This is a genomic window from Agrobacterium sp. CMT1, from assembly GCF_037203725.1.
Lineage (GTDB): Bacteria > Pseudomonadota > Alphaproteobacteria > Rhizobiales > Rhizobiaceae > Agrobacterium > Agrobacterium pusense.
Genome location: NZ_JBBCAR010000007.1, coordinates 744,539 through 802,209, shown reverse-complemented (window position 1 = coordinate 802,209; position 57,671 = coordinate 744,539). Strand labels below are relative to the sequence as shown.

Below are 57,671 nucleotides of genomic sequence, written 5' to 3'. Positions count from 1 at the left end.
GTTGCCGAAGTAGACGCGAGGCGCGGAACGTAAAGCAGCACCGCAACGGCGACGCAGAGCCCCTGTACCACATAGGCGATGGTGCGAACCCGGGCGACCGAAATGCCGGAATAACGCGCAACATCCTCACTGGAGCCCACCGCCGTCAGATGCCGCCCGTAGCGGGTACGGTAAAGCACGAAGGCGGCTATCGCAGCCGTGACGAAGATGACGATGACCGGCACCGGCACGCCCAGAACATTGCCAAAATAGACCGGGCGATAAAGCGTCTGGATTTCCGGGTTGCGCAGCGTGATCGCGCCGCCCTGCGACAGCCAGGTCGTCAGCCCGCGATAGATACCCATGGTGCCGAGTGTGGCGATGAAGGGTTCGATGCGGCCGATGGTGGTGATGAGCCCGTTTACCAGCCCGCAGGCCGCGCCGATGGCGAGCGCGAGCGCCATTGCCGCAAGAAGCATCAGCAACGGGCTCGCTATCGCGCCGCTGTTCATGAAGAGGATCATCAGGCTGGCCACGAAAGCAACCATGGCGCCCACCGACAGGTCCAGCCCGCCTGACGTGATGACATAGGTTGCGCCCAGCGCGATGATGGCGATGAAGGCGCTGCGGGTGATGACATTCAACAGATTGTCGATGCCGATGAAATTGGGATTGGCGATGGTGCCGAGAACCAGCAGGAGTGCCAGCGCCACGAAAGGCGCGACGGCGCGCAGGTCCCAGTCCTTCGAGGTCTTCGGCGTTTTGCCGTTATCAAATGCGGCCTCAGTCATATTTCCCCTCAGTTTCTTTTGTCAGGCCATGTTTCCCGGAACGCGGGCGCTCAGGCGGGTTCCTGCGTGTGAACACCCGTCGCCAGCGCCACGATGTCGTTTTCAGTCATGCGCTCCCCCGTCACCTCACCGACAATCCTGCCCGAACGCATCACCAGAATGCGGTCGCAGATGCCGATCAGCTCCGGCATTTCCGAGGAAACCACGATGATCGAGCGCCCCTCATCCGCAAGCCCGGCGATAAAGCGGTAAATCTGCTCCTTGGTGCCGATATCGATGCCGCGGGTCGGCTCGTCGATGATGACGATGGACGGGTCGAGCAACATCATCTTGGCCAGCAGCAGCTTCTGCTGGTTGCCGCCGGAAAGCTGGCCCGCCAGCAAGTCCTTGCGTCCTGTGCGAATGTCGAAGTCGCGCACTGCAGCATCAAGCGCGGCCGTTTCCCGGCCGGTGTCGATCTGGAACAGACGGCTGAATTTTTTCAGCGACGCAAGCGTGAGATTGACCCGCAGATCCTTGGTGAGCAACAGCCCCTTCCCCTTACGGTCTTCGCTGAGGTAAACGATGCCGGCCCTGAGACTGTCCTCCGCCTTGGCGAAGTGCACCGTCCGGCCAAGGTGACGCACCGTCCCACGCCCGGTCCGCAGGCCCAGCACACCCTCCATCAGCTCCGTCCGGCCCGCCCCCACCAGCCCGGCAAAACCGAGGATTTCGCCTTTGCGCAGGCTGAAACCGGCATCCTGCGCATAACCGGGAACGTTAAAATGCTCCACCTCAAGAACAGGCTCGCGCTCGCCGCCAGCGTTCCGGTCGGGATAGAGTTTCGCCACATCGCGCCCCACCATCAGCCGCGCCATATCGGCCGGCTCCAGCTCCGAGGCCGGGTGAGAGGCGACCAGCCGGCCGTCGCGCAGCACGGTCACGCGGTCGGCGATTTCCTTCACTTCCGGCAGGCGGTGCGAGATATAGAGCACGGCCACGCCTTTCGCGCGAATATCGCGGATGACGTTAAGCAGCGCCTCGGTTTCGATAGGCGTCAGGCTGGCCGTCGGTTCGTCAAAAATGACCAGCCGATGCGGCACGAGCAGCACGCGCGCGATCTGCACCAACTGCCGCTGGGCGATAGACAGGCTGCCGACGATGGCGTCGGGGTCTATCACGCCGCCCAGTTCGTTGATCGCCCTGCGGGCGCCGTCGCGCATGGCACGATCGTCCACCACCGGGCCCTTGCGCAGTTCGCGGCCAAGGTAGATGTTCTGCGCCACCGTCAGATCAGGCGCGAGCAATATTTCCTGATGGACGAGCACAATGCCGCGATGTTCGGCATCCACCGGCCCGCTCAGCGTGACGGGGTCGCCGTCGACACGGATCTCACCGCCCGAGGGCTTTTCATTGCCCGCCAGCAGTTTCATGAGCGTCGACTTGCCGGCGCCGTTCTCTCCGATGATGGCATGCACCTCACCGGCCCGCACATCTATCTCTATGTCCTTCAGAACCTGAACCGGTCCGAAAGATTTCGATAACCCGACCGTCCGGACAAGTGCCGGTTCCGCAGTAACCTCAGCAATAGCCATGCGCCCTCACCGACATCCGGTGCGAACGGGCGGCTCCTGCCCTTCGATTGTCCTTGAAGTGACCATGAACGAACTCCTCCCAAAGCTCGGAGAAGAAGCTAGCGTTGGTTTTGAGGTACGTAAAGCAAATTTCGCTTGTCTGTTAGAATACACTGAAATGTGAGGGCCGTCCGATGGACGGGGAGCTCGCAAAACGCCTCACTATGCAGGGGAACGCTGGAAGCCTTTCATGAGGCGATGTACCGCTTCGGCGCCGTCGCTGGCCAGATCGAATCGTTTGCCGAACAGCAGCCAGTCGGAGCACATGCCCTTCAAAAGCCAGTAAAGCGCGCCAAGCGCGGATTCCGCGGTCCAGTTGTCGTTAAACGCGCCTTCCGCCTGCGCCCGCTCGAAAGCCGCCTCCAGCCGCTCCTTGTGGTATCGATCCAGCTCCTCCTGAGCATGAAGAACGGGCGCGAACTCATCGGAATAATTGGTACGAAGACTGATCGTCATGATTCGCTGGCGCTGTTCGTCGCCCGCCAGGAGCGCCAGCCATTTGCAGGCCGCTTCTTCTATCCTGGAGAGCAGCGCCGCACCCTTGAGGTCGGGATCGCCGAAATCGAGCAGGTCGGATTCCGGCAACGCCACCGATTGGTAAAGGCCGATGAAGAGATCGGTCTTGCTGGAAAAATGCCAGTATATCGCCCCGCGTGTGACCCCGGCCGCGGCCGCCACCTCGTCCAGCGAGCTGTTGGCAACGCCCTTCTTGAAGAACACCCGCTCGGCAGCGGCAAGGATCGCCTGACGCGTCTCTTCTGCCTCGGCCTTGGTACGGCGCATTCCGTTATCTCCTTCCACTGCCGGCACGGCGCTTCCGCACCGTGCCTTTCCTCAATGCCGGGGCGTCATGACATGACGGTGTCCCGGCTTTCCCTCGATGTTATTCCGCCGGTGAAACGGCGTCAGCAGCAATCTCGTTCTCCTTCTTCCGATCCCCGAAAATCTTCATGACGAAAACAAAGAACACGGGAACGAAGAAGATCGCGAGGATCGTCGCCGAGATCATGCCGCCGAGAACACCGGTACCGATGGCATTCTGGCTCGCGGCGCTCGCGCCGGAGGCGATCGCCATGGGCAGCACGCCGAGCGAGAAGGCGAGCGACGTCATCAGGATCGGCCTGAAGCGCAGATGCGCCGCCTCCACCGTCGCATCATAGGTGGATTTGCCCTCTGCCCGCAAATCCTTGGCGAATTCGATGATGAGGATCGCATTTTTCGCGGAAAGGCCGATGATGGCGACGAGGCCGACGAGGAAGTAGACATCGTTCGGCATGCCGCGCAGCATCACCGCCGCCACCGAGCCGATGACCCCGAGCGGCACCACCAGCATGACGGAGAGCGGAATTGACCAGCTTTCGTAAAGCGCTGCGAGCAGCAGGAAGACGAACAGCACGCTGAGACCGATGAGCGCCGGTGCCTGCGAACCCGACTGGATTTCCTGCAGTGACTGGCCGGTCCATTCGAAACCGAAACCGCCGGGCAATTCGCGCGCCAGACGCTCCATTTCGGCAATGGCATCACCGGAGGAGTAGCCCGGCGCCGCCTGGCCACCGATACGGATCGCCGGATAGCCGTTATAACCGACCACCTGAGAAGGACCGCGCACCCATTCCACCGAGGCGAAAGAGCTGATCGGCACCATGCCGCCATTGGCGTTGCGGACGTTGAGGTTCAGAAGATCCTCGGTCTTCATGCGCTGGCCCTGTTCGGCCTGCACCGTCACGCGCTGCATACGGCCGGCATTGGGGAAGTCGTTGACGTAGGACGAACCCATATTGGCCGAGATGGTGGCGTTGATATCGCTGAAAGTCACGCCGAATGTGTTTGCCTTCTCACGGTCGATGACGAGATTGACCTGCGCCGCATCCGGCATGCCTTCGATGCGAAGGCCGGCAAGGATGGGGCTCTGCCGCGCCGCGGCCATCAGCTGCGCGCCGGCGGCGCTCAGCGCCGTCTGGCCCGCTCCGGACCTGTCCTGCAGGCGGAAGGTAAAGCCGCTGGAGTTGCCGAGACCCTGAATGGGCGGCGGCGACAGCGCGAAGGACATTGCGTCCGGCAGGCCCCAGAGCTTGCCATTGATCCGGGCTGAGATGGCCGCTGCAGAATCCTCCGGTCCACGTTCGCTCCAGTCCTTCAGCGTCGCGAAGGCGAGGCCGGCATTCTGGCCGGAACCGGAGAAGGAGAAGCCCGACACGGCGATGACGCGTTCAACCGCCGGCTCTTCCAGGAATATCTTTTCGATCTGCTGGATGGACTGCAGGGTGCGGTCGCTGCTGGCTTCCGCAGGCGCCTGGATGTCCACGATCAGGTAGCCCTGGTCTTCGTTCGGCAGGAACGAGCTCGGCAATTGCATATAGGCCCAGCCGAGACCGACCAGCAGCGCCGCATAGATCACCATGAAGCGGCCGGAGCGCTTGATGATGCCGCCGACCGAAGACGAATATTTGTGCGACGCCTTGTCGAAGTTGCGGTTGAACCAGCCGAAGAAGCCCTTCTTTTCATGATGCCCGGCCTTGATGGGCTTCAGGAAAGAAGCGCACAGCGCCGGCGTCAGCGACAGGGCCAGGAAGCCGGAGAACAGGATCGACACCACCATGGTCAGGCTGAACTGCTGGTAGATGATGCCGACGGCGCCGGGGAAGAAGGCCATGGGCACGAACACGGCCGTCAGCACCAGCGTGATGCCGATGATCGCGCCGGAAATCTGGCCCATTGCCTTGCGGGTCGCCTCCTTCGGCGACAGATGCTCTTCCGCCATGATGCGCTCGACATTCTCAACGACGACGATCGCGTCATCCACCAGAATGCCGATGGCGAGAACCATGGCGAACATGGTCAGAACGTTGATCGAGAAACCCGAGACATACATGATGGCGCAGGTGCCGAGCAGCGCCACGGGCACCACCAATGTCGGAATGATGGTGTAGCGGATGTTCTGGAGAAACACGAACATCACCACGAAGACGAGGATGATCGCCTCGATCAGCGTGTGAATGACCTTCTCGATCGAAATCTTGACGAAGGGGCTGGTATCATAGGGAATTTCATACTCTATGCCCTGGGGGAAATAGCGCGACAGCTCCTCCATCGTGGCGCGCACGCCCTCCGATGTCTGCAGCGCATTGCCGGTCGGCGACAGCTGCACGCCGATGGCGGCGCTCGGCTTGCCGTTCAGGCGGCTCGAGAAGTTATAGCTTTCGCCGCCCACTTCCACACGCGCGACATCGCGCAGCCTGACGGAAGAACCATCCGGGTTGGCGCGCAGCACGATGGAGCCGAACTCTTCCGGCGATGTGAGCTGACCCTGCACGTTGACGGTCGCGGAAATCTGCTGGCCAATCGGGTTTGGCGATGCACCGATGCGGCCGGCGGCGACCTGCGAGTTCTGCGCCTGGATGGCGCCGATGACGTCGCTCGACGTCAGGCTGAGGCCCAGCATCTTGTCCGGATCCATCCAGATGCGCATGGAGCGCTGGGTGGCAAAGAGCTGCGCGCTGCCGACGCCGGGAACGCGGCGCAATTCGCCGAGCACGTTGCGGCTGAGATAATCGCCGAGACCGATGGCATCGGTATTGCCGTCGACGGAGGTGAGCGCCACCATCATCAGAAACGAGGTGCCTGCCTGTTCCACGCGCAGGCCCTGCTGCGTCACTGCCTGCGGCAGGCGTGGCTCCACGCGTGCGATGCGGTTTTGAACTTCGACCTGCGCCTCACCGATATTGGTGCCTGGTTCAAACGTGACGTTGATCGAAATGCGGCCGGAAGCCTCCGATGTCGACTCGAAATAGATCAGGCCGGGAACACCGTTCAGTTCCTCTTCTATCGGGCGCGTGACGCTCTGGTAGATATCTTCCGGCGCAGCGCCGGGATAGGTCGTGGAGACCGAAATCTGCGGCGGCGCCACATTCGGATATTGCGCAATAGGCAGCATGGGAATGGCGAGCAGGCCCGCCAGCATGATGAAGATGGCGACGACCCAGGCAAAAATGGGCCGATCGATGAAAAAACGTGCCATGAAATCGGTCCTTATTGCTTCTGGGCCGGAGCCGCGCTCTCGCTGCCTGCGGCAGCGGCGACATCGGCCTCGTCGGACCAGGGTTCAGGCTTCACCTTGGCTCCCGGGGCGGTCTTCTGGAAGCCTTCGGCAACAACGCGGTCGCCATCCTTCAGCCCTTCCGAAATCACCCAGCGGTCACCGATGGAACGGCCGACGCTGACGCGCCGCTGCTCGACCGTATCTTCGGCGTTGACGACAAGCACGCTCGCCTGACCGCCGGCATCGCGCTGAACCGCCTGCTGCGGCACCGCGAATGCAGCCTTCTGGATGCCCTGCTGGATCTGCACGCGGACATACATGCCCGGCAGCAGATCGCCGTTCGGGTTGGGAAATTCGCCGCGCAGCGTCACCTGGCCGGTGGTCTCATCAACCGCCGCTTCCGAAAACAGCAGACGGCCGGGCTGCGGGTAACGGCTGCCGTCATCGAAGAGCAGATTGACTTCGGCTTCATTCGGGCCGGTCATCAGCTTGCCGTCCTGAAGCGCCTTGCGCAGCCGAATGAGATCGGCCGCCGGCTGGGTGAAGTCGGCATAGATCGGATCAAGCTGCTGGATCGTCGCCAGGTTTTCAGAGCCGGTCGCGCTGACGAGCGCGCCTTCCGTAATACGCGCGCGGCCGATCCGGCCGCTGATCGGGGCTTTGACATCGGCATATTGAAGATTGAGCTTCGCTTCGGCCAGGCCTGCCTCGGCCACCGCCACCTCGGCATCGGCCTGCGCCAGCTGGGCAATGGCGTTGTCGAATTCCTGCTGCGAACCAACGTTGGAACGGCGCAGCTGCTGCTGCCTGTCGGCCGTCTGGCGCGCCTGAAGCTGCGCGGCCTGCGCCCGGCGCAACGTGCCCTCGGCGCTGTCGACGCGCACCTGGAACGGGGCGGGATCGATGCGGTAGAGGACATCGCCTTCCTTCACCAGCGAACCCTGCTCGAACACGCGCTCAACGATGATGCCTGAGACACGCGGGCGCACTTCCGCAAGTCGCGTCGGTGCAATGCGGCCCGGCAGGTCGTTGGTTATCGGCAACTCTTCCTGCTTCACCGTCACGACCTTGACTGCACCAGGCGGCGGCGCGCCGGGGGCAGACGCCTGCTCGTCGCTACATCCGACCACAACGATGCCCGCCAACAACACCGCCACGATCTGCCCCAGTCTTTTCGCCATTCTGCGCTCCGAATCCATGAAAAAGTCACATTTACATACATACTAAGACGTATGTAAATTTCTGACAATAGAATTGTTGCAGCGCAAAACCGGCCTCACGCGCTTGTGAAGCCGCGCGAGACGGCGTGGAAACACCGCCTGCATTCGGAAGAGCATCGGGAAACGGAAGGGGGCTGGGACCCACGACGGCGCGGGTCCCACCTTGGGCCTTATGGCCGGAAGATCAGAAATAATTGCGCGAGCGAGGGTCGATGACCCCTCTTACCGTCAGGACAAACGCTTCAGCGAGCTGGCTTCCGGCTGGGGGCCGGCATGGGTCTTGTCGTTATTGTCGGCAGACCTGTTACGCAGCGCCGCGTAATAGGCATTTTTCTGCTCGTACATATTCATATCGGCGCGGCGCACCAACGATTCCATCGTCTCGCCTGCCTCGCTGGTCGCCACACCCAACGACAGGCTGAGCGGCGCGCTGGAATAGAACTGGTTGTTGATCTTCAGCAGCTCATAAACGGTTTCGACCATGGCGGCGGCCACCTGCTTGTCGGCGCCGGGAAGAAGAATGGCGAATTCGTCGCCGCCGATGCGGGCTGCGTGGTTCGGCGCAGTCACCACGCCGTTCAGCACCTCGCCCATGCGTCGCAACAGGGCGTCGCCAGCATCGTGCCCCAGCTTGTCATTCGCGTCCTTCAGGCCGTTGAGATCGATCACAATCGCCGATACGGGCCGCAACGCGCTGCGCTCCAGCCTGTTAAGCTCGTCGGAATAGAAGGCGCGGTTGTGCAGCTTGGTCAGCACATCGTGCTTGCCGAGATATTCGAGGTAGGCTTCGGCTTTCTTGCGCGCGGTAATATCCGTCAGCGCCACCTGCACCAGAGACCAGTCCCGCTCATACCCGGGAAAAACCGAAAAATGCAAAAGCAGATGCCGCTCGGAACCGTCCAGCGCGTAGTTCACCACCTCGCGGTGATGGCTGAGATTACCGTTCCAGAGTTCCATCAGCTGTTCGCGGAACGGCTTTTCCATCTCGTCGCGGAAAATATCGCCTAGCCGCTGCAGCAGAACCTGCCGGTCCGGCGCACAGAACAGGTCGAGCGTCGCGCGATTGACGTCGATGACGCGGATTTCGCTCATGCATTGCCGCACGAATTCCGGATGCACATCCATGAAGACCCGGAAATCGATGATGCCGCGCTCCCTGACCTCCTCGATCAGGCGCCTTACCCGGCTGAAATCCTCCACCCACAGGGACACAGGCGAATGTTTGAACATGCCCTCGGCATAACGGCGGTTGAGCAGCTCCTTGCGGCGGGCCTCCTCCCGCTCCGTCACATCCTCGGTGGTCAGAAGCAGCCGGTCGAGCGTGTCCTCGTGGCCGGGTATCACCGCGCCGCGCAACTGAATGTCCAGCCGCCTGCCACCGATCGAATAATTGACAGCATTGCTGGTGAATTCCGTCTTGCCGGCCCAGAGTTCGGAAAGCTCGTTCACATGGCTCTCTAGCATGTCATCGCGAAAGATGCGGTGCAGATTGTCGACGAGATGGTTCTGGTCGTGGGCCTCGAACAGTTCCAGCGTCCTGGCGTTGACCTGAATGACGCGGATCTTCTGCGAACAGGCCGCCACCCTTGTCAGATCGTCCAGAAGAAACGCCCTGAGATCCTCTACGCCCTGCGCCCGCCAGATATCGAACTGGCGCTTTACCTCGCTGAAATCCTCGATCCACATCGCCACGGGCGCAAGATTGAAGACATTGGCATCGATCGTCTCAGTCATACGGGCAAGTCTTCTCAAGGGTAGGTGCAGGCGGATCACCAAACGGAGCGGCGCAGCACTAGCCGCCGCCTACGGGAATTTATTAGGGATATTCGATCCAAAGCAAGCATTTATCGCGCAAACCGCCGGATTGCGCGACAATTCATGGTTTTTGCAGACCGCAGGCCCGTTACCAGAGCTTCACGTGTCGGTTTACATCCTTATAGAGCAGATAGCGGAATCGGCCCGGCCCGCCCGCATAACACGCCTGCGGGCAATAGGCGCGCAGCCACATGAAGTCGCCGGCCTGCACCTCCACCCAGTCCTCGTTCAGCCGGTACACGGCCTTGCCTTCGAGAACATAAAGGCCGTGTTCCATGACATGGGTTTCCATGAAGGGAATGGTTGCGCCCGGCTCGAAGGTGACGATGTTGAGATGCATGTCGTAACGCACGTCATCAGGATCGATGAAACGGGTCGTCGCCCATTTGCCGTCGGTGTCCGGCATTGCCGAAAGGGCGGTCTCGTCTTCATGGGTGAAGATCGCCGGCGGCGGCTCCAGCCCGTCTACGGCCTGAAACGTCTTTCGCACCCAGTGGAATTTGACCGGCGCCTTGCCCGAATTACGGATCTGCCAGCGGCTGCCGGCCGGAAGGAAAGCGAAGGAGCCCTCCCGCAGCTCATGCCGGGCGCCCTCGAATTCCACGGTCATCTCGCCATCGACGACGAAGATCGCCGCCTGCGCCCTTGCGTCCGGCTCCGGCCGGTCGCTGCCGCCGCCGGGCTGCACTTCAACGATATATTGCGCGAAAGTCTCGGAAAAGCCGGTCATCGGCCGGGCGATGATCCAGGCACGCGTGTCGGTCCAGTGGGGCAGCACGCTTGTCACGATATCGGACATCACGGTCTTTGGGATGACAGCATAGGCGGTCTTGAATACAGCCTTGCTCGACAGGAGTTCCGTCTGCCCGGGCAGACCGCCCATATCCGAATAATATCTCTTCATTTCAGCCATTCCATTCTGCAATGCATTCGGCGCGGATTCTTAGGCCCGCGACGAGGTTTAAGCAAATGGTTATTGGCAGGAAGACGGGCCGAAGGATGTCATGCCTTCTTACGCATCGTCGCGTAGACGATATTGTGGTTCTCGCCAAAGAACACCTCAGCCTCGATGCTGTCGGGATCGGCGCTGGCATTGACGATCCGCCACATATCCGCCTTCGAGCGCAACAGCAGCGCCCAGTTCATGAAGGTTTCCATGTAGCCGTCCACAACGATGTCCTCGGAGAAGTTGGCGAAAAGGAACATGCCGCCGGGTTTCAGCATCTCCATGCAGCGCCGCGTGAGTTTGATCGCCACACGGTCGTTCAGGTAGTCGTATAGACCGGCTGCGTATATCAGATCGAAAGTGCCGAGCTCCTGCGTGCGCAGCACGATATCGCGCACCGAGCCGTCGATCGCCTCGATGCAGGTGCCGGCGAAATCGCGGGCAACGGAACCGACGCTCAAGGGGTCCTGATCGAGCGCCACCCAGCGCCGCAGCCTGCCCTCCTTCAGCGCCGCGGAAGCATCCGCCTCGCGCAGATGTCCGGACGCTATGGTGAGGATTTCGGTATCTTCACCGTGCCGGGCCGCCGCTTCGTCGACAAAACGCGTCAGCAGATCCCGTCGCTCGCGCACCGCCACGGAAGAACTGGCGTCCTTCGTATAGTCGTAAAGATCACGCCCCAGCGGCGTCGCATTCTTCACCAGACCGGCAACGCTTTCGTGGCCATAGATAAAATCCAGCAATTGCGCATCGCCGGAATAACCCCGCGGCTTGTCGAACGACCAGCGCGTGAACGGATCCTGCAGAAAACGCTCCGACACGGGGTGATTCTGTATGATGGGGATCAGTTCAGCCCACACGCTTGAGTGGAGTTTTTCTCGCAACCCATGCAGCGCCCCCGCCGTTCGATGTATTATGTCATGTGCTGAAATACCATTATCGAACTGCTGCTGTGCCAATTCGAGAATGATGGCAATTTCTGCTTTTGCAACTGCGAACTGCTCATCGAACGTTTTCGTTTTGCGTGCAAAAATCTCTTTTGCGACAGTATCCGGGGTGATCAGACTTGCCCCATCCAGATTTTTCTTCTTTACCCGCACCACTTCAGCCTCCAGTGTTAACACATTGTTAACTATACGTTTCTGGGACACCGAAGGCCACTCGATTTCGATTTTTGCGCGGTGTAGGGATAGATTAGTAAATTAGCGTATTTTTTTGGTCACACTCTCGGGTGGCGGCCGGGAGGATAGGCGGTTTAGTGAAACTTAATGTTGCGAACGTATGATGCGTTCTTCCTTTCCATGGTCTCAATCCGCTTTGGCAGAGATCGACAGGAACCCGAACTGGGTGCGACAGCACACGGAAAAGTGGAATAAGCAGTTACTTAATAAGTATACGCAACACTATGGGAAAGTGCATGAAGCACACATTGGGAGAGGTGAGTGGACAGCAAGACTATCGGCGGCCGGACTCCCGGTTTTCTGATGAACTTCTTGCCCTTTACCAGCAGGAAGGCGAACGCAGCCGCCGGGGTTCTATCCGTCGGGGCCTGTGGACGGCTGTCTTCATTTATCTTCTGTTTGCCGCTTCAGACATCGTTCTGATACCCGACGTCGCGTTTTACACCATTGTCGCACGTTTCGCGGTCGCCGTATCAGCGCTGCTGACACTGGAAATCCAGCTACGCCGGGGAGCCAGCACCGCAGCGCTCGACCTCACCTGTGCGACCGCCCTCGTCATGGGTTATATCGGCTGGCTATTGCCATCGCTGCTGACCGACAATATCGAAAACATGTCCTATTACATGGTTTTCGGGGCGATCTTCATGATGGGCGCCAATCTGTTTTTCACTTTCAGATTCCATCTGTCGCTGGTGTCATCGGGCATCATTCTCGTCACCTATTTTCTGGCGGCGACGCAGTTTCCTGAAGACGCTTTCTACAAATTCGCTTTCGGCACCTTCTATATCTCCTGCTTCGTCTTCACGTCTTATGTGAACTGGAACCTGAACAGGGAACGCTACCATGTCTTCGTCAACGGGCTGGAAGCGAAGGCCCAGCAGAAGGCGGCGGATGAGCGTGGCCAGGCGCTGCTGCGTCTTTCCAACACCGATTCCCTGACCGGGCTGCAGAACCGCCGCGCCATCGATCACCATCTGCGCCTGTTGTGGGATAACTGGATGAAGAAGGAAGAAGGTTTTTCCGTATTCCTGATCGATGTCGATTTCTTCAAGAAATACAACGACCGTTATGGCCACCAGGAAGGCGACAAGTGTCTCGTGACCGTGGGCAATGCCTTGCAGGATGCAATCATCCAGCACGGCGCCTCGATCGGCCGTTATGGTGGCGAAGAATTCATCGTGCTGGCGCCATTCAAGTCCAAACAGCAGGTTGGCGAGCTTGCCGAAACGATCCGCCATACCGTGGAAAGCCTGTCCCTCGCACATGATCAGCGCCGCGACGGCACCTTCATCGTCACTGTCAGCATCGGCGCCTCCTTCACCCGCCCCAATCCGGACGGCAAGCTGGAGAAGATCATCAACGAGGCCGATCGCGCGCTTTACATCGCCAAGGGCAATGGCCGCAATTGCATGAAGCTGTTCGATCCGGACGATCCGCAGACCAGCGACGAAACGGAAAACATCGCCGCTCTTCTGAAGATCGCAGTTGCGGAGAACCTTGTTTCCCTTGTCTACCAGCCGATCTTGAACATCTCGACCAATGAAACGACAGGCGTCGAGGCGCTGATGCGACTTCGCCTGCTGGATGGCAATTCCGTCGCCCCCAGCATCTTCATCCCGATCGCCGAGCGTACCGGCACGATCATGGAACTGGGCCTGTGGACCATCAAGACGGTCTGCAAGCACATATTGGCCGATGACAGGGTTGATGTCGTCAGCGTCAATGTGTCACCCATGCAATTGAAGAACCCTGGGTTCGCCACGTCCGTCGCGGCCATTCTCGTGGAAGCCGGTATTGCCGGCAACAGGCTCGCCTTCGAAATCACCGAAGGCCTGGACATGGAAATGCATTCGGATGTGCTGCGTTGCCTGAACGACCTGAAGACGCTTGGCATCAAAATCTGGCTGGATGATTTCGGAACGGGTTTCGCCGGCCTGTCATGGCTGCGCATGACGGATTTCGATACCGTCAAGATTGATCGTTCCTTCCTGCATGATAGCAAGACCCCACGCGGACGGGCGATGCTGCAGGACATGATCCGCCTCATTCGCAATCGTGGCCATAAAATTTTGATCGAAGGCGTGGAAACCGAGGAACAGCTGAGGCTCGTGCGCCAGATGGAAATCGATTACGCGCAGGGCTATTACATCGGCCGTCCGGTCGTGGCGGAAAGGCTGGGGCCCGCAAAAGCACCCTATCCGCGCCCCAGCATGCTTCTTCGTCCCGCCTGAGCGGGCGCTGCGACAATCGTGGAAGCTTAGTGATAAGCGGGCGGGCTGACCGAAAACCTTGCCGCCATTTCCGAAAAGGCCGCGCGGGTGACCGGATCGACCGGCGCCCCTTCCCTTTCCCGCTTCGCCGCCACCGCCCATTCGCGATCGCCAGGCGCCATGACCTTGCAATCCTCGCGAACGGGGGAACCCCGCAGCACTTCGAGATAGCGCTTCATGCCCTCGTCAAACGCGTCGCGCTCAAGGAAGGCTTCCGGTTTCAACGCCAGAACGAAGGCGCCGAGCCCGCGCGGCGTGGAGAAATCCGGCCCGCCCATCGGGGCGATATCGAAGCTCAGCTTCATGCCGGTCAGAACCGCACTGAAAATCTCCACGATTCCTGCCAGCGCCGCCCCCTTGAAGCCGAATTCGCCGCCGACGGGGGCAAGCATTTCCGCAGCATTCGGATCGCTTGTATCGACGCCGTCACCATCCGAGGCAACGCCCGCAGGCAATTGCTGCCCGAGGCTGCGGTAAAGCAGCACGCGATTATAGGGCACTGCGCTGGTCGCCATGTCCAGCAGCCACGGCAGGTCATCCGCTGCAGGAACGCCGACGGCAATCGGGTTGGTGCCGTGAAAGCGCATGGCGCCATCATGCAGGCGCACGAAACTGTCCGAATTGCAGAATGCCAGGCCGATATAGCCCTGACGGGCCGCCTCCAGCGCATAAGCCCCAGCCGGTCCGAAATGCGAGGAATTCCTGATCGCCACCGCGCCGATGCCAAATTTTTCCGCGAGCGCCATGGCGTTTTCCATGGCCGCATAGGTGGCGCGGGCGCCGTGGGCGTTGTCCGCATCCACCGTCTCCACCGCGCCGAAGCCGGAAACGCGGCTGATCTGCGGCCGCGGATTGAGACGCCCGCCTTCAAGTGCGGTGACATAATGAGCGAGCAGGCGCACACCGTGGCTGTCAACGCCAAGCCGCGTGCCATGCATCATGGCGCGGGTCGCCGCATCGGCCGTCTCGTCATCCGTACCGGCAGCGAGGAAAACGGCGCGGCAGAACCGATCCAGCTCATCCAGCCTCGCCAGAGCAGGGACGTTTTCATTGCTGTGCGACATGCGGGGAACCCTCCCGATTCCAGAATCCATGCCGCACAGGCTATTCATGGGATAGGTTTTTGCAATCGAATATCACGTGGAAAACGTCGATCGGCGCGGCGGCGGCGGAAAGCGGCCTATTTGCGCGGCGGGGCGATACTGCCCCTCAGCACCAGCCGGCAACCGAGTTCCAGCCGGTGCGCCGGCCGGGTGGGATCGGCCGCCACCAGCCGCTGCTCCAGCAGCGACAGCGCCGCCCCGCCCAGCCTGTCGGCGGGCAACTGGATGGTGCTGAGAGGCGGTGTGCTGAAGGCGGCTGGCATGATGTCATCGAAACCCAGCACCGAGACATCCTCGGGCACCCGGATGCCGGCCTCCCCCAAGGCCTTCAGACAGCCGAGCGCCAGATTATCGGCGGCGCAGAAAATCGCGGTGGCGTTTCGCAGCGGTCGCTGCTCGGCAAGCAGACGGCGGATAGCCACCTCCCCCCATTCCGGTTCGTAGCTCTCGACCTCGATGACCATGTCGGCCGGAACGGCAAGGCCCGTTGCAAGGAATGCATCGTTATAGCCATCATGACGACGGCGGATCGTCGTGCGGCCCTTCCAGGTCACATGCACAATATTGCGATGCCCGAGCGACAGCAGATGCTCGATGCCGAGGCGAGCGCCGAACCGGTTCTCCGCCGTTACCGTATCGACGATCATGGCCGGATCTTCGCCATTGATCAGCACCACGGGCTTGCCGAGCGCGGAAAGCGCTTCGACCAGCTGCGGCCTGTCGTCATTCAGAACCACGACACCGTCCACATTATCTGTCCTGACGGCTTCGGCAACCGCCACGGGGTCGAGCCGGCTCGTTGCACTGACATAGGGAACGATGCGGATGCCGCGCCGCTCGCATTCGCGGCGGAAGCCGTTCAGCATTGTCCAGCTGACCATGTTGAGGTCGCTCTGCGGTGCCGCGTCATTGGTCATGGCCAGCAGGACGACACGCAAGGTGGCGATGGTCGCCTTCTGGCGCCGGTTTTCGAGATAACCAAGCGACCGGGCGGCTTCCAGAACCCGCTCGCGAACCTGCGTGGTGAGCGGCGCCGTGCCGTTGATCGCGTGCGAAGCCGTGCTCAGCGAAACATTCGCCTCCCGCGCGACGTCCTTAAGCGTCGTTTTCCTGTCTATTTTCATAAAAGGGAATTCAACCACTCTTCTTCGGACGGCCCTGGCGGAAAGACTCACGCAATCGATCTGAAGCATAACCGCGCCGGTCTGCTGCTCTCTCGTTAGCGGAGACTACAGCATCATCCGTAAATGCGGAATTGATTTCTCCGGCTTAGGCGATCGTCCGGTTGCCGCCCGCGCTTCACCGCGGGCGGCAGCGCGGTCAGAGCGCGCCGGCGATATGGTCGATGCTGGCTTTCACGGCAGCGGCCGGGTCCTTCAGGTCATGAACTTCCGTCGCAAAGGGCTCGAAGCTGTAGGGCCCCTTGTAACCGGCGGCCTCCAGCGCCCTGATCTGGGCGATGTTCTCCAGCCGGTCGGCGCCATCCACCAGGACGCGGTGGGCATCCAGCATGTCGGCGACGGAGACGGCGGGGTCGGTGACGCCGGAAATGTGGACGAGACCGGTGCGTTCGGGGAAAAACGCCGTTTCGCCCGCGAGGTGATGGTGGAAGGTATCGTGCACCAGCCTGTAGACATCGCCACCGCCGGCCACATCAATGGCTCTCACCGCCTCGGTCTTGGTGCGCAGCGAGGAGACCGGGAAGCCGAGCGGTTCGACAAGACCGGTAAGGCCTCTCTCCTCAAGGATCGGCTTCATGGCCTTCAGCGCCGTCACGAGATCGTCGAAGGAAACCGCCCTGCCGTCATTGAGCGGGCACATGACCAGCGCTTTTGCACCGCTCGCCGCAGCGTAATCGGCCGTGGCGACGGCGCGCTGCGGCAGGTCGCCCGACCAGACGTTGAAGGGATAAAGCGCGTTGATGGAGATGATCGTCACGCCGGCCTTGTCGGCCGCCGCCTTCACCTGCGCCGGTGTCACCGTACCGACAATATCCGGCAGGTCGTTGCGGATCTCGACCTCGGTGAGGCCGAGTTCGCGCGCGGTCTGGAAGAAGTCCTCGAGCGAAAGCGCCGGGGCGGTGATGTGGTTGATGGCAAAACGCATGAAAGACCTCACTGATAAAGGGCGGGACGGGCGGGAAGCCTGATCGCGACGGCTGCTCCGTCCGTCTCCTGCGCGGCGACGCAGGCATCGGAGGTGATCGCGGCCACGTAGCCGTCCCAGGAATTGGGGCCGGAGGCTGTTCCCTTCGCCGCCGAATGGATGAAGTCCTGCAATTCGACGTCGTAGCTGGCGATGAAACGATCCTTCCAGTCGGTGAGAATATCGTTCTGCAGCTTGGCGCCGAGCCGCGTCTGTATCGCCATCGGCTCCGGCAGGCTGGCAATGCCGTCCTCGCCGACCACCTGGCACTGTATGTCGTAACCGTAGTGGCAGTTCACGAAGATTTCGACGTCGATGATCGTGCCCCTGGCCGTTTCCAGAATGACGATCTGCGGGTCCCTCAGCTTTGCATGGCTGCGGGCGGCGGCACGTGGAAAGAGAACCCGGGCCGACACATAGTCGTCATCGAGCAGCCAGCGCAGCACGTCGATCTCATGGATCATCGTGTCGTGGATTGCCATGGGCGTCACATACTGCTCCGGAACGGTCGGGTTGCGATGGGCGGCATGGACCATGATCGGGGCGCCGATCATGGTGTCCACGGTCTTTTTCAGCGCCACGTAACCGGCGTCGTAGCGGCGCATGAAACCCACCTGCACCAGCCGTTTGCCAAGCGCCACTTCAGCATCGACGATCCGCTTCGCGCCCTCTGCCGTCGTCGCCAGCGGCTTTTCGCAGAAGCACGGCTTGCCGGCGGCGATGGCCGCCAACACATATTGCTCATGCGTCGCGCCCCAGGAGGTGACAAGCACGGCATCCACATCAGCTGATGCGATGAGCTCCTCGCCGGTGGCGAAAATGGCGGCATCAGGGGCGATGTCTTTTTTGACCGCCTCGGCCGAGGCGCGGTTGACGTCGCTCAGCGCAACGACCTTCGCACCGCCCAGAACCTCATTGATACGTCGGGCGTGATCGCGCCCGATGGCACCGGTGCCGATGACACCAATTTTCACAGTCATCTGAAAAACCTCATTTCCAGTATTTGGCGACATATCGCCGGGTTTCGCTGAGCATGAAACGCGCGCTTTCATCGACACGATCTTCCCAGGCAAAGACGCAGTTCGACAGCACACCGTCGAATTTCATGTCGGCCAGCGTGGCGAAGAATATCTCCCAGTCGATCTCGCCCTGGCCGAAATCCGTGTGCTGGTGCACCCTGACTTTGGCGCCGGGCGGATTGACGATGTAGCGCAGCTGCGACGATTTGGTGTGGTCATAGGTATCGGCAAGGCGCACATGCACCAGATGGCCTTCGGTCGCGCGCCGGTTGGCAACCATGTCCGGACCGTAAAAGAAGGTGTGAGGCGCGATGAAGGAGGCCTTGACCGCCTTGGAATTGATGGTCTTGATGATGTCGATGGCCGGCGCGATTTCCTCGATCCAGTCTTCGGGATGCGCCTCCAGCGACAGCACCAGCCCCTCCCGCTCGAGGATCGGCACCAGAACATCCATGGCGCGGAAGAACTGCGCTTCGCAGGTTTCCGGACGGTGCAGGCCGGACTGGTCGTTGAGGCTGCGCTCCGGCGATCCTCCACGGCCGAATTCCGAAACGAACATCGGGCACTCCATCTCGACCGCAATCTCGATGGCGCGTTTCCAGTTGTCGATCGCTACCTCCCATTCGTCCGGATACGGGCTCGCCCAGCGATACATGGGCTGCAGCGTGGCAAGGCCGACGCCGTGATCCCTCAGGGCCTTTTTGAATTCGGCGACGCGCTCGGGATAGACCTTCGGTCGCGTCCACCAGGACAGAAAATCCGGACGGGGTGAAAGTTCGACATAGTCGTAACCGAGCTCTGCGACCTTGCGGCAGGTCTCGGCCAGCGAAAGATGCCGGAACATGTGGGGATCGAGCGTATGTTTCATGGCTGTTTCCAGTCGGCGGGATAAGGGACGGGGCCGAAGCCCCGGCTCATTTGGCATAGGCGGACATGTTTTCCGGCGTGACGAGTTCGAAGGGCACCCAGAGCGTCTTTTCGGTGCTTTGACCGGCAGCGGCCTTCACCGCCGTCTGAACGGAGACCTCGCCCTGCTTCGTCGCATTCTGGTAGACGGTGATATCGAGATCGCCCGCCTGCATCGCGGCAAGTCCATCGGGTGTCGCGTCAATGCCGGCAATGACGACGTCCTTCATGGATACGCCCGCTGCCTTCAGCGCCTGCACGGCGCCAATCGCCATTTCATCGTTGTTGGCGATGACCGCATCGAACTGTATGCCCGCCGTCAGCCAGGAGGAAACGAGGTCCTGTGCCTGCGTGCGGCTCCAGTTCGCCGTCTGCTTTTCAAGGATTTCGATCTTGCAGTCCGGCTTGGAGAACACCGTTTCCACATCCTTGGTGCGAACCAGCGCCGCATGGTTTTCCAAAGGGCCCATCAGAATGACGGCCTTGCCCTTGCCGCCCATCAGCTTGCAGGCGGCTTCGGCTTCCATGGTGCCGGAATCAAGTTCGTTGGAGCCGACAAATGCCGTGCCGTCAGGCAGCCCGGTTTCCAGCTCAGCCGGCGGATGGTTCACATAGACAAGCGGAATTTTCGCAGCGGATGCGGCCTTGGTGATCGCCGAGGTAGCGTCACCATCGACGGCGTTGACAATGATCGCATCGACGCCATTGGCAATGAAATTCTGCACCTGATTCAGCTGCTTTGAAGGATCGAGCTGGGCATCCTCGACCAGAAGCTCGATGGTCTTGTCGCGCCCGGCCTCGGCCCTTATGCCGTTGAGCAGGATCGTCAGAAACGGATTGTCGAAAGACGTCATAGAGACTGCAATTCGGGTCTCGGCCAGAGCCGGTGTCGCGAAGATACAGAGTGCCGTCGCCATCAATAGTTTTTTCAAGGTTTCCTCCCGCGGAAATCGCTGCTGATTGCATTGTCCAGTTTTTGCCGTAGCCGGTCGTGCCCGGCTGCGGCGCGTCAGGCCCCTCCGGCGGCACTCCCCCGGGGAGCGCAGAAGCCGGCAGGCACGGCCATGGCTCAATTCCCGGCCTGATGGTTTTTGAGATTGGTGGGCGTTACCAGCTCGAAGGGCACGAAGACCCTCCTGTCTGCCGCAGCGTTTCCGGCAGGTTTCAGCGCCATCGAAACTCCAACGGCCTGCACCGGCGCGCCCGTCGTCCGCATGGTCGCGAAGGCTGCATTGGCGAAATGTCTTTTCATCTCGTTCCCCCTCCAAACCTTGAAAAGAACCGGCCGCACCATCGCGCTCGAAGTGCGCCGTCACGGCTTTCCGGAAAAAGCTGCCCCCGCGCCGCGGAGGAATATCCGCAGCGTCAAGCAACCCCGACGTAATCTCATGCTGTGAAGGTCGGCCTCCTGTCCGCTCCACAGGCAGGCAAGATTTCCTAGTCCGGTCACCACGTCAACGCGTCAGCAGCAGGCAAAACCATCAAGCATGATAGAAACGGGCGGACGCGATATGATGTAATCTATCAAACCATCAAAGGCTTTCAGGAACCCAGAGATGGGCAGGAAGGAAACGCTGTCCCGGCGTCTCCGCCATGCCATGTTCGATAGTGTGAACCATGGTTGCGATGAGATCGGCGCACAATTCGCGCAGCGGGGTCTGGAACACGCCGCTGATGCTGCCTTCCAGCAGTGCCTGGCGGGACAAGGGGGTCAGTTCGTTGACAAGGCAGACGATGGGTTCCTGCCGCTTTTCGTGTTGAAGTGCCTCTATCACGCCCTCCATGCCGCCGCCCACGCAATAGATGCCGACGAGATCCCTGTGCTTGGCGATAGAGTCCATCACGAGCTCATAGGTTACGCGTCGCGTTTCCAGCGTGATCAGGGCATCCATAACCTCAAATTCCGGCGCATATTCACGCATGTAGCTGCGAAAGCCGGTTTCGCGCAGCGAGTGACCATGAAACCGGTGACCGCCAAGCAGCAGAAGCACCTTGCCCTTGCTGCGCGCCAGTCGTGAGATCATCCACGCCGCTGTGCGCCCCACCTTCATGCTGTTGACACCGAGATAAGCCTCCCGCACGCCCTGGGCAAAATCGGAAAGCAGCGAGAATGTTGGAATGCCCTTGATCTTCAATGCCTCGACGGCGGCCGTGACATCGTGGTGGTCCGGCCCGGTAGCGGCCACCGCCTGTACCCGGCCCTTCATGCCCATAAGCAGCGCCGCAAGCTCCGCCGGTTCACCGGATTGCGCAAATTCGATGCGCAGATTGACGTGGCGATCCCGGATGTTGCGCGCCGCAAGCTCCAGCTCATCGGCAAAGGTCTGATAAAAGGCATGCCGCTCCTTGCGCAGAATGATGCCAAGGCCATAGGAAGGCATATCCGCCAGCATACGCTGACGAATGATGTTGGTGGCATGAAAGCCGATCTTCTCCGCGGCCTCGAACACACGCCGCGAGGTTTCCTCCCGCACCGGCAGGCGGCCGTTCAGCACCCGGTCGACCGTGGCGACGCTGACGCCGGCGGCCTTTGCAACATCGGTAATGGTCGGACGTTTCATGCGGGTGCCCCGTAGACGGAAAGATTCCTGTCATATCTCGCAAAACATGTCACGGATCATGATGGAATCCAACATGTGCAGAGGGATAAGAGCGTGGAGTACTTTATCAGGGAATAATCGACCGGGGCCTGCATCGCAGGGCCGGCTTGCTTTGCCCAGCACGCCTCCTCCCCTCATCTCTGTGCTCGTCACGGAGATCCAGCCAGCCCAAGTCCCTGGGCTGAGAGGAGTCTTTCCGCCGCGCAGACGCGCGTCGGCTGGATTCATGTGACAGGCACAGGAATGAGGGGGCAGGGATGTGTCAGAGCGAAAAATCACCTGCCGAGTAACCTGAATGGCCACTGTCACACCAAGGAAGATGCGGCAGCGGGCATTCGACCGGTTTACGGCGGCATTAGCACCGTCATCACGATGCTGAAGCCGTTATCCCGTCAGATCCGCTCCAGCGCGACGGCGATACCCTGCCCGACGCCGATACACATGGTGGCGAGCGCCAGCTGCTTGCCCGTCAAGGAAAGTTCGAGCGCCGCCGTTCCGGCGATACGCGCACCGGACATGCCGAGCGGATGGCCGAGCGCGATGGCACCGCCATTCGCATTTACCCGCGCATCGTCATCGGCAATGCCGAGCTGGCGCAGCGTCGCGAGGCCCTGGCTCGCGAAAGCCTCGTTCAGCTCGATCACATCGAGCTGTTCCTGCTTCAGCCCGAGCCGCGCCAGAAGCTTGGCGGAGGCCGGAGCCGGGCCGATGCCCATCACGCGCGGCGGCACGCCGGCAGCGGCGCCACCGAGGATACGGGCGATGGGAGTGAGGCCATATTTCTTCGCAGCCTCGGCTGACGCGATGATAAGCGCGGCCGCGCCATCATTGACGCCAGACGCATTGCCCGCCGTTACCGTAGCGCCCTCGCGCTTGTTCACCGGCTTCAGCTTAGCCAGCGCTTCGAGGCTTGTGGCCCGCGGATGTTCATCCTTCGAGACGACAAGTGGATCGCCCTTGCGCTGGGGGATCGTTACCGAAACGATCTCCCTGTCGAGACGGCCATTGGCCTGCGCATCCGCCGCCTTCTGCTGACTGCGTACGGCGAAGGCATCCTGATCCTCGCGCGAGACCTGATAATCGACCGCGACATTGTCACCGGTTTCCGGCATGGAATCGACGCCATATTGCGCCTTCATCAGCGGGTTGACGAAACGCCAGCCGATGGTGGTGTCGTAGATTTCGGCATTGCGCGAAAAAGCGCTCTCCGCCTTGGGCAGAACGAAGGGCGCGCGGCTCATGCTTTCGACACCGCCGGCAATCATCAACTCCGCCTCGCCCGATTTGACGGCACGGGCGGCAGCAATGACGGCATCCATGCCGGAACCGCACAAACGATTGATGGTCGTTCCGGTTACCGACACCGGCAGGCCGGCGAGCAGCAACGACATGCGCGCCACGTTGCGGTTATCCTCACCCGCCTGATTGGCGCAGCCGAAGATCACATCCTCGACGGCTTCCCAGTCGATGGAAGGATTGCGTTCCATCAGCGCCTTCAGCGGCACCGCGCCGAGGTCATCCGCCCTTACGGAAGAAAGCGCACCGCCGAAACGGCCAATGGGTGTGCGGATGTAATCGCAGATATAGGCTTCGGTCATCGGTGTTTCCTCACAGTTCCGGTGCAACGAGATCGGCAACCGTGCCATCCACATGAAGCGGCGCGCCAGTCATGGCCTGTAGCTCTTCAAACGTCATTGCCGGCAATTTTTCACGCAGCACGAAGCGGCCGTCCACCACGTCGATCACCGCATGGCTGGTATAGATGCGGGTGATGCAGCCGACGCCCGTTAGCGGGAAGGCGCATTTCTCAACCAGCTTTGGCTCGCAATTCTTGGTCACATGTTCGGTGATGACGAAGACCTGCTTGGCGCCATGAACAAGATCCATGGCCCCACCGACGGCCGGCACACCCTTGGAGCCGACGCGCCAATTGGCGAGATCGCCATTCTGGGCCACCTGATAGGCCCCGAGAATCGCCACATCCAGATGTCCGCCACGCACCATGGCGAAGCTGTCGGCATGGTGGAAGAAGGCGGCACCGGGTTTCAGCGTCACGGCCTTCTTGCCGGCATTGATGAGGTTCCAGTCCTCCTCGCCTTCCGGCGGCGCTTCGCCGAAATTCAGGATACCGTTTTCGGTGTGGAAGATCGCCTGACGGCCGGGCGGCTGATAGCGCGCCACCATTTCGGGAAAGCCGATGCCGAGATTGACGTAGGCGCCGTCCTCGATGTCCTGCGCCGCACGCCAGGCGATCTGGGCGTTGGATAGCTTGATGTCTTCGCGAGTGTCGATGGTCTGGGTCATGCGTAGGCTACTCCCGCGCGAATGAGGACTTCTTCCTGTTGCGGATCGGGAATTTCCACGACGCCGTTCACGAAAATACCCGGCGTCACGACATGCTCCGGATCGATCTCGCCGGCGGCGACGATCTTCGAGACCTGCGCAATGGTGGTTTTTGCGGCCATGCACATCAGCGGGTTAAAATTGCGCCCGGCCTTGTTGTAGGTGAGGTTGCCATAGGTGTCGCCAAGCTCGGCCTTGACGATGGCAAAATCGGCCTTCAGCCAGCGCTCCTGCACATAGGAGCGGCCGTCGAATTCCGCGATCACCTTGCCTTCTGCCAGTTCCGTGCCGAAACCGGTCGGGGTGTAGAAGGCCGGAATACCGGAACCGCCAGCGCGAATGCGCTCGGCAAGCGTGCCCTGCGGCACCAGCTCCAGTTCGATTTCGCCGGCCAGATAGCGGTCAGTGAAGGCGCGCGGATCCGAAGAGCGCGGGAAGGAGCAGATCATCTTCTTGACCATGCCCGCATCGATCATCGCGGCGATGCCGATGCGGCCGTTGCCGGCATTGTTGTTGATGACGGTAAGGTCCTTCGGTCCCTTGTCGATCAGTGCGTGGATCAGCTCGATCGGCGCGCCGGAGCCGCCAAAACCGCCGATCATGATCGTCGCACCATCGCCGATGCCCGCAAGCGCCTCTTCCGCGCTCTTGATTGTCTTGTCCATTCTCAAAACCTCCATCCAGCCGAGCGGATGGACCGGCAGGGCTGCTTGGCCATGAGGTAAAGCTGAAATTGCCTCGACGGCAAGGATTTTGTGCGTTATATGATTTTTGTTCGTATATCGCACAAATGGAGCCTAGCCATGGCCGTCAGCGAAAGAGACATGATGGGCGGTCTCGCCAAGGGATTGCGCGTGATCGAAGCCTTCAGCGCCGAGCGGCCGCGGCTTTCCATCTCCGATGCCGCCGAGATCGCCGGACTGGACCGCGCCACCACACGCCGCTGCCTGCTCACGCTATCGGAGCTTGGTTATGCCGCCTATGACGGCAAATTCTTTACCGTCACGCCGAAGGTGCTGCGGCTCGGCACCGGCTGCCTCGCCACCATGCCGCTTCCCAAAATCGTCCAGCCGCTCATCGATCGCCTTTCGGAGGAGATCGGCCAGAGCACCTCCGTCTCTATCCTGGACGAAACCGAAATCGTTTATGTGGCCCGCGCCGCCCAGCAGCGGGTCATGTCCATTGCGCTGATGCCGGGGTCGCGCCTGCCCGCCTATTGCACCTCGATGGGCCGTGTTCTTCTTTCCGCTCAGCCGCCCGAACGCCAGCGCGACATTCTCGAAGCCTCCCGGCTGGTCGCCCGCACGGAAAAAACCATTACCGATATTCAGGCCTTGCTCACCGAAATCGAGGTGACCGGCCATCGCGGTTATGCGTTGATCGATCAGGAAGTCGAAATCGGCCTTCGCTCCATCGCCGTGCCGCTGAAAAGCGTGCGCGGCCAGACGGTCGCTGCGCTGAATGTCGGGCTCGCCGCCTCGGTCGCTTCGATGGATGATCTGGTGGAGCGATATTTGCCCGCACTTCTGTCCGTTCAGCGGGAACTGGCGAGAATGCTGGTCTGAAGCGGCATCTGCCGCGCGCCGGTATCGCCCATCTTGCGCTGCTCGGCGAGCCGCCAGGCGCGCGGCGTCATGCCGGTTTCCCGCCTGAAGAAGCGGTTGAAATAAGCGGGATCGGCAAATCCAAGACCCTCCGCGATCATCTGTACGCTGGAGACGGTGAAGACCAGTTCCTGCTGGGCGATCTCGATCTGGCGCTTGGCAATCAGCCGCTGCAGGCTGAGCCCGGAAACGGAACGGACAAGCCGGTTGAGGTGCGTTTCCGAAAGGCCGAGCTTCCTCGCATAAAAACCGGCTTTCTGCGGCTCGCGGATATGGCGGGCGATCAGCGACAGCAACCGTTCGAAACGCTGCTCCGCCAGGCCCTCACCGCTTGTTTCCAGAAGCGGCCGCGCCGCCCGTGAAAGAAGCGCGACGACGGTCGCAAGCTGGCCTTCTATCATCGCGTCGCGACCGATCTCACGGGCCTCATATTCCGCGGAAATCCGTTCGAACCCGCTGCGCACTCCTTCTCCATCGGCAAAATCCTGCAAGGGCAGAAGCACCGGTTGGGAGAAATTCCGCAGCAGAAGCGCCTGCACCGATGCCGGCAGCGCGCCCTGCAGCATGGTGACGATCACGCCGCCGATATCGCGGGAAAAACGGAAGCCGTGTTCGAAACCGGGTGGCACGATGATGGCGACCGGTGGGCGGATCGGCTCGATGCGGCCATCCAGCAAGGCATCGCCCTCGCCGCCAAAAATGTACAAGATTTGCAAAAAAGCAGAATGGCGATGCAGGCCGATTTCAAAGCGATGCAGGCTGCTCCGCGAAAAAAGCGTCTCGCAATGGAAGCGAAAATCGCTGCCCTGCGCGGCTTCCTCACCATAGAGCCCTTCATTGGCAGTCACCCGCATCTCCGCTCCCTCCTGCGCCCGATGGTCGGATTGTGCAATTTACGGACCGGAAAGTCCATTGAGCTTCCGGCAACGCTTGGTCAATTTCTTGACCGGAGACAAGTTCGGGAGGAAACAATGCGTACACAGGTCGTCATCATCGGCTCCGGTCCATCGGGGCTGTTGCTTGGCCAGCTTCTGGCGAAAGCCGGTGTCGAGACCGTCATTCTCGACCGCGTCAGCAAGGAATACATTCTCGGCCGCGTCCGCGCCGGCGTGCTGGAAGAAGGCACGGTACAGCTCATGGAAAAGGCCGGCGCGGATAAACGCCTGCGCCGCGAGGGTCTGCCGCATGACGGTTTTTCGCTGACCTTCGACGGTCGCGACCATCGTATCGATCTCTTCGATCTGACCGGCGGCAAGCGTGTGACCGTCTATGGCCAAACGGAAGTGACCCATGACCTGATGGATGTGCGCGAAGCGGCCAGCCTTTCGACCATCTACGATGCATCTGATGTCGAGCCACATGATTTCGATGGCGAAAACCCTTATGTAACCTATCAGAAAGATGGCGTAACCCACAGGATCGATTGCGATTTCATTGCCGGCTGCGATGGTTTCCACGGGGTGAGCCGAAAATCCGTGCCGCAAGGCGCGATCAGGGAATTCGAGAAGGTCTACCCCTTCGGCTGGCTCGGCATTCTGGCCGAAGTGCCGCCGGTCAACCACGAACTCATCTACGCCAATCATCCGCGCGGTTTTGCGCTCTGCTCCATGCGCTCGCACACGCGCAGCCGTTATTACATTCAATGTTCGCTCGAGGACCGGCCTGAAGACTGGAGCGATGAACGTTTCTGGGATGAAATCCGCCGTCGCCTGCCGGAAAACCATGCGGATGCAATGGTGACCGGCCCCTCCTTTGAAAAATCGATCGCGCCGCTCCGTTCCTTTGTCAGTGAACCAATGCGGTTCGGACGGCTGTTTTTAGCGGGGGATGCCGCCCATATCGTGCCGCCAACGGGTGCCAAGGGCCTGAACCTTGCCGCCAGCGACGTACATTATCTGAGCGAGGCGCTGATCGAGTTTTATCGCGACAGATCTGAGGCCGGCATCGACGCCTATTCGCAGAAGGCGCTTTCCCGCGTGTGGAAGGCGGTGCGCTTCTCCTGGTGGATGACGACGATGATGCATCGTTTTCCCGATACGGGGGATTTCGGCCAGCGCATTCAGGAGGCGGAACTGGATTATCTCGTCCAATCGCGCGCCGCTTCCACCGCGCTTGCGGAAAATTACGTAGGGCTTCCGTATTAGGGCTGCCCCAGACACGCGGCTTTTATCCCTACCGTTTCCACACCCGTCACCCCGGACCTGATCCGGGGTCCAGCTCGATCAAGTCATTGATCGCAAAAAGGACTCTTTTCACGGCGCAGACGCGCCGTGGCTGGATTCCGGCTCAAGGCCGGAATGACGCAGGAGAGGTTCTCAGACTTTTCCGACCCTCACCCTCATCTCAAGAACCAGCCTCCGCCCTCCCATCCAGCAACTCGCCCGCCGCCTCACGTATGGCCTGCATCAACAGCGAAAGCGGCAGCGAGGGCTGTGTATCGGCCCGCACCGTCAGTCCCACCGGGCCGCTGGTATCGCCGGTCTCGACCGGCAGAATTTCGAGGATGCCATCGGCCACATCCGCCGCCACCACACCCTCCGAGATGATCCAGATCGCGTCGCTGGTGCGCAGAAAGGCGCGACCGAAGGCGTCGGATACGGTTTCGATGCGGATCGGCAGGGCCGGAACGCCGTTGGCGATCAAAAACTGTTCCACGACAGGACCGATGACGGACTGTCGTGTGGGCATCAGCACCGGATATTCATGCAGGTGATCGAACACTGAAACACCGGGCGTCAGAAGCGGGTGGCCAGCCCGCACCACGAAGCGCACCCTTTCCGAATAGAGATGCTCGAAGGAAAACCCGGCCATCTTCTGCGGCGCCGCGAGACGGCCGACGACGAGATCGAGATCGCCGACCCGCAGCTGCTCCAGCAGAACAGCGTTTTCGCCCGTCACGATCTTCACCGGGCTGCCGGTCTTTTCCGCCAGAAAACCGGCCATCGCCTTCGGCATGATGCGGACCGAAACCGTGGGCAGAGCACCCACCCGCACCGGGGGACCGGCGCGCGCCGCCTCCTGCGAAACCGAATCGACCGCCTGTCGCAACGCCGTCATCGTCGCGCCGGCGTGGCGCAGGAAAACCTCGCCGTAGCGGCTGATGCGAATGCCGCGACCCTCGCGGTCGAATAGCGAGACACCCAGAATCTCTTCGAGTTCGCGGATCGTTTTTGTCACCGCCGGCTGGCTGACATGCAGGATTTCGGCGGCGCGGATAACGCTTTTCTGCCGCGCAACCTCCACGAAGGTCTGCAGGTGGCGGAACTTGATACGCTGGTCGACCATCGCTCGTATAATCCAGTGGTTATGATTTTCATCGATAATGTCATTTTACTTAACCGGAACCCGCTTGCAATATCCCCGGCAGGAGGAGCCATCATGCATTTTCTGCGCTGCGGCGAGACCGTGATCCATTATCGCGTCAAGGGATTGGACAGCGGCAAGCCGGTCATCGCCTTCATCAATTCGCTCGGTACGGATTTCCGCATCTGGGATGCGGTGATCGAGGTGCTTGGCGATGACTATGCCTACGTGCTGCACGACAAGCGTGGCCACGGGCTTTCCGATATCGGTCGCCCACCCTATTCGATCGACGACCATGCCGGTGACCTGATCGCGCTGCTCGATCATCTCGGCGTGAAAAGTGCCGTCATCTGGGGACTGTCCGTCGGCGGCCTGATTGCCCAGGGGCTTTATGCCCGCCGGCCCGATCTCGTCCGCGCACTCGTGCTCAGCAATACCGCTCACAAGATCGGCACGGCCGACATGTGGAACGCCCGCATCGACAAAATCTCTGCCGATGGCCTCGGCTCGCTGGTCGATCCCGTCATGGAGCGCTGGTTCACGCCCGCCTTCCGCACGCCTGACAATGCCGCCTATGCCGGCGCACGCAACATGCTGTCGCAACAGCCGGAAGCCGGTTACAGCGGCACTTGCGCCGCCATCCGCGACGCGGATTTTACCGCGGCCGCCGGGCGCATTGCCGTGCCGACCCTTTGTGTCGTGGGCGATCAGGACGGCTCGACACCGCCGGAACTCGTAAAATCGCTGGCGGACCTCATTCCCGCAAGCCGCTTTGTAACAATCGCCGGCTGCGGCCACATTCCCTGCCTTGAACAGCCACTCGCCTACGCGCAGGCCGCGTGCATTTTTCTCAAGACCTTGCCGGAGCATTGACCGATGGCGGACCAGAACAACAAGAACGAACGTTTCGAACAGGGCATGAAGACCCGTCGCTCCGTGCTGGGAGATGCCCATGTGGACCGCGCCCAGACCGTGACGACGGGCTTCGACCAGCCTTTTCAACAGCTCATTACCGAAGGCGCCTGGGGCACCGTCTGGTCCGGCAATCAATGGACGAAACGCGAGCGCTCGATGGTCACCATCGCCCTTCTTGCGGCGCTGGGCCAGGACGAAGAACTTGCCATGCATGTGCGCGCCACCGTCAATACCGGCGCAACCGAGGCGGATATTCGCGAGGCGCTGATGCACGTGGCGATCTATGCCGGCGTGCCTGCCGCCAATCATGCTTTCAAGATTGCCAAGCTTGCCCTGGCCAGCATGAAAGCCGATAGTTCCCTTGATAAAACTGGCGATGGGGAGGAGACGAAATGAGCAACCAGCCACCAGAAACCGGGCCTTTCTTCGCGCGCAACCGCGATATTCACCCGCTGGCCTATGCGCCCGGCTACAAGACCTCGATCCTGCGCTCGCCGCAACGCGCCCTGATTTCGCTTGAAGGAACCAAGAGCGAGATCACCGGTCCCGTTTTTGGCCATGGCATGCTGAATCCGCTGGATAACGATCTCATCCTCAACTATGCCCGTCCCGGTGAAATGCCTGTTGGACCGCGTATTCTCGTTCATGGCCGGGTGCTGGACGAGCGCGGTCGCGGCGTCGGCGGCGCGCTGGTGGAATTCTGGCAGGCCAATGCCGGCGGTCGCTACCGCCACAAGAAGGAAAGCTACCTCGCCGCCATCGATCCGAATTTCGGCGGCGTCGGCCGCACGATCACCGACGAGAACGGCTATTACTGGTTCAAGACCATCCAGCCGGGCGCCTATCCCTGGCCGAACGGCGTCAATGACTGGCGGCCGGCCCATATCCATTTCTCCATCTTCGGTCACGGTTTCGCGCAGCGCCTCATCACCCAGATGTATTTCGAGGGCGATCCGCTGATCTGGAAATGTCCGATCGTCAAAACCATTCCGGACGAGGATGCGATACGGCGACTGATCGCGCCGCTGGACATGAATGCGACGCTGCCGATGGACATGCTGGCCTATAAGTTCGATATCGTGCTGCGCGGCCGCCGCTCCACCCTTTTCGAAAACCGCATGGAGGGCAACTGATCATGGTTCAGCCGCTCAACTATTTCAAGGAAACCGCCTCACAGACGGCAGGGCCCTATGTGCATATCGGCTGCACACCAAATTTCGTCGGCATCGAAGGCGTGTTCGAGAAGGATCTCGGTTCCGGCCCGCTTTATAACGACAAGGCCCGCGGCGAGCGCATCAGCGTGCGCGGCACGGTCTATGACGGCGCCGGCATGCCGCTCAAGGATGCGCTGATCGAGATATGGCAGGCCGATACCGACGGCTATTACAACAGCCCGAGCGAAACGCGCGGCAAGGCCGATCCGAATTTCATCGGCTGGGGCCGCTCGCCCGGTGACATGGATACGGGCGAATTCGTCTTCGAAACCATCAAGCCCGGCTCGGTGCCGTTCCGCGACGGTCGGCCGATGGCGCCGCACATCACCTTCTGGATCGTCGCGCGCGGCATCAATATCGGCCTGCAGACCCGTATGTATTTCCCGGAAGAACAGGAGGCCAATGCCGCCGATCCCGTTCTCGCCCGCATCGAGCAGAAGAGCCGCATCGCCACGCTTGTCGCCAAAAAGGAAGAAGGCAACGTTTATCGTTTCGATATCCGTCTGCAGGGCGAAGGCGAAACCGTGTTTTTCGATATCTGACGCATATCGCGCAAAAGTGTGCAGCGGTTTCGCGACAACGATATGCGCAAAAGAAAGCGAGACGGACGATGAGCCTTTCCCCCTTCGAGCACCCTTTCCTCTCAGGCCTTTTCGGCGACAGCGAAATCGTCGAGCTGTTTTCGGCAAGGGCGGATATCGACGCCATGATCCGTTTCGAAGCGGCGCTGGCGGAGGCGGAGGCGGAGGCTGGCATCCTTGCGGATGAGGTGTCACAAGCGATTGTCTCAGGCCTGTCGGACTTTGCCGCCGACATCACCGCCCTTCGCCACGGCGTCGCAAAGGATGGCGTTGTGGTTCCCGAACTCATCCGGCAGATGCGGGCGGCCGTCGCCGGCAAGGCAGCGGACAAGGTGCATTTCGGCGCGACCAGCCAGGATGTCATCGATACCAGCCTGATGCTGCGGCTGAAAATGGCGGCGGAAATCATCGCCATGCGGCTCGGGCGTCTCGTCGATACGCTGGGAGATCTCGCCTCCCGCGACGGCCACAATCCGTTGACGGGCTACACCCGCATGCAGGCCGCGATCGGCATCACCGTCGCCGACCGGGCGGCAAGCTGGATTTCACCGCTGGAGCGCCATTTGCTGCGGCTCCAGAGCTTCGCGCAGACCGGTTTCGCCCTGCAATTCGGCGGCGCGGCCGGCACGCTCGAAAAGCTCGGTGATAATGCCGCAGCCGTGCGCATCGATCTGGCAAGGCGCCTCGGCCTTGCGGATCGGCCACAATGGCAAAGCCAGCGTGACGGCATCGCCGAATTTTCCGGTCTGCTTTCGCTGATCACGGGCACGCTCGGCAAGTTCGGGCAGGACATCGCGCTCATGGCCGAACTCGGCACGGAAATCCGCCTCTCCGGAGGCGGCGGTTCCTCGGCCATGCCGCACAAACAAAACCCGGTCAATGCCGAAACGCTGGTGACGCTCGCGCGCTTCAATGCCGTGCACATATCGGCGTTGCACCAGTCGCTTGTGCACGAACAAGAAAGGTCCGGCGCGGGCTGGATGCTGGAATGGCTGTCGCTCCCACAAATGGTGACGGCAACGGGAGCCTCGCTGCTGATCGCCGAGCGGTTGGCGGGGCAGATAGACAGGTTGGGCGCAGGCGAAAACGAGCCTCAGGGCGATCGCCATCTTCCATAGACCAGGGTTTCCAGGAACTGCCAGACGGGCGGCCGGTGGCGACATGGTGACGTGCGGAAAGCGCTTGCGCTCCTTTGCATTAGCCATTGATAAAAAAGACTTTATCGGGAATTTAGAAAAAAAAAAACAGCGGCGACGCCGCTTTTTAACCGGATATGACGCTTGACACAAAAATGAACTAACTGGTACAAACATTAAGATTAACGAGACGCCGCCGACGAGGGTTCGAAGCCCGCAGCGGCAAAAATCGACAAATGGAGGGCTTTGGCGCCGCACGGTTCCAGAGCGATGCGGACAAGGCGCAAAACCTGTCCGGACCCGAAGGGGTTGGGAGGAAGAATGTCTTACAGTCTCGATTTCTCAGCGGTCATAGACCGGCTGCCCGAGCTGCTTTTAGCCTGTCTGGCGACGATCGGCCTTGCCATTGCCGGCATGTCGCTTGCCACGGTCATCGGGGTTCTCGGGGTTGTCGCCCGACGCTCGCGTTTCAGGCTGCTGCGCGGCATCGTCATCGGCTTTGTGGAAGCCATCCGCAATACGCCGTTTCTGGTGCAGATATTCTTCATCTTCTTCGCCCTGCCGCAGATCGGCATCAGGCTCAATCCCACCGTCACCGCCATCATTGCGCTGGCCCTGAACGGTGGCGCCTACGCCATTGAAATCATTCGAGGCGGGGTCGATTCCATCCCCAAGGGCCAGGTGGAAGCGGGCCTCGCGCTCGGCCTGCACCGGGCGCAGATCTTCCGCCATATTATCCTGAAGCCGGCGTTGCGCGCGGTCTATCCGTCACTCACCAGCCAGTTCATCATGCTGACGCTGACGACGTCGGTCTGCACTTCGATCGCCGCTTACGAGCTGACTTCGGTCGCGCAGAAGATCGAGGCGGATACGTTCCGATCCTTCGAGGTCTATTTCTCGATCACGCTGCTTTATCTCGTCATTTCCTCGCTGATGATGGCCGTCTTCTCGCTCATCTCCCGCCTTTCCTTCAGCTATCCGGTCAAGTGAGGAGAAAAGACAATGGCATCCATCGGTCCCAACGAACTCTTCTTCCTGCTGCAGGGTCTGAAATGGACCCTTGCGCTGACCATCATCGGCTTTATCGGCGGCGGCATTTTCGGCCTTTGCGTGGCGCTCGCCCGCGTTGCGGACAGCCCGGCAATCCAGCGGGCAAGCACGGCCTACATCGCCATCTTCCAGGGCACGCCGCTCCTGATGCAGCTTTTCGTCGTTTATTACGGCGTGGCGCTCGCCGGCCTCAATGTCGATGCCTGGATCGCCGTTGCCATCGCCTTCACGCTGCATGCCAGCGCCTTTCTGGGTGAAATCTGGCGCGGCGGCATCCAGGCTGTGCCGAAGGGGCAGACGGAAGCGGCCAATGCGCTCGGCCTGCATTACGTCTCACGCATGAAGGATGTGATCCTGCCGCAGGCGCTCAAGATTTCACTGCCGGCCACCATCGGTTTCCTCGTGCAGCTCATCAAGGGCACCTCGCTTGCGGCGATCGTGGGTTTCGTCGAGCTCTCCCGCGCCGGACAGATCGTCTCCAACCAGACGTTCCGCCCGCTCACCGTCTTCGCCCTCGTCGGCATCATCTATTTCCTGATCTGCTGGCCGCTCTCCCTGTGGGGCGCCGGCGTCGAAAAGCGGCTGCAGGCCGCGTCCCGTTAAACGTCAAAACCATCTCATCAGCTTTGTAAGGAGGAGCAAAAGATGAAAACCACCAGCATGAAATTCTCGCGTCGCGCCCTGCTCGCGCTCGCCGCGGCAACGGTTGCGCTGCCTTTCGTGGCACCGGGCGATGCTTTCGCCGGGACCGTTGAAGAGGCAAAGGCCAAGGGCAAGGTCGTCATCGGCATTCAGGGTGATAATTCGCCCTGGGGCTTCGTGAATTCCAGCGGCGTGCAGGATGGTCTCGATGCCGATATCGGCAAGGCCTTCGCGGACTATCTCGGCGTGAAGGCCGAGTTCGTGCCGCTCGCCGTCGCAAACCGCATCCCGGCTCTGCTGACCGGCAAGGTCGACGTGCTCTTCGCCACCATGGCCATGACCGCCGAGCGCGCCAAGAGCATCCAGTATTCGAAGCCCTATGTCGGCAACGTGTTTTCCGTCTATGCCCCCAAGGACAAGAAGATCGCCGGTTACGATGATCTGACCGGCATCAATGTCGGCGTGCCGAAGTCGAGCGCCATGGACACGGCGATTACTGCCGGTGCCGGCTCCAAAGCCAATATCCTGCGCTTCGATGACGACGCCGCCAATATTCAGGCGCTGATATCGGGCCAGGTCGAAGCCGTGGGCGGCAACATGTTCTACGGCGACCGGCTGAACAAGGCCGCGGAGGGCAAGTACGAATCAAAGTTCGAACTGACGACCATGTATAACGGCGCCGGCACCCGCCCGGGCGAGAAGGACTGGAACGAAACCGTCAACGCCTTCCTCGACAAGATCAAGTCGGACGGTCAGCTCGCCAAGATTTACGACAAATGGATGAAGCGCGAAGTGCCGGCCTTCCCGGACAGCCTTCCCGACATCCCCTTCACCGTGAAGTAATCTGGAGGTTTCCATGCCGCAATCCGCCGCCGCACAGGTTCCGCTTATCGCCCTTGAAGGGGTCGGAAAGTGGTATGGAGCCTACCACGCGCTTAAAAATGTCAACATGACGGTTCGCAAGGGCGAGAAGATCGTTCTTTGCGGCCCGTCCGGTTCGGGCAAATCCACCCTCATTCGCTGCATCAACCATCTGGAGGAAATCCAGGAGGGCAAGATTACGGTGGAGGGAACCATGCTTTCGGATTCCAGCCGCGCCATCGATGCGGTTCGGCGCGAAGTGGGCATGGTGTTCCAGAGCTTCAATCTCTTCCCGCACAAGACCATCATGGAAAACTGCACGCTGGCGCCCATGCGGGTGAAAGGCCTGTCGAAGGCCGATGCGGAGGCGACGGCACGCAAATATCTGGAGCGCGTGCGCATTCTCAACCAGGCCGACAAGTACCCCGCCCAGCTTTCCGGCGGCCAGCAGCAGCGCGCGGCGATTGCGCGGGCGCTGTGTATGGAACCGAAGGCGATGCTGTTCGACGAACCGACCTCGGCCCTCGATCCGGAAATGGTGAAGGAAGTGCTCGACACCATGATCGGTCTTGCCCGCGACGGCATGACGATGATCTGCGTGACGCATGAAATGGGTTTCGCCCGGCAGGTGGCCGACCGCGTGGTCTTCATGTCGGAAGGCGAGATCATCGAGGAAGGCCCCCCGGAGGAATTCTTCCGCGATCCCAAGCACCAGCGTACCCGCACGTTCCTTGGCGAAATTCTCGCCCATCATTGAGGTTCGCGCTCCGCGGGGAACTCTTGGCGACCTCCCGCGCAGAGACAGCGTCATCCCCGGGACAGGCCCGGGGATCCATGGAGCCAGCGGATGACAGATCCCCGGGATCAGGCCCGAGGATGACGACGGCGAGGTTTCAACACCTCGCCAGCAACCCGAAGGCAGGCGATGCCCGCCGCCGAACAGATGAACGACCCGAGATCATGACAGACAAAACCGCATTCAAGGTCGGCCTGATAGGCGCCGATATCCAGCTATCCAAGTCACCCGCGCTGCATATGCGCGAGGGAGCAGCCCATGGTCTCGACTATTCTTATGAGCTGGTGGATGTCTCCGCCCGCAAATTGCCCTTAAGCGCCCTTCCCGATCTGCTCGATGAGCTGGAGGCGCGCGGTTTTGCCGGCACCAATATCACCCATCCGTTCAAACAGGCCGTCATCGCGCATCTGCACGAACTTTCTGATGACGCCCGCATGCTTGGAGCGGTCAATACCGTCGTCTTCCGCGACGGCCGCCGCATTGGCCATAACACGGACTGGTACGGCTTTTACGAAAGCTTCGTGCGCGGCCTGCCGGATGCAAAGCGTGATCGGGCGCTGCTGGTCGGCGCAGGCGGCGCCGGCGTGGCTGTCGCCCATGCCGCCCTGAAGCTCGATATTATGAGACTCGATATTTTCGATCGCGATTTGCCCCGGGCCGAGCGCCTGGCGAGCGAACTCAACGACCGGTTCGGAGAAGGGCGCGCCTTTGCCGTTGGCGACCCGGCCGCTTCCCTGCCCTTTGCCGATGGCCTGATCCACGCCACGCCAATGGGCATGCCCGCGCATCCCGGCATGCCGGTTTCGGCCGACCTGATCGAGCAACGACACTGGGTGGCCGACATCGTCTACATGCCGCTCGTGACCGAGTTGCTGGCGACGGCGGCGAAAAAGGGCTGTCGCACCCTGCCCGGCGGCGGCATGACGGTATTTCAGGCCGTTGGCGCATTCCGCCTCTTCTGCGGCCGCGAGCCGGACGCTGCGCGCATGACCGCACATTTCACCGAGCTGTGCATGGCGGAGGGGGTGGCATGAGTCTTTTCACCATCCTCAACGGCCCGAACCTCAACCTGCTCGGCCAGCGCCAGCCGGAAATCTACGGCTATGAAACGCTCGCTGACATCGAGTCCCGTTGCCGCGGGATCGCAGAAACCGCCGGCCACAAACTGTTTTTTGCCCAGAGCAACCGGGAATATGAGCTGATCGACTGGGTTCACGAAGCCCGCGGCAAATCCGCAGGCATCGTCATCAATCCCGGCGCCTTTACCCATACGTCGGTGGCCATCCTCGATGCGCTCAATGCCTTTGAGGGGCCGGTGATCGAGGTTCACATTTCCAACATCCACAAGCGCGAGGTCTTCCGGCACCACTCCTATGTCTCGACCCGCGCCGAAGGCGTGATCGCCGGCCTCGGCATCGAAGGTTATGACGTGGCGCTGCGCCACCTCATCGGCCGTCTTCCGCGCTCGTCGTGATATGGGCGGGCGTCAGCACATAACGCAGCACCATGTCGCTGACATGCCGCGACAATGTTTCCTGTCCCGCATCGGTGAACAGGCTGTCGCCGAAGATGAACGAGAACGTCGTGACATTCGAGACGTTGAAAAAGGACAGCGCGCTGATCTGCCAGTGCAATTCCAGCGCATCGATGCCCTCGCGGAAGACGCCGCTCTGCTGGCCTCGCAGCAGCACGCTTTCCAGCGCATCGATGGCCGGACGGTTGAGCTGGCGGATCGTTTCGGAGGACTGCATGTGCCGGCCGTGATGGATGTTCTCGATCATCACCATTCGAATGAAAGCGGGATTGCGCCGGTGGTGATCGAAGGTGAACCGACAGAGCTTGTCGAGCGCCGCAGCCGGTTCCAGATCATCGAGCTCCAGATCGCTCTCGCCGCCGCGCACCTTGGCATAAGCCTCCTCCAGAACGCGCTGGTAAAGGCTCTCCTTGTCGGTGAAATAATAATAGATCATGCGCTTGGACGTGCGCGTGCGCGCCGCTATTTCATCGATGCGGGCGCCGGAGAGGCCGTTTTGCGAAAACTCTTCCATGGCCACCGAAAGAATGTCGCGGCGAACCCCTTCCGGATCACGCTTCGCCTGCCGGCTTTCTCGGGTCGCGTTCAAAGTCGCAGTTTTGGTCATCATCCATTCCATCGGTGGGGCGGCGGCCTGCGGTCACGCCCTGCTTATTAACCAATCAGTACATAAGGCTGAAAAGGAAGGCAATATGGCGAGCTATGACACAGCAGGACACGGCATGCCAATGCGCACATCCATTGCAACCGTATCGATCAGTGGCGAATTCCCCGAAAAGCTTGCGGCGATCGCCAAGGCCGGTTTTTCCGGCGTGGAGATTTTCGAAAACGATTTCCTGACCTATGACGCCTCCCCGCGCGAGGTAAAGGCACTGGCTGCCGACCACGGACTTGATATCACCCTGTTTCAGCCGTTCCGCGACTTCGAGGGCATGCCGGAGCCGCACCGCGCCCGCGCCTTCGAGAGAGCGCAGCGGAAATTCGACATCATGGGCGAACTCGGCACAGATCTGATGCTGATCTGCTCGAATGTCTCGCCGGTCTCGCTCGGCGGCATAGACCGCGCCGCCGCCGACTTCCATCAGCTGGGCGAACTTGCCGCAAAACATGGCGTGCGCGTGGGTTACGAGGCGCTTGCCTGGGGCCGTCACATCAGCGATCACCGCGATGCCTGGGAAGTGGTGCGCCGTGCCGACCACGCCAATGTCGGCATCATTCTCGACAGTTTCCACACGCTGTCGCGCAAGATCGATCCCAATTCCATCCGTTCCATTCCCGGCGACAAGATTTTCATCGTCCAGCTGGCCGATGCGCCGCTGATCGACATGGACCTGCTCTACTGGAGCCGCCATTTCCGCAACATGCCGGGAGAAGGCGATCTGCCTGTCGTGGATTTCATGCGCGCCGTGGCTGCAACCGGTTATAGCGGCCCGCTGTCGCTGGAAATCTTCAATGACCAGTTCCGCGGCGGCTCGGCCCGGCTGCTCGCCGAGGACGGCCACCGCTCGCTCGTCAACCTGATGGATCAGGTGCGCCGTCTTGAGCCGGATATCCGAATCGACGTGCCCGCCATGCCGGACCGGGTTGAGACGCGGGGCGTGGAATTCGTGGAATTCACCACGGCGCCGGAAGAAAAGATCAATCTGGAGGCGCTGCTCGCCACGCTCGGTTTCGAGAAAACCGCACATCACCGCAATCGCGATGTCGACCTCTACACCCAGGGCGATATCCGCATCGTCATCAATACCAGTGATGGCGGCGACAGTTTCGCCGGGGCGTCCTATTCCATCCACGGCACCAATGCCTATGCATTCGGCCTGAAGGTCGATGACGCCAAGGCGGCGCTGGCGCGTGCTGAAGCGCTGGGTGCGCCCACCTTCGCCGAGCCGCGCAAGACGGGCGAAGTCGCCGTCCCGGCCATTCAGGGCGTGGGCAACGGTGTCATTTATTTCCTCGACGATTCGCCGGCGCTTGCTTCCATCTGGGACAATGAGTTTGCGACATTCGGCGACAATAAACCAGCTGGCGATGCCGGGCTTAAGAGGATCGATCATCTTGCGCAAACAACGCATTACGATGAAATGCTGACGTGGCTTCTGTTCTACACCTCGCTGTTTTCTACCCGCCGCACACCGATGATCGATGTGGTCGATCCGGGCGGGCTGGTGCGCAGCCAGGCGATTGAAAGCGTACCCTCACCGCATTTCCGCCTGACCATGAACGGCGCCGACAATCGCAAGACCTTCGCCGGCAAATTCCTGGCTGAAGGTTTCGGCACCAGCATCCAGCACATCGCCTTTGCCACCGACGATATTTTCGCGACGGCCAGGGCGATGCAGGCACGTGGCTTCCACGCCCTGCCGATCTCGCGCAATTATTACGACGATCTGGAAGCGCGTTTCGGTCTGGAGCCGGAATTTTCCGATGCGCTGCGAGCGGCGAGCATCCTTTATGACCGCGACGACAATGGCGAATATTTCCAGATCTACAGCCGCACCTTCGGCGAAGGTTTCTTCTTCGAAATCATCGAAAGGCGCGGGGCTTACGGCGGTTATGGTGCCATGAACGCCCCCTTCCGCATTGCCGCGCAACGACGCCTTGCGCCGCCGGTTGGCATGCCGAAGGAATAGGTCTCAGCAGCGAAATCCGAACAGGCTGCAGCCGGCAGGAATGCCGCTACGGCCTGTTCTCATTTATTCCAATGTCGTTATCTCGTAATCGCGTGGAATGGCGGAGGTCGCCATAAACCACTCCGACGCCCGCGTCCGCTGCTGATGAAAATCAAAGGCGGCACGATCGGCAAAAAGCTCCTCAACCCGCCAGATCAGGGGATCGTCTGTCTCGGATACCTCGAAGGAAATGCAGCCGGGTTCCTCTCTCGTCAGGCGAAGATGTTCAGGAAGGTGGCGCCGGACCAGATCGACATCATGCTTGGACAAGCATCGTAGAAAACCCCTCAGCCTGACTGCGCCCGTCCTATTGTTCATGCACGGCATTCCCATTCCTCTTCGTTCTTCTCAGCGTTTTTAGTGGCGCTACAGGCGGAATACACGCCTCTTTGCGAAGCATTGTGCAGGAACACGCGCTCAAAATCGGTGCATATGCGTATTTGTAGAGCAGTACACAAAAATTGTTCAACACTATGGACATGATTGTTCTGTTTTGTTAGCTTTTTCCATAAAACAAGGGCGGGGGAGAATAAGGTTTCATGCGCATTGTCGAATTGGCATCCGGCGTTTCGCGTCGGGTGGCTGCCATGGATTTGACCGGTACGGCTGCGGCGGCACTGCGGCTATTAATGCGGGGCATCGATTGTCGCGCGGCTCCCCGTGAAAAAGCATCCTGAAGATGCGATCTCACCCGACATTTTCGACATTCCCGCCTGGCGTTGCGCCAAGCTCGCCTGCCCATCGCCCTTTTCCTTTTCCAGACCACCGCGCCGCTTCACCGGCGCAGGCCACGCCGGAGACACTGACATGACTGCCGCAAACGCAAACGCCCTGCTGTCCGTCGAAGGCCTGAGCGTCGAGTTTGGCAACAGCCGCGTCGTGGACGATATTTCCTTTCGCGTCGAGCCCGGCCGCACAGTGGCGATCGTCGGCGAATCCGGATCGGGAAAATCGGTCACGTCGCTCTCCACCATGCGCCTTGCGGACATGATGGGCGCGACCTATCCGACAGGCAAAATCCTGTTTGAAGGCAGGGACTTGCTGAAGGCCTCTCAGAAAGAGATGCGCTCGATCCGCGGCAAGGAGATCGCCATGATCTTCCAGGAGCCGATGACCTCGCTCAACCCCGTCTTCACCATCGGCGACCAGATCTGCGAAGTGCTTGTGCTGCATGAAAAGATGGGCAAGCAGGCAGCGATGGCAGAAGCACAGAAGCTTCTCGAAATGGTGCGCCTGCCCGATGCAGCCGAGCTTCTGAAGCGATACCCGCACCAGCTTTCCGGCGGCATGCGCCAGCGTGTGATGATTGCCATGGCGCTCGCCTGTCGCCCGAAGCTTCTCATTGCCGACGAACCGACGACGGCGCTCGACGTGACCATTCAGGCGCAGATCCTCAACATCATGCGCGACCTGCAAAAGAAGCTCGGCATGGGCATGGTCTTCATCACCCATGACATGGGCGTGGTGGCGGAAATGGCCGATGACGTCGTCGTCATGTGGAAGGGCAAAAAGGTCGAGGAAGGTCCGGTCAAGGATATCTTCGCCAACCCGCAGCACCCTTACACGCGCGCCCTGCTTTCCGCCGTTCCGCGCCTTGGCAGCATGGAAGGTGAAGCCTTTCCGAAGCGCCTGCCGCTCACCGTGCTGCAGGATGGCCAGCCGGTCGTGATCGGTGAAGAGCGCGTGCAAAATACCGCGAAATACGACCAGAAACCGCTTCTGTCGGTCAAGGACCTGTTCGTGCGCTTCGATATCCGCAAGAACCTGTTCGGCAAGGCAACGCACCGGTGCAGCGCCGTGCAGAAGGTCAGTTTCGATATTCATGCCGGCGAAACGCTGGCGCTGGTGGGAGAATCCGGCTCTGGCAAATCCACCATCGGCCGCACCATCCAGCAGTTGCAGTCGGCCATCTCGGGCGAAATAACCTTCAACGGCCGCAGCTTTGCACAGATGTCGGCGGCGGAACGCTTCCGCATGCGTCAGGAAGTGCAATATATCTTCCAGGACCCCTTCGCCTCGCTCGATCCACGCAAGACGGTCGGTTTTTCGATTGCCGAGCCGATCAACACCCATGGTTTGATCAATGATCAGAAGGCCGTAAAGCGGCGGGTGGATGAATTGCTGGAGCGTGTGGGCCTCTCCTCCGAGCACGCCGCGCGGTATCCGCACGAGTTCTCCGGTGGCCAGCGCCAGCGCGTCTGCATTGCCCGCGCGCTTGCTTCCGATCCGAAGCTCATCATTGCGGACGAGGCGCTGTCGGCGCTCGATGTTTCCATTCAGGCGCAGATCATCAATCTGTTCATGGATTTGCAGGCCGAGCGCGGGCTCGCCTATCTCTTCATCAGCCATGACATGGCTGTCGTGGAAAAGATGAGCCATCGCGTCGCCGTGCTTTATCTCGGCCAGATCATGGAAATGGGCAGCCGCCGGCAGGTCTTCGAAACGCCGACGCATGATTACACCCGCCGCCTGCTGTCGGCCGTGCCGGTCGCCGATCCGACCATCGAGCGCCGCATTGCCATGATCGAGGGCGAAATTCCCAATCCCGTGCGCCGTGTCGGCGATGAGCCGGCCATTCTCGCCCATGAGGAAATCAATCCGGGCCACTTCATCGCGAAGAGCGCCTGAATAACAACCAGAACCACAACCATCTGAAGAGGAACAGGTAGATGACAATGATCAAGAAGGGGATGACGACAACGTTCGTCGCGCTTGCCATGGCCGCAACGGCCTTGACCGCCGCACCGGCTCTTGCCGCCGGCAAGATGACCATTTCCAGCCCGCAGGATCCGGGCAGCTGGGATCCGATCGACACCTTCCTCGTTCAATGGGCCGCTGTCGCCACCAACATCTTCGATGGCCTCACCTATCGCGGCCCGGACCTGAAGGTCGTGCCCGGCCTCGCCGAATCCTGGGAAGAGCTGGATGAAGGCAAGCGCATCCGCTTCAAGCTGCGCCAGAACGTCAAGTTCCACAATGGCGAGCCCTTTAACGCCGCCGCCGTCAAGTTCACCTTCGAGCGCCTTCTTGGCGAACAGGGTGCCAAGGGCCCGCAGCGCTCCAACTATGTTTCCATCGAAAGCGTCGATGTCATCGACGACTACACCGTCGACATGAAGCTGAAGGCGCCGGATCCGGTTCTGCTCACCAAGCTTGCCGGTTATGGCGGCATGATCGTGCCGCCGAAATATATCCAGGAAAAGGGTGAGGACAACTTTAACCTCAACCCTATCGGTACCGGCGCGTTCAAATTCGTATCCTATGCCCCGAAGACCAACATCAAGCTTGAAGCCAATCCGGATTACTGGGGCGGCGCACCGAAGCTTTCCGAACTGGAATACCGCTTCATTTCAGAGCCGGCGACCGCCGTTGCCGAATTGCAGGCAGGCCGCGTCGATCTCGTCATCCCGCCCACCATCCCGATCGGCATGATCCCGGTCATCGAAGGCGATTCCAAGCTTCAGATCGTCAGCGTCCCCGGCCCGACCGTCGATGCGCTGCGTTTCAACACCCGCGACGGCATCACCGCCGATCCGAAGGTGCGCAAGGCCATCATCATGGCCGTCGACCGCGGCACGATCGTCAAGTCGATCCTTGCCGGCCAGGCATCGGAAATCGCAAGCTTCCAGAGCGCGCTGTCCTTCGGTTACGACCCGGAACTGAAGCCGCTGCCTTACGATCCTGAAGGCGCCAAGAAGCTTCTCGCGGAAGCCGGCGTCAAGCCGGGTGCGGCGCTGCAGATCGATATCCGCGGCAATGACGCGACGATGAACGAAGTGGCGCAGGTCATTTCCAGCTACCTCTCCATGGTTGGCATCACCGCCACCATCAAGCCCTATGAAACCAACGTTCTCTTGAACGACATCATCCCGCAGGGCAAGACCGGCGCGATGTTCCAGCAGAAATGGGGCGGCTGGACCTTCGATTACGATAACACCGCCTATTCCATGTATCACTCGGGTGAAAAGTGGAACCCCTATGACAAGGACGAAAAGCTGGACAAGCTCTTGGAATCCCAGCGTCCGCTGACGGACCGCGCCGAGCGCGAAAAGATTCTCAAGGAAATCGGCAGCTACACCGCCGAACGCGCGCTGGAAATCCCGCTCTACAACACCAATGCCATTTACGGCATCAACAAGCGGGTCAAGGGTTTTGTCGCACCGCCTGACAATCGCCTGAAGCTGACCGACGTTACCGTCGAATAATCAGGCCCGCTCTCTGATCAACACACCTTGCCCGCCGCAATGCGGGCAAGGCCGGGTTTCTCTTCAAGGTAAAAAACGTGGCCGGTTTCCTCATCAAGCGATTGCTGCAGGCGATTTTTGTCGTCATCGCCATCACCCTTCTCGTTTCTTTCGCCATCCGCCTGACGGGTGACCCCGCCGTCACCATGTTCCAGGGCGGCGGCAGCATGACGGAAGATGATCTGGCGCGCATCCGTGCGGCGCTCGGCACCGACCGGCCGTTCTTCGTCCAATATTTCAGCTTCCTGAAGGGCCTTCTGACGCTCGATTTCGGCCGCAGCTTCACCGGCAGCACGCCGGTCTCGCGCCTGATCGCCGATGCCCTGCCCGCCACGCTGCTCTTGGCCTTCATCTCCATGGCGGTGTCGATTGCGCTGTCCATCCCGCTCGGCATCAAGGCCGCAACATCGCGCGGGAAGACGGCCGATCAGGTGATCCGCATCTTCTCGCTTATCGGCCTTTCCTTCCCGAATTTCTGGCTGGCCACCATGCTGGTGCTGCTGTTCTCCATCACGCTCGGCTGGCTGCCGCCAAGCGGCATGGGCGGTTTTGCGAGCTACATCATGCCCGCGGTCACCATGGGTGTGATCCTGACGGCCACCAATGTACGCCTTGTGCGCACGGCAATGCTCGATACGCTGCGTTCTCAATACGTCATGGTGGCGCGCGCCAAGGGGCTCAGTGAAAGCAAGGTTCTCTACAAACACGCGCTGCGCAACTGCGCCATTCCGCTCATCACCTATTTCGGCCTGCAATTTGGCGGGCTGCTGGGCGGTATCGTCGTTATCGAGCGTGTCTTCAACTGGCCGGGCCTCGGCACGCTCGCCTTCGACGCAGTCGGCGCGCGCGATTATCCCGTGCTTCAGGCCGTCATCACCGTGCTGTCGCTGATGATCGTCGGCATCAACCTTCTGGTCGATATCGCCTACGGGCTTGTCGATCCGCGCATCCGCACGGAGTAAGTGACGATGGCTGCCAAAACCTCGCGTCTCGCGCGCTTCACCAATCTCGAATTCGTCCTCGGCGCGTCGCTGACGACAATCATTTGCCTTGCCGTCGTCTTTTCCGACGTGCTGTTTCCGGGCGGAGCTGACAAGATCGACCTGATGGCGCGCCTTGCCAAACCCTTCGCCAATGCCGCCCATCCGCTTGGCACCGATCCGCTGGGACGAGACGTTCTCGCCCGCGTCGTCGCCGGCGGCAAGATTTCGCTGCTGGTCGGTTTCACCTCGGTCATCGGCGCGGTCATCTTCGGCGTCGCGGTTGGGCTTGTCGCCGGTTATTATCGCGGCTTCTGGGATATGCTGGTCATGCGCTTTGCCGATATCCAGCTCGCCATGCCCTTCATCCTGCTCGCCATCACCTTCATCGCCATTGTCGGCGGCAGCCTCACCAACACCATCATCCTGCTGATTGTCTCGCAATGGGTGCAATATGCCCGTCTCGTGCGCGGCTCGGTGCTGACACTCAGGGAGCGGGAATTCATCCTTTCCGCCCGCGCCATCGGCGTGAAAGACTGGCGCATCATCCTTCAGCACCTGCTGCCGAACCTCATCGGCCCTGTCATCGTGCTGATGACGCTCAACGTCGCCAACAACATCCTGCTGGAAAGCAGCCTCACCTTCCTCGGTCTCGGCGTTGATCCGACAATTCCGAGCTGGGGCGGCATGCTGGCGGATGGGCGTACCTATCTGCAGACGGCATGGTGGGTTAGCGTCTTTCCCGGCCTTGCGATTCTTCTGACCGTGCTTGGCCTCAACCTTCTCGGCGACTGGCTGCGCGACAGCCTCGACCCAACAGGCAGAACCTCGAGGTAACCGTGATGAGCCAGATTTTCGACCAGACCTTCGAACGCACGCTGGACGCGCTTGTCGCCAAAGCCGAGCCCGGCCAGTCCTTCGAGGCATGGACCTTCGATGACGCCAAAAGCCGCCGCGAGACTGAAGAGAGGCTGAAGAAAAAAGGCATCTGCGCCCGCATCCGCAGCGCCTACAAACCGCTTCTCTTCACCTTTCTGGAAGAGATCAATCTGGATGGCGTCGACGCCATCGAAGTGCGTTACCCGGTGCACGAAAACGCCCCCGCCAACCGTTTCCGGCTGGAGGCCTATCCGCTGGCGGCGCTGGTGGGCGATGCGAAGCTGGATTTCATCGCCCGCGAGGACGACAGTTTCCATTATGAGGTGAGGCTGAGCCGCCGTGGCAAGACGGAAACTCTGAAGGTTCTGGCTCCGAACCGGGTTCATACCGATATCGTCGGCGAAACCAATGTCTCGCCAACCGGCTGGTTCCGGCTTGCCGGTGATGCCTCGGGCGAGCGACTGGAGACGGATTACGAACAGCTTTTTGAAGCGGCAATCAGTGCCGTCGCCAACCACGGCTGGGGCGATGAAGAGCCCTATTTCGAGGAACTGAACATCCGTGTTACCCATCCGGCAGAAGATCTGCCTCTTTCCGTTGGTGATGAGGTCGTCAGCCTCCGCGAAGCGCTGCACGAGGATTTCTATTTCTCGCTGCTGGAGTTCTTTCAGAAAAAATCCGGTCGGCCGCTGGGTGACCGTGGCCTCAAGCCCGGCCAGATCGTACCGGAAATCGTCAAAAGCGAAGGCGAGATCACCCTTCACATCGAGACCCGCCCGCTCACAACCGCCTTCCTCGATGGCGGCGAGCAACCGATCGATGAGGCGCGCGAACCGGTTGCGGCAGGCCAGCTCGCAGGGCTGCTTGAGGAAATCGGCGGCGAGGCATTCCAGGCGCGCTCCCGCTCCGGCCGCGTCCTTTCCGCCCGTTATGTCGCCGGCAGCGATGCCGCGGTGATGATCAGCGGCGGCCAGCACCCCAACGAGACGACGGGCATCGTCGGCGCCATCCGCGCCGCCCGCAAACTCGCTGATCGCAAGGGCGCGCATTTCACCATCTCGCCGCTCGAAAATCCTGACGGTTACGCCCTGCATCAGCGTCTGCGCGTCGATAATCCGCGCCACATGCATCATGCGGCGCGGTACACCGCCCTTGGCGATGACCTCGAATATCGCACGCCGGAAAATTCGGCTGCGCATCTGAACGAGAAGGAAATCCGTTTCAAGGCGCAGGAAATGAGCGGCGCCAGCCTGCATGTGAACCTGCACGGGTATCCTTCACATGAGTGGACCCGGCCTCTATCCGGTTATGTGCCGCGCAATTTCGCCATGTGGACGCTGCCGAAGGGTTTCTTCCTCATCATCCGCCACCATGCGGACTGGGAAAGCCGAGCGGAAGCCCTGCTGGACAAGGTAACCCGCCATCTCGGCGCCATTCCCGGCCTGCTCGACTACAATAACCGCCAGATCGCGCTTTATGAAATCCACGCCGGCGAAACCGGTTTCCGCATCATCAACGGCTTTCCGTGCCTGTCGTCCATCGATGACCGCCACACCGTGCCGATGACGCTGATCACCGAATATCCCGACGAAACCATCTATGGCACGGATTTCATCACCGGCCACACCGCGCAAATGGAAACGGTGCTGTCCGCCTACGATGCCTGGCAGGAAATCCTGTCGCCGCAAGTGGCCTGATACGGCAACCGCCCCGGGGCGGGCGGTTCACTTCCCCGGCGTTGTCGCAGCCAGTTTCTGATCGCGCTGTTTTTGCAGCAGCTTCTTGCCCTTGCTGAGAATATGCAGGTTGGCGGCATCAAGCTTGTTATATCCCGCCTGGATAATATCGAGATCGGCCACATGGCCGATGGCGGCCAGCTTGTACATCACGTCGCCAACGGCCACGTCGATGGTCGGTGCAGGTGATGACACGGCGTCCTTGACGGCCGCTTCCACATCCTCCATCGCACCACCCATGGCATGATAAAGCGTCAGCGCCTTGCGCAGAAATGCTTCACGACGCTCGATCCGGTTGTTGAGCCTGTTTTCTCCAACGCGATTGCGCATCAGCTCAACAGCTTTATTCTGATATTCGCCCATCAAGACACCAAATAACGTTCTAAATATGCTTGGGGAGACTACGAAAAATCCCCTTAGAACTGGTTAAAGCTCTGGTTGCGGGACTGCCGGCCGCGCGGTTGCAGGCGACATTTGCCCCGAACTGTTTGACCGCGAAGACCAAGGCCGATGCGGAGCTGAAAAAGGGGCAGGCGCCGGGCTGATTTCCCGATCCGATATGGGCAAGGCGTCAAAGACGCGGTATTGATAACCGTCAGGTTATTTATTACCCCCCTTATTTCATTTTACTTTGATATTCTTAATCATCAATCTGGCAGCCTGGACCGGTGGATGGGAGCCACAGGCGAATTTGGAGGAAACCATGAAATTTCGGATCACCGTGGCGATAGCGGCCATCTGTTTCAGCTCTGCCGCTTATGCAGAAACGATCAAGGTGGGCGTTGTCGGCCCGTTCTCCGGCCCGTTTGCGCTGCAGGGCAAGAACTTCAAGGCCGGCATCGATGCCTGGTTTGCCCTTCACGGCAACAAGGTCGGCAATGACACGGTGGAGGTCGTCTATCGCGATGTGCCGCAGGCCGATCCGGCGCAATCCAAGGCACTGGCGCAGGAGCTGGTGGTGAAGGAAGGCGTGCAATATCTTGCCGGCTTCTATTTTACCCCTGACGCCATGGCCGTCACACCCCTGCTGAAGCAGGGCAACGTGCCGATGGTGGTCATGAATGCCGCCACCTCGGCCATCGTGACCAAGAGCCCCTATGTGGTGCGCACGTCGTTCACCACCTGGCAGACTTCCACCCCCATCGCCAAGGTGGCCTTTGACGGCGGCGTGAAGAAGGTCATCTCACTGGTCAGCGATTATGGCCCGGGCGTCGATGCCGAAAATGCTTTCAAGGCGGCCTTCACCGCTGCCGGCGGCGAAGTGGTTGAAACCATCCGCATGCCGCTTTCCACCAATGATTTCAGTCCCATCATGCAACGTGTGAAGGATTCCGGCGCACAGGGTGTTTTCGCCTTCCTGCCATCGGGCCCGACCACGCTCGGTTTCGTCAAGGCCTTCAACGACAACGGCCTGAAATCCGCAGGCGTCAAGCTCTTCGCGCCGGGTGATCTGACGCAGGAATCCGATCTGCCGGCGCTCGGGGAAGCCGCACTCGGCATGCAGACGACCTTCCATTATGCCATCTCGCATGATTCACCCGAGAACAAGACCTTCGTGGAAGCCGCAACCAAGGCAATCGGCAATCCGAAGGAACTCTCCTTCCCTTCCGTCGGCGCCTTTGACGGCATGTATGTCATCAGCAAGATGATCGAGGCCACTGGCGGCAAGCAGGATGCGGAAAAGGCGGTCGAGGCAGTCAAGGGCCTTTCCTGGACAAGCCCGCGCGGCCCGGTCAGCATCGACCCGGAAAGCCGCCACATCACGCAGAACATCTATCTGCGCGAAGTAGCCAAGGCCGATGACGGCAGCTATTACAACAAGGAAGTCCAGACCTTCGAAAAACAGGGCGATCCGGGTCTCGCCGCCGCGAAGTAACGGCCAGACAGGACAATATTGCCGGGCCGCCAGTGGCGGCCCGTTTCCGGCCCGGACGGGCATTAGCACCGGGAGGAGTTTCTTCATCATGCAGACGGTCTTCAGCATCCTCATCGATGCGCTTGCCTATGGCATGGTCCTGTTCATCATCTCCATCGGCCTTTCGGTCACCATGGGGCTGATGCGTGTGGTTAATCTGGCGCACGGCGCTTTCGCCATGATCGGCGGTTATCTCGCCTCCTATGCCGCCCACGGACTGGGTCTCGGTTATGCGGCTGCGATCCTCGTCGCCATCGTCGGCACCATCGTCATCGCCATACCGCTGGAACGTTTCCTTTATCGCCGCATCTATGGCGCGCCGGAACTGACACAGGTGCTGATGACCATCGGCATCACCTTCTGCATCATTGGCATCGCGAACTTCGTTTTCGGCCCGACGCTGAAGACCATTCCGCTGCCGCAGCAGCTGGCCGGCCCCACCGATCTTGGCTTCCGCACCATCGCCACCCACCGCATCTTCGCCATTGCCTGCGGTCTTGCCGTGGCCGGCGCGCTGTGGTTCACCTTTGAAAAGACCGCCTTCGGCATCAAGCTGCGCGCGGCGGTCGATAATGCCGCCATGGCCGCAACCCTCGGCGTGCGCACCGAAATCATCTATGCCGTCAGCTTCGCCATCGCCGTCGGACTAGCCGCCATGGGCGGCGTCATCGGCGCGGAACTGCTGCCGGTGGAACCCTATTATGCCCTGCGCTACATGGTCACCTTTCTGGTCGTGGTTTCCGTTGGTGGCGCGGGCTCCATTCCCGGAGCGTTGATCGCCTGTCTGCTGCTCGGCGCCATCGATACGACCGGGCGATATCTTGCGCCCGAATATGGCGAATTCTTCTTTTATCTGGCGGTCATCGTGATCATCACGCTGTTCCCGCGCGGCCTTCTTGGAAGGGCGAAATGAGATGGCGGTGCTCATGAACGACGTGACTGAAACGGCAGACATTCCGAAGGCGCGCTCACCACTGCGCGCGCTCGCGGGGCCGCTCCTCATCATCGCCGCCGCTGTTGCCGGTTATTACCTGTTTCCGGATAATCTGGCGCTTCTGACACGCATCATAGCCATCGCGCTTCTGGTGCTGTCGATCGATCTCGTCACCGGTTATTGCGGCGTCGCCACGCTTGGCCATGCCGCCCTCTTCGGCGCCGGCGCTTATGCCGCCGGCATCGCCGCCGCCCATTTTGAAATCACCGACCCGCTTCTCATGACCGCCATCGGCGCGGCTGCGGGCGGCGTGGCCGGGCTGCTTTCCGGCGCGGTGCTGCTGCGTGCCCACGGGCTTCCACAGCTTGTGCTATCCATCGCCGTCATCCACCTGTTCCACGAGGCGGCGAACAAGGCTTCAGGCTGGACCGGCGGCAGCGACGGTCTTGCCGGCGTTTCGCCGGACGCGCTGTTCGGCACCTTCGAATTCGACCTCTTCGGCCGCACCGCCTATATCTATGGTGTCTGCCTGCTGCTTGTCGTCTTCCTCGCCCTAAAGGTGGTCGTCAATTCACCCTTCGGCATGTTGTGCCGGGGCGTCAAACAGGACAGCATCCGCATTCAGGCCATGGGCGGCGCCGTCAATGGCACAATCCTGAAGATGTTCGTTATCTCAGGCATCGTCGCCGGCATCGGTGGTGCGCTCAACGCCATCTCCACGCAGGTTGTCGGCCTAGACAGCCTCAGCTTCACGCTATCGGCCGAGGGGCTGGTCATGCTGGTGCTCGGTGGCGCGGGTTCCCTTTACGGCGCGCTGATCGGCACCGTCACCTTCATGTGGTTTGAAGACGTGGTTTCCGCCGCCAACCCGTTTCACTGGCTCACCATTGTCGGCCTGCTGCTGATCGCCGTCGTGCTCTTCGCGCCGCGCGGCCTTTATGGCGCAGGCGAACAGATCATCGCGCGTCTCCGGGGAGGTCGCAAATGAGCGCCATTTTCGAAGTCTCCGGCCTGCAGAAAAATTTCGGCGGCCTCGTCGTCACCAACAACGTCTCGCTGTCGCTTTCGCCGGGAGACCGGACGGTACTCATCGGCCCCAATGGCGCCGGCAAGACAACCTTTGTCAATCTCGTCACCGGCAATATCAAACCGTCAGCCGGCACGGTGCGCATCGCCGGCGAGGATGTGACGGGCCTCAGCGCCAGCCAGCGCGTGAAACGCGGGCTCGTACGTTCCTTCCAGGTTACCAGGCTGTTTCAGGACATGACGCCAGAGGAGCACGTGGCGCTCGCCATTCTCCAGCGTGAGGGAAAGACCGGCCGGATTTTCGGCCGTTACCGTGCCATGCCTGCGGTGATGGGCGAAGCCCGCGACATTCTCGGCACGCTTGGCCTCACGGCCCTCGCCGAAACAAAGGTGCGCGAAATCGCTTATGGCCAGCAGCGGCTGATCGAGATCGCGCTTGCCATGGCGCTTCGCCCGAAAATCCTCTTGCTCGACGAACCTGCCGCCGGCGTGCCTTCCACAGAAACCGCGCGTATCGAACAGGCGCTTGACCGGCTGCCATCCGACCTCGCGATCCTGATGATCGAACACGACATGGATCTGGTCTTCCGTTTTGCCAAGCGCGTCGTCGTTTTGGCCGCCGGCGCCGTCATTTTCGACGGCTCGCCTGATGATGTCACCAGCAATGCGGAAGTCCGCCAAGCCTATCTGGGAAGTTACGCCGATGCCCGCAGCGCCGCTTGAAATCGTCAACCTCACGGCCGGTTATGGCCCGACAAGGGTCATCGAGGGCCTGTCGCTTTCCGTGCCATCGGGCTCGCGTTTCGCCGTGCTCGGCCGCAACGGCGTCGGCAAGACAAGCCTCTTCGCCACGCTGGCCGGCCAGACGAAGCGTTTTTCCGGCGATATCCGCATCGGCGGGCAGGAGATTGGCACCCTGCCAAGTGCTGCGCGCGCCAAGGCCGGCCTCGGTTACGTGCCACAGACCCGTGACGTGTTTCCGACGCTGACGGTGGAGGAAAACCTGTTCGTGGGCCTCAAGGGGCGACCGAAATCGGCGATAGAGGAAGCCTACACGCTGTTTCCGCGCCTCAAGGAGCGCCGCCGCAATCTCGGCTCGCAACTTTCCGGTGGCGAACAGCAGATGCTGTCCACCGCCCGCACCATTCTCGGCCAGCCGCGGGTGCTGCTGCTCGATGAACCGCTCGAAGGCCTCGCCCCCGTCATCTGCGAAGAGTTGATGGCCGCCTTCTCCAAGCTCGCCCAATCCGGCGAAATGACCATTCTTCTCGTCGAACAACGCATCCAGATGGCCATCGACTTCGCCGACCACGCCATCATCATGGAACGCGGCCGCATCGTCTGGGACGGACCGTCGAGCGAACTGGTGGAGAACCCGGATATTATCGATACGCATCTAGGCGTGGGTGGGCTGCACTAAGCCAACGCATCGCCATTGCGCGTTCATATATAATCTCCGTCATACCGGCCTTGAGCCGGCATCCAGCCACCCCAAGTCTTTTGGGGTGAAGAGACCCTTCGCGCCGCGCCGACGCGCGTCGGCTGGATTCCGGCTCGAGGCCGGAATGACGGAGGGTGACCGATCACACAAAGCCCCCGCCGTCTCATCTGCCCTTCCTCCGAAAAACCCAATGGAATAAAAATTCCATTTCAGTTAAAGTGCACACGATTTCAATCTGCACCAGGGAACGACAATGACGGCAATCGAGGCGCCAGACTCCGTAAAGGCTTTTGAGGAGCGGCTGCTCCAGGTGGCGGAGGGTTTGCCGAAACGATTGCGGCAATGTGCCGATTATGTCGCCTCCAATCAGGATCGAATCGCCGTTTCCACCGTCGCCGAAATGGCTGAAGGCGCCGGCGTGCAACCCTCGGCCTTCATGCGTTTCTGCCAGATCATGGGTTTTTCCGGATTTTCGGAAATGCAGCGCCTGTTCCGTGATTCCTATGTCGGCGGCTGGCCGGATTACGCCACGCGGCTCGATCATCTGCGCGAAAAGGGCGATGAAAGCGCGTCCGGCCTGCTTGCCGAATTCGTGGAAGCCGGCCGCTCGTCGCTGGAAATGCTGCTGAAATCGGTCGACACCCGACAGCTCGATGAGGCGGTTTCCGTGCTGGCCAAGGCGCGCACCGTGCATATCGTCGGCCTGCGGCGGTCCTTCCCCATTGCCAGCTATCTGGCCTATGCCTTCGAGAAGATGAAGGTGCCGGCGGTTCTGCATAGCGCCGTGGGCGGGCTCGGCAATATCAGTGCGATTTCCCGCGACGACGCGCTGATCGCAATCACCTTTTCCCCCTACTCCACCGAGACGCTGGAACTGGCGGAAACGGCCCGCGCCAAGGGCGTTCCGGTTGTCGCCATGTCTGATTCCGCCGTCAATCCGCTAAGGAAATCCGGCGCAACGCTGCTGACGGTTACAGAGATCGATTTCGGCGCTTTCCGCTCCCTTTCGGCCACGCTCTGTCTCGCCATCACCCTTGCCGTGGCTGTGGGAACACGCAAGACGGCCTGAATATTTTTATTGAAAACGGAAAAAATAGAATTTATGATCCAAATTCATGAAACGGACATTCCACGACTGTCTTTCTCGTGACGGACATGTGAGCGGAGGAGGCTCACCGGAGCGGGGATGGCGATAGCTGGCGGCATGGTTGCCTGATCCGCTCGAAACACATCAGGCAGACCGCGCCAGCGTGCGGTGCTAAGGAGGAACCTTTTGAAAAAACTTGATCTCATCACGATCGGGCGCTCGTCTGTTGACCTTTATGGGTCGCAGGTCGGTGGCCGTCTGGAGGACATGGCCTCCTTTGCCAAATATATTGGCGGTTCGCCCACCAATATCGCAGCCGGCGCCGCCCGCCTCGGTTTGAACAGCGCCGTCATTACCCGTGTCGGCGACGAGCACATGGGCCGCTTCATCCGCGAACAGCTGGTGCGCGAAGGCGTTGACGTGCGCGGCGTGAAAACCGACCCGGAGCGCCTGACCGCGCTGGTGCTGCTCGGCATTCGTGACCAGAACCAGTTTCCGCTGATTTTCTACCGCGAAAACTGTGCCGACATGGCGCTGAGCGAAGACGATATCGATCCCGCCTTCATTGCCGAGGCGGCCTGCGTCTGCGCCACCGGCACGCATCTGTCGCATCCAAGAACGGAAGCGGCCGTGCTGAAGGCCCTGAAACTTGCCCGCGAAAATGGTGCAAAAACCGCGCTCGATATCGATTACCGCCCCAATCTCTGGGGTGTGGCCGGCCATGGCGATGGCGAGAGCCGTTTCGTGGAATCGCAGAAGGTTACCGCCAAGCTGCAATCCACCCTGCATCTCTTCGATCTGATCGTCGGCACGGAAGAAGAATTTCACATTGCCGGCGGCTCGACAGATACGCTGACCGCACTGAATGCCGTGCGCAAGGTTTCGAATGCCACGCTGGTGTGCAAGCGCGGCCCGATGGGTGCTTCGGTCTTCACCGGCGATATTCCCGCAAGCCTCGATGACGGGCAGACGGGCGAAGGTTTCCCGATCGAGGTCTTCAATGTTCTGGGCGCTGGCGACGGCTTCATGGCCGGACTGTTCCGCGGCTGGCTGCGCGGCGAAGACTGGCCGACGACGCTGAAATACGCCAATGCCTGCGGCGCCTTCGCCGTCTCCCGGCATGGCTGCACGCCTGCCTATCCAAGCTGGGAAGAGCTGCAATATTTCTTCAAGGCCGGCATTCGCAACAAGGCGCTGCGCAAGGACGAGGCGCTGGAGCAGGTGCACTGGTCCACCAACCGCAAGGGCGATTGGGAGACCATGCGCGTCTTCGCTTTCGACCATCGCATGCAGCTGGAAGCGATCGCCGACGAGCTTGGCGTCAAGCATGAGCAGATCGGCGCCTTCAAGAAGCTTTGCCTCCAGGCCGCGCAAAAAGTTTCCGGTGGTGAGCCGGGCTATGGTATTCTCTGCGACGGACGCCTTGGACGTGACGCGCTGTTTGCCGCCAGCGGCTCCGGCCTCTGGATCGGCCGTCCGGTGGAATGGCCGGGTTCCCGTCCGCTGACACTGGAACCCGATCTCGGCAAGGACTTTGGCGGGCTCGCCGAATGGCCGCTCGAAAATGTCGTCAAGGTACTTTGTTTCTATCACCCCGATGACACGGATGAGATGCGCGCTGCGCAGGAAGAGACCGTGATACGGCTGTTTGAAGCCGCACGGCGCAACCGCTTGGAAATGCTGCTGGAGATCATTCCCTCCAAGGTCGGCCCGACCGACGATCTGACCGCCGCCCGCATCATCGAGCGCTTTTACGAGATCGGCGTTTACCCCGACTGGTGGAAGCTGGAGCCGATGAAAACCACGGCGGCATGGAAAAATGCCTGCGACGCCGTTAACCGCAACGACCCTTACGTGCGGGGCATCGTCGTTCTCGGTCTCGACGCACCGCAGAGTGAGCTGGAAGAAAGCTTCCGCCTTGCGGCTGGCTTCGATCTGGTCAAGGGTTTCGCCGTTGGCCGCACGATTTTTGCCGACGCCGCCCGCGGCTGGCTTTCCGGCAAGATGACCGACGAGGAAGCGGTCAAGGATATGGCGCAGCGCTATACCAGCCTGTGCCGTATTTGGGATGAGGCGCGCGCCAAAAAGGGAGAGGCAGCGTGAAGACAGTAAGATTGACGGCTGCGCAGGCCATGGTTCGTTACCTGGCAGCGCAGATGAATGAACATGGCGAAACCTATATCGCCGGCATGTGGGCGATTTTCGGCCATGGCAATGTCGCCGGGATCGGCGAAGCGCTTTACGGCATCAGGGACGAGCTGCCGACCTATCGCGGCCAGAACGAGCAGTCCATGGCCCACGCGGCCATCGCCTATTCCAAGCAGCTGCGCCGCCGCCGCGCCATGGCGGTCACCTCCTCCATCGGCCCCGGCGCGGCAAACATGGTGACGGCGGCAGCGCTGGCGCATGTCAACCGCCTGCCCGTCCTGCTGATCCCCGGCGATGTCTTCGCCAATCGTGGCCCGGACCCCGTGCTGCAACAGCTCGAAGATTTCGGCGACGGCACCATGACGGTGAATGACTGCTTCCGTCCTGTCAGCCGTTATTTCGACCGCATCATGCGGCCGGAACAGTTGCTCACCGCCCTCCCCCGCGCCATGCGCACCATGACGGACCCTGCCGATTGCGGCCCAGTCACGCTCGCCTTCTGCCAGGATGTGCAGGCGGAAGCCTACGACTATCCCGAAAGCTTCTTCGAAAAGCGGGTCTGGCGCCAGCGCCGCCCCGAGCCCGACGTGGTGGAATTCGAAGAGGCCGTCGCGGCGCTGAAGGCGGCGAAGAACCCCATCATCGTTGCTGGCGGCGGCGTTCATTTCGCCGGCGCAACGCAGACGCTGAAGCGCTTTGCCGAAACCCACTCCATCCCCGTCGTCGAAACGCAGGCCGGTAAATCAGCATTGGCTTGGGATCACGATCTCAATTTCGGCCCCGTTGGCGTTACCGGTGCCGAAAGCGCCAACATCATCAGCGAAAAGGCTGATCTGGTCTTCGGTGTCGGCACCCGCTTTCAGGATTTCACCACCGGCTCCTGGGCGCTATTCAAGAACCCGAACCGCAAAATCCTGGCGCTCAACGTCCAGCCCTATGACAGCGCCAAGCATGATGCGATCAGCCTGACGGCGGATGCCAAAATCGGGCTTGAAAAACTCTCCGC

The 57,671-nt window shown here is 60.8% G+C and carries 52 protein-coding genes (2 of these 52 running past the window's edge); 28 read left to right on the top strand and 24 right to left on the bottom strand.

Going from position 1 to position 57,671, the window contains the following annotated elements:
• The 8 genes from WA845_RS12240 to WA845_RS12205 all read right to left on the bottom strand — a co-directional run.
• Positions 1-770, bottom strand: the 5' portion of a protein-coding gene (locus WA845_RS12240; protein WP_045531660.1) for an ABC transporter permease. It extends 232 nt beyond the left edge of the window; the window shows 770 of its 1,002 coding nt (coding positions 1-770); it begins with the start codon at positions 768-770; its stop codon lies off the left edge, out of view.
• 50 nt (positions 771-820) lie between these two features.
• Positions 821-2,344, bottom strand: a complete 1,524-nt coding sequence (locus WA845_RS12235) for an ATP-binding cassette domain-containing protein (protein ID WP_113382399.1) — start codon at positions 2,342-2,344, stop codon at positions 821-823.
• Between the two features lie 201 nt (positions 2,345-2,545).
• Complete coding sequence (locus tag WA845_RS12230; RefSeq protein WP_006700369.1) at positions 2,546-3,166, bottom strand: TetR family transcriptional regulator; 621 nt, start codon at positions 3,164-3,166, stop codon at positions 2,546-2,548.
• A gap of 100 nt (positions 3,167-3,266) precedes the next feature.
• Positions 3,267-6,401: an efflux RND transporter permease subunit gene (locus WA845_RS12225; protein WP_045531658.1), complete on the bottom strand. Its 3,135-nt coding sequence runs from the start codon at positions 6,399-6,401 to the stop codon at positions 3,267-3,269.
• 11 nt (positions 6,402-6,412) lie between these two features.
• On the bottom strand, positions 6,413-7,603 hold the full coding sequence (locus tag WA845_RS12220; RefSeq protein WP_077986972.1) for an efflux RND transporter periplasmic adaptor subunit: 1,191 nt from the start codon (positions 7,601-7,603) through the stop codon (positions 6,413-6,415).
• A 267-nt stretch (positions 7,604-7,870) separates the two neighbouring features.
• Entirely contained in the window at positions 7,871-9,376 is a 1,506-nt protein-coding gene (locus tag WA845_RS12215; RefSeq protein ID WP_174150077.1) for a sensor domain-containing diguanylate cyclase, read from the bottom strand.
• Between the two features lie 169 nt (positions 9,377-9,545).
• Complete coding sequence (locus tag WA845_RS12210; RefSeq protein ID WP_112557239.1) at positions 9,546-10,370, bottom strand: bifunctional allantoicase/(S)-ureidoglycine aminohydrolase; 825 nt, start codon at positions 10,368-10,370, stop codon at positions 9,546-9,548.
• Between the two features lie 89 nt (positions 10,371-10,459).
• Complete coding sequence (locus WA845_RS12205; protein ID WP_006700367.1) at positions 10,460-11,506, bottom strand: class I SAM-dependent methyltransferase; 1,047 nt, start codon at positions 11,504-11,506, stop codon at positions 10,460-10,462.
• Positions 11,507-11,820: 314 nt separating this feature from the next.
• On the opposite strand from WA845_RS12205, the gene WA845_RS12200 reads away from it, so the two are divergent.
• Positions 11,821-13,815: a putative bifunctional diguanylate cyclase/phosphodiesterase gene (locus WA845_RS12200; protein ID WP_064263419.1), complete on the top strand. Its 1,995-nt coding sequence runs from the start codon at positions 11,821-11,823 to the stop codon at positions 13,813-13,815.
• A 26-nt stretch (positions 13,816-13,841) separates the two neighbouring features.
• On the opposite strand, the gene WA845_RS12195 is transcribed toward WA845_RS12200, so the two are convergent.
• From WA845_RS12195 to WA845_RS12145, 11 genes are all read right to left on the bottom strand, one after another.
• Positions 13,842-14,918: an Ldh family oxidoreductase gene (locus tag WA845_RS12195; RefSeq protein WP_162719329.1), complete on the bottom strand. Its 1,077-nt coding sequence runs from the start codon at positions 14,916-14,918 to the stop codon at positions 13,842-13,844.
• 116 nt (positions 14,919-15,034) lie between these two features.
• Positions 15,035-16,081: a LacI family DNA-binding transcriptional regulator gene (locus tag WA845_RS12190; RefSeq protein ID WP_004445099.1), complete on the bottom strand. Its 1,047-nt coding sequence runs from the start codon at positions 16,079-16,081 to the stop codon at positions 15,035-15,037.
• A 196-nt stretch (positions 16,082-16,277) separates the two neighbouring features.
• A complete protein-coding gene (locus WA845_RS12185; RefSeq protein ID WP_337322338.1) occupies positions 16,278-17,063 on the bottom strand; it encodes a TIM barrel protein in 786 nt (261 codons plus the stop codon).
• A gap of 8 nt (positions 17,064-17,071) precedes the next feature.
• The gene (locus WA845_RS12180; RefSeq protein ID WP_174150078.1) at positions 17,072-18,082 is read right to left on the bottom strand and encodes a Gfo/Idh/MocA family protein; all 1,011 of its coding nucleotides are present in this window, start codon (positions 18,080-18,082) and stop codon (positions 17,072-17,074) included.
• A gap of 10 nt (positions 18,083-18,092) precedes the next feature.
• Positions 18,093-18,989, bottom strand: coding sequence for a TIM barrel protein (locus WA845_RS12175; protein ID WP_112557269.1), 897 nt, complete (start codon positions 18,987-18,989; stop codon positions 18,093-18,095).
• 46 nt (positions 18,990-19,035) lie between these two features.
• Positions 19,036-19,944: a sugar ABC transporter substrate-binding protein gene (locus tag WA845_RS12170; protein WP_034496704.1), complete on the bottom strand. Its 909-nt coding sequence runs from the start codon at positions 19,942-19,944 to the stop codon at positions 19,036-19,038.
• 152 nt (positions 19,945-20,096) lie between these two features.
• A complete protein-coding gene (locus WA845_RS12165) occupies positions 20,097-20,279 on the bottom strand; it encodes a hypothetical protein (RefSeq protein WP_131258881.1) in 183 nt (60 codons plus the stop codon).
• A gap of 280 nt (positions 20,280-20,559) precedes the next feature.
• Complete coding sequence (locus WA845_RS12160; RefSeq protein ID WP_077986941.1) at positions 20,560-21,588, bottom strand: LacI family DNA-binding transcriptional regulator; 1,029 nt, start codon at positions 21,586-21,588, stop codon at positions 20,560-20,562.
• Between the two features lie 431 nt (positions 21,589-22,019).
• On the bottom strand, positions 22,020-23,225 hold the full coding sequence (gene pcaF, locus WA845_RS12155) for a 3-oxoadipyl-CoA thiolase (protein WP_035207222.1): 1,206 nt from the start codon (positions 23,223-23,225) through the stop codon (positions 22,020-22,022).
• Between the two features lie 10 nt (positions 23,226-23,235).
• Positions 23,236-23,931: a 3-oxoacid CoA-transferase subunit B gene (locus tag WA845_RS12150; protein ID WP_112557271.1), complete on the bottom strand. Its 696-nt coding sequence runs from the start codon at positions 23,929-23,931 to the stop codon at positions 23,236-23,238.
• Positions 23,928-24,635 (bottom strand): 3-oxoacid CoA-transferase subunit A, encoded by a 708-nt coding sequence (locus tag WA845_RS12145; RefSeq protein WP_037092253.1) that lies wholly within the window; start codon positions 24,633-24,635, stop codon positions 23,928-23,930. Before WA845_RS12145 ends, WA845_RS12150 begins: the two co-directional genes overlap by 4 nt.
• A 138-nt stretch (positions 24,636-24,773) precedes the next feature.
• Here WA845_RS12145 and WA845_RS12140 point away from each other — a divergent pair, with 138 nt between their 5' ends.
• Positions 24,774-25,535 carry an IclR family transcriptional regulator gene (locus tag WA845_RS12140; protein WP_072493007.1) on the top strand — a complete coding sequence of 254 codons (762 nt, stop codon included), beginning with the start codon at positions 24,774-24,776 and terminating at the stop codon, positions 25,533-25,535.
• On the opposite strand, the gene WA845_RS12135 is transcribed toward WA845_RS12140, so the two are convergent.
• Entirely contained in the window at positions 25,505-26,428 is a 924-nt protein-coding gene (locus WA845_RS12135) for a helix-turn-helix domain-containing protein (RefSeq protein ID WP_022562713.1), read from the bottom strand. The genes WA845_RS12140 and WA845_RS12135 overlap by 31 nt on opposite strands.
• Positions 26,429-26,545: 117 nt before the next feature.
• Here WA845_RS12135 and pobA point away from each other — a divergent pair, with 117 nt between their 5' ends.
• Positions 26,546-27,718: a 4-hydroxybenzoate 3-monooxygenase gene (gene pobA / locus WA845_RS12130; RefSeq protein ID WP_112557274.1), complete on the top strand. Its 1,173-nt coding sequence runs from the start codon at positions 26,546-26,548 to the stop codon at positions 27,716-27,718.
• Between the two features lie 199 nt (positions 27,719-27,917).
• Here the strand turns inward: pobA and pcaQ are convergent, their stop codons facing one another.
• Entirely contained in the window at positions 27,918-28,859 is a 942-nt protein-coding gene (pcaQ, locus tag WA845_RS12125; protein ID WP_004445112.1) for a pca operon transcription factor PcaQ, read from the bottom strand.
• A gap of 93 nt (positions 28,860-28,952) precedes the next feature.
• Between pcaQ and pcaD the strand changes: the two genes are divergently transcribed.
• The 11 genes from pcaD (at position 28,953) to aroQ (ending at position 37,546) form a co-directional block, all read left to right on the top strand.
• Positions 28,953-29,750, top strand: a complete 798-nt coding sequence (gene pcaD / locus WA845_RS12120) for a 3-oxoadipate enol-lactonase (protein ID WP_004445113.1) — start codon at positions 28,953-28,955, stop codon at positions 29,748-29,750.
• Between the two features lie 3 nt (positions 29,751-29,753).
• The gene (gene pcaC / locus WA845_RS12115) at positions 29,754-30,188 is read left to right on the top strand and encodes a 4-carboxymuconolactone decarboxylase (protein WP_004445114.1); all 435 of its coding nucleotides are present in this window, start codon (positions 29,754-29,756) and stop codon (positions 30,186-30,188) included.
• Positions 30,185-30,925 carry a protocatechuate 3,4-dioxygenase subunit beta gene (pcaH, locus tag WA845_RS12110; RefSeq protein ID WP_004445116.1) on the top strand — a complete coding sequence of 247 codons (741 nt, stop codon included), beginning with the start codon at positions 30,185-30,187 and terminating at the stop codon, positions 30,923-30,925. Before pcaC ends, pcaH begins: the two co-directional genes overlap by 4 nt.
• A gap of 2 nt (positions 30,926-30,927) precedes the next feature.
• Positions 30,928-31,548, top strand: a complete 621-nt coding sequence (gene pcaG, locus WA845_RS12105) for a protocatechuate 3,4-dioxygenase subunit alpha (protein ID WP_004445117.1) — start codon at positions 30,928-30,930, stop codon at positions 31,546-31,548.
• A gap of 68 nt (positions 31,549-31,616) precedes the next feature.
• Positions 31,617-32,705: a 3-carboxy-cis,cis-muconate cycloisomerase gene (locus WA845_RS12100; RefSeq protein ID WP_112557276.1), complete on the top strand. Its 1,089-nt coding sequence runs from the start codon at positions 31,617-31,619 to the stop codon at positions 32,703-32,705.
• A 339-nt stretch (positions 32,706-33,044) separates the two neighbouring features.
• Positions 33,045-33,713: an ABC transporter permease subunit gene (locus WA845_RS12095; protein ID WP_112557278.1), complete on the top strand. Its 669-nt coding sequence runs from the start codon at positions 33,045-33,047 to the stop codon at positions 33,711-33,713.
• 12 nt (positions 33,714-33,725) lie between these two features.
• A complete protein-coding gene (locus WA845_RS12090; protein WP_004445121.1) occupies positions 33,726-34,376 on the top strand; it encodes an amino acid ABC transporter permease in 651 nt (216 codons plus the stop codon).
• A gap of 42 nt (positions 34,377-34,418) precedes the next feature.
• The gene (locus WA845_RS12085) at positions 34,419-35,258 is read left to right on the top strand and encodes a transporter substrate-binding domain-containing protein (protein ID WP_112557280.1); all 840 of its coding nucleotides are present in this window, start codon (positions 34,419-34,421) and stop codon (positions 35,256-35,258) included.
• A 13-nt stretch (positions 35,259-35,271) separates the two neighbouring features.
• The gene (locus tag WA845_RS12080; protein ID WP_004445125.1) at positions 35,272-36,033 is read left to right on the top strand and encodes an amino acid ABC transporter ATP-binding protein; all 762 of its coding nucleotides are present in this window, start codon (positions 35,272-35,274) and stop codon (positions 36,031-36,033) included.
• Between the two features lie 203 nt (positions 36,034-36,236).
• Positions 36,237-37,106 (top strand): shikimate dehydrogenase, encoded by an 870-nt coding sequence (locus WA845_RS12075; RefSeq protein ID WP_044459384.1) that lies wholly within the window; start codon positions 36,237-36,239, stop codon positions 37,104-37,106.
• Positions 37,103-37,546, top strand: a complete 444-nt coding sequence (gene aroQ / locus WA845_RS12070) for a type II 3-dehydroquinate dehydratase (protein ID WP_112557282.1) — start codon at positions 37,103-37,105, stop codon at positions 37,544-37,546. The genes WA845_RS12075 and aroQ overlap by 4 nt, the downstream gene beginning before the upstream one ends.
• On the opposite strand, the gene WA845_RS12065 is transcribed toward aroQ, so the two are convergent.
• Positions 37,518-38,213 carry a TetR family transcriptional regulator gene (locus tag WA845_RS12065; RefSeq protein WP_112557312.1) on the bottom strand — a complete coding sequence of 232 codons (696 nt, stop codon included), beginning with the start codon at positions 38,211-38,213 and terminating at the stop codon, positions 37,518-37,520. The two genes, aroQ and WA845_RS12065, sit on opposite strands and share 29 nt — an antisense overlap.
• A gap of 121 nt (positions 38,214-38,334) precedes the next feature.
• Here WA845_RS12065 and WA845_RS12060 point away from each other — a divergent pair, with 121 nt between their 5' ends.
• Positions 38,335-40,236, top strand: coding sequence for a TIM barrel protein (locus WA845_RS12060; RefSeq protein WP_112557314.1), 1,902 nt, complete (start codon positions 38,335-38,337; stop codon positions 40,234-40,236).
• A gap of 63 nt (positions 40,237-40,299) precedes the next feature.
• On the opposite strand, the gene WA845_RS12055 is transcribed toward WA845_RS12060, so the two are convergent.
• Positions 40,300-40,602: a putative quinol monooxygenase gene (locus WA845_RS12055; RefSeq protein WP_112557284.1), complete on the bottom strand. Its 303-nt coding sequence runs from the start codon at positions 40,600-40,602 to the stop codon at positions 40,300-40,302.
• A 480-nt stretch (positions 40,603-41,082) separates the two neighbouring features.
• Here WA845_RS12055 and WA845_RS12050 point away from each other — a divergent pair, with 480 nt between their 5' ends.
• The 5 genes from WA845_RS12050 to WA845_RS12030 all read left to right on the top strand — a co-directional run bounded on the left by WA845_RS12050 (position 41,083) and on the right by WA845_RS12030 (position 48,075).
• Positions 41,083-42,903: an ABC transporter ATP-binding protein gene (locus WA845_RS12050; RefSeq protein WP_004445135.1), complete on the top strand. Its 1,821-nt coding sequence runs from the start codon at positions 41,083-41,085 to the stop codon at positions 42,901-42,903.
• Between the two features lie 41 nt (positions 42,904-42,944).
• Positions 42,945-44,480, top strand: coding sequence for an ABC transporter substrate-binding protein (locus WA845_RS12045; protein ID WP_004445136.1), 1,536 nt, complete (start codon positions 42,945-42,947; stop codon positions 44,478-44,480).
• A 77-nt stretch (positions 44,481-44,557) separates the two neighbouring features.
• A complete protein-coding gene (locus WA845_RS12040; protein WP_004445138.1) occupies positions 44,558-45,481 on the top strand; it encodes an ABC transporter permease in 924 nt (307 codons plus the stop codon).
• A gap of 6 nt (positions 45,482-45,487) precedes the next feature.
• Positions 45,488-46,336 (top strand): ABC transporter permease, encoded by an 849-nt coding sequence (locus WA845_RS12035; RefSeq protein WP_107327630.1) that lies wholly within the window; start codon positions 45,488-45,490, stop codon positions 46,334-46,336.
• Positions 46,337-46,341: 5 nt separating this feature from the next.
• Positions 46,342-48,075 carry a M14 family metallopeptidase gene (locus WA845_RS12030; protein ID WP_112557286.1) on the top strand — a complete coding sequence of 578 codons (1,734 nt, stop codon included), beginning with the start codon at positions 46,342-46,344 and terminating at the stop codon, positions 48,073-48,075.
• Positions 48,076-48,102: 27 nt separating this feature from the next.
• Here the strand turns inward: WA845_RS12030 and WA845_RS12025 are convergent, their stop codons facing one another.
• A complete protein-coding gene (locus WA845_RS12025) occupies positions 48,103-48,477 on the bottom strand; it encodes a hypothetical protein (protein ID WP_006700227.1) in 375 nt (124 codons plus the stop codon).
• A gap of 340 nt (positions 48,478-48,817) precedes the next feature.
• On the opposite strand from WA845_RS12025, the gene WA845_RS12020 reads away from it, so the two are divergent.
• The 8 genes from WA845_RS12020 to iolD all read left to right on the top strand — a co-directional run.
• Complete coding sequence (locus tag WA845_RS12020; protein WP_004445145.1) at positions 48,818-49,990, top strand: ABC transporter substrate-binding protein; 1,173 nt, start codon at positions 48,818-48,820, stop codon at positions 49,988-49,990.
• Positions 49,991-50,078: 88 nt separating this feature from the next.
• Positions 50,079-50,942 carry an ABC transporter permease subunit gene (locus tag WA845_RS12015; RefSeq protein WP_112557288.1) on the top strand — a complete coding sequence of 288 codons (864 nt, stop codon included), beginning with the start codon at positions 50,079-50,081 and terminating at the stop codon, positions 50,940-50,942.
• Position 50,943: 1 nt separating this feature from the next.
• The gene (locus WA845_RS12010) at positions 50,944-51,951 is read left to right on the top strand and encodes a branched-chain amino acid ABC transporter permease (RefSeq protein WP_004445148.1); all 1,008 of its coding nucleotides are present in this window, start codon (positions 50,944-50,946) and stop codon (positions 51,949-51,951) included.
• Positions 51,948-52,712, top strand: coding sequence for an ABC transporter ATP-binding protein (locus WA845_RS12005; RefSeq protein WP_004445150.1), 765 nt, complete (start codon positions 51,948-51,950; stop codon positions 52,710-52,712). The genes WA845_RS12010 and WA845_RS12005 overlap by 4 nt, the downstream gene beginning before the upstream one ends.
• Positions 52,693-53,409, top strand: a complete 717-nt coding sequence (locus tag WA845_RS12000) for an ABC transporter ATP-binding protein (RefSeq protein ID WP_004445152.1) — start codon at positions 52,693-52,695, stop codon at positions 53,407-53,409. The genes WA845_RS12005 and WA845_RS12000 overlap by 20 nt, the downstream gene beginning before the upstream one ends.
• Before the next feature lie 274 nt (positions 53,410-53,683).
• On the top strand, positions 53,684-54,499 hold the full coding sequence (locus WA845_RS11995; RefSeq protein ID WP_004445154.1) for a MurR/RpiR family transcriptional regulator: 816 nt from the start codon (positions 53,684-53,686) through the stop codon (positions 54,497-54,499).
• Between the two features lie 204 nt (positions 54,500-54,703).
• The gene (locus tag WA845_RS11990; protein WP_112557290.1) at positions 54,704-56,620 is read left to right on the top strand and encodes a bifunctional 5-dehydro-2-deoxygluconokinase/5-dehydro-2-deoxyphosphogluconate aldolase; all 1,917 of its coding nucleotides are present in this window, start codon (positions 54,704-54,706) and stop codon (positions 56,618-56,620) included.
• Positions 56,617-57,671, top strand: the 5' portion of a protein-coding gene (gene iolD, locus WA845_RS11985) for a 3D-(3,5/4)-trihydroxycyclohexane-1,2-dione acylhydrolase (decyclizing) (RefSeq protein WP_112557292.1). It continues 772 nt past the right edge of the window; 1,055 of the gene's 1,827 nt are visible here — the first part of the coding sequence; it begins with the start codon at positions 56,617-56,619; its stop codon lies beyond the right edge, outside the window. Before WA845_RS11990 ends, iolD begins: the two co-directional genes overlap by 4 nt.

Coding starts and splice junctions, on each gene's coding strand:
- WA845_RS12235 (WP_113382399.1), bottom strand. CDS start 2,344: ATGGCTATTGCTGAGGTTACTGCGGAACCGGCACTTGTCCGGACGGTC.
- WA845_RS12230 (WP_006700369.1), bottom strand. CDS start 3,166: ATGCGCCGTACCAAGGCCGAGGCAGAAGAGACGCGTCAGGCGATCCTT.
- WA845_RS12225 (WP_045531658.1), bottom strand. CDS start 6,401: ATGGCACGTTTTTTCATCGATCGGCCCATTTTTGCCTGGGTCGTCGCC.
- WA845_RS12220 (WP_077986972.1), bottom strand. CDS start 7,603: ATGGCGAAAAGACTGGGGCAGATCGTGGCGGTGTTGTTGGCGGGCATC.
- WA845_RS12215 (WP_174150077.1), bottom strand. CDS start 9,376: ATGACTGAGACGATCGATGCCAATGTCTTCAATCTTGCGCCCGTGGCG.
- WA845_RS12210 (WP_112557239.1), bottom strand. CDS start 10,370: ATGGCTGAAATGAAGAGATATTATTCGGATATGGGCGGTCTGCCCGGG.
- WA845_RS12200 (WP_064263419.1), top strand. CDS start 11,821: ATGAAGCACACATTGGGAGAGGTGAGTGGACAGCAAGACTATCGGCGG.
- WA845_RS12195 (WP_162719329.1), bottom strand. CDS start 14,918: ATGTCGCACAGCAATGAAAACGTCCCTGCTCTGGCGAGGCTGGATGAG.
- WA845_RS12190 (WP_004445099.1), bottom strand. CDS start 16,081: ATGAAAATAGACAGGAAAACGACGCTTAAGGACGTCGCGCGGGAGGCG.
- WA845_RS12185 (WP_337322338.1), bottom strand. CDS start 17,063: ATGCGTTTTGCCATCAACCACATCACCGCCCCGGCGCTTTCGCTCGAG.
- WA845_RS12180 (WP_174150078.1), bottom strand. CDS start 18,082: ATGACTGTGAAAATTGGTGTCATCGGCACCGGTGCCATCGGGCGCGAT.
- WA845_RS12175 (WP_112557269.1), bottom strand. CDS start 18,989: ATGAAACATACGCTCGATCCCCACATGTTCCGGCATCTTTCGCTGGCC.
- WA845_RS12170 (WP_034496704.1), bottom strand. CDS start 19,944: ATGGCGACGGCACTCTGTATCTTCGCGACACCGGCTCTGGCCGAGACC.
- WA845_RS12165 (WP_131258881.1), bottom strand. CDS start 20,279: ATGAAAAGACATTTCGCCAATGCAGCCTTCGCGACCATGCGGACGACG.
- WA845_RS12160 (WP_077986941.1), bottom strand. CDS start 21,588: ATGAAACGTCCGACCATTACCGATGTTGCAAAGGCCGCCGGCGTCAGC.
- pcaF (WP_035207222.1), bottom strand. CDS start 23,225: ATGACCGAAGCCTATATCTGCGATTACATCCGCACACCCATTGGCCGT.
- WA845_RS12150 (WP_112557271.1), bottom strand. CDS start 23,931: ATGACCCAGACCATCGACACTCGCGAAGACATCAAGCTATCCAACGCC.
- WA845_RS12145 (WP_037092253.1), bottom strand. CDS start 24,635: ATGGACAAGACAATCAAGAGCGCGGAAGAGGCGCTTGCGGGCATCGGC.
- WA845_RS12140 (WP_072493007.1), top strand. CDS start 24,774: ATGGCCGTCAGCGAAAGAGACATGATGGGCGGTCTCGCCAAGGGATTG.
- WA845_RS12135 (WP_022562713.1), bottom strand. CDS start 26,428: ATGCGGGTGACTGCCAATGAAGGGCTCTATGGTGAGGAAGCCGCGCAG.
- pobA (WP_112557274.1), top strand. CDS start 26,546: ATGCGTACACAGGTCGTCATCATCGGCTCCGGTCCATCGGGGCTGTTG.
- pcaQ (WP_004445112.1), bottom strand. CDS start 28,859: ATGGTCGACCAGCGTATCAAGTTCCGCCACCTGCAGACCTTCGTGGAG.
- pcaD (WP_004445113.1), top strand. CDS start 28,953: ATGCATTTTCTGCGCTGCGGCGAGACCGTGATCCATTATCGCGTCAAG.
- pcaC (WP_004445114.1), top strand. CDS start 29,754: ATGGCGGACCAGAACAACAAGAACGAACGTTTCGAACAGGGCATGAAG.
- pcaH (WP_004445116.1), top strand. CDS start 30,185: ATGAGCAACCAGCCACCAGAAACCGGGCCTTTCTTCGCGCGCAACCGC.
- pcaG (WP_004445117.1), top strand. CDS start 30,928: ATGGTTCAGCCGCTCAACTATTTCAAGGAAACCGCCTCACAGACGGCA.
- WA845_RS12100 (WP_112557276.1), top strand. CDS start 31,617: ATGAGCCTTTCCCCCTTCGAGCACCCTTTCCTCTCAGGCCTTTTCGGC.
- WA845_RS12095 (WP_112557278.1), top strand. CDS start 33,045: ATGTCTTACAGTCTCGATTTCTCAGCGGTCATAGACCGGCTGCCCGAG.
- WA845_RS12090 (WP_004445121.1), top strand. CDS start 33,726: ATGGCATCCATCGGTCCCAACGAACTCTTCTTCCTGCTGCAGGGTCTG.
- WA845_RS12085 (WP_112557280.1), top strand. CDS start 34,419: ATGAAAACCACCAGCATGAAATTCTCGCGTCGCGCCCTGCTCGCGCTC.
- WA845_RS12080 (WP_004445125.1), top strand. CDS start 35,272: ATGCCGCAATCCGCCGCCGCACAGGTTCCGCTTATCGCCCTTGAAGGG.
- WA845_RS12075 (WP_044459384.1), top strand. CDS start 36,237: ATGACAGACAAAACCGCATTCAAGGTCGGCCTGATAGGCGCCGATATC.
- aroQ (WP_112557282.1), top strand. CDS start 37,103: ATGAGTCTTTTCACCATCCTCAACGGCCCGAACCTCAACCTGCTCGGC.
- WA845_RS12065 (WP_112557312.1), bottom strand. CDS start 38,213: ATGACCAAAACTGCGACTTTGAACGCGACCCGAGAAAGCCGGCAGGCG.
- WA845_RS12060 (WP_112557314.1), top strand. CDS start 38,335: ATGCGCACATCCATTGCAACCGTATCGATCAGTGGCGAATTCCCCGAA.
- WA845_RS12055 (WP_112557284.1), bottom strand. CDS start 40,602: ATGCCGTGCATGAACAATAGGACGGGCGCAGTCAGGCTGAGGGGTTTT.
- WA845_RS12050 (WP_004445135.1), top strand. CDS start 41,083: ATGACTGCCGCAAACGCAAACGCCCTGCTGTCCGTCGAAGGCCTGAGC.
- WA845_RS12045 (WP_004445136.1), top strand. CDS start 42,945: ATGACAATGATCAAGAAGGGGATGACGACAACGTTCGTCGCGCTTGCC.
- WA845_RS12035 (WP_107327630.1), top strand. CDS start 45,488: ATGGCTGCCAAAACCTCGCGTCTCGCGCGCTTCACCAATCTCGAATTC.
- WA845_RS12030 (WP_112557286.1), top strand. CDS start 46,342: ATGAGCCAGATTTTCGACCAGACCTTCGAACGCACGCTGGACGCGCTT.
- WA845_RS12025 (WP_006700227.1), bottom strand. CDS start 48,477: ATGGGCGAATATCAGAATAAAGCTGTTGAGCTGATGCGCAATCGCGTT.
- WA845_RS12020 (WP_004445145.1), top strand. CDS start 48,818: ATGAAATTTCGGATCACCGTGGCGATAGCGGCCATCTGTTTCAGCTCT.
- WA845_RS12015 (WP_112557288.1), top strand. CDS start 50,079: ATGCAGACGGTCTTCAGCATCCTCATCGATGCGCTTGCCTATGGCATG.
- WA845_RS12010 (WP_004445148.1), top strand. CDS start 50,944: ATGGCGGTGCTCATGAACGACGTGACTGAAACGGCAGACATTCCGAAG.
- WA845_RS12005 (WP_004445150.1), top strand. CDS start 51,948: ATGAGCGCCATTTTCGAAGTCTCCGGCCTGCAGAAAAATTTCGGCGGC.
- WA845_RS12000 (WP_004445152.1), top strand. CDS start 52,693: ATGCCCGCAGCGCCGCTTGAAATCGTCAACCTCACGGCCGGTTATGGC.
- WA845_RS11995 (WP_004445154.1), top strand. CDS start 53,684: ATGACGGCAATCGAGGCGCCAGACTCCGTAAAGGCTTTTGAGGAGCGG.